At 67.3% G+C, this 55,510-nt stretch carries 58 protein-coding genes, 3 tRNA genes and 1 pseudogene (2 of these 62 only partly in view); 36 read left to right on the top strand and 26 right to left on the bottom strand.

Annotated elements, in window-relative coordinates; translation table 11 throughout:
* On the top strand, positions 1-335 hold the 3' portion of the coding sequence (locus AC1DWC_RS09290; RefSeq protein ID WP_477907400.1) for a TetR family transcriptional regulator C-terminal domain-containing protein. Its footprint begins 88 nt before the window's first position; only the last 335 of its 423 coding nucleotides appear in the window; its start codon lies off the left edge, out of view; it ends in the stop codon at positions 333-335.
* 524 nt (positions 336-859) lie between these two features.
* On the opposite strand, the gene AC1DWC_RS09285 is transcribed toward AC1DWC_RS09290, so the two are convergent.
* Together AC1DWC_RS09285 and AC1DWC_RS09280 are read right to left on the bottom strand one after the other, a co-directional pair.
* On the bottom strand, positions 860-1,159 hold the full coding sequence (locus tag AC1DWC_RS09285) for a hypothetical protein (protein WP_477837119.1): 300 nt from the start codon (positions 1,157-1,159) through the stop codon (positions 860-862).
* Between the two features lie 751 nt (positions 1,160-1,910).
* Positions 1,911-2,858, bottom strand: a complete 948-nt coding sequence (locus AC1DWC_RS09280) for a DUF1254 domain-containing protein (protein WP_477907398.1) — start codon at positions 2,856-2,858, stop codon at positions 1,911-1,913.
* Positions 2,859-3,179: 321 nt separating this feature from the next.
* On the opposite strand from AC1DWC_RS09280, the gene AC1DWC_RS09275 reads away from it, so the two are divergent.
* Complete coding sequence (locus tag AC1DWC_RS09275) at positions 3,180-3,743, top strand: DUF4240 domain-containing protein (protein WP_477907396.1); 564 nt, start codon at positions 3,180-3,182, stop codon at positions 3,741-3,743.
* A gap of 13 nt (positions 3,744-3,756) precedes the next feature.
* Here AC1DWC_RS09275 and AC1DWC_RS09270 read toward each other — a convergent pair.
* A pseudogene (locus tag AC1DWC_RS09270) lies at positions 3,757-3,855 on the bottom strand (pseudouridine synthase); the annotation flags it as partial.
* Positions 3,856-4,388: 533 nt separating this feature from the next.
* Here AC1DWC_RS09270 and AC1DWC_RS09265 point away from each other — a divergent pair.
* Both AC1DWC_RS09265 and AC1DWC_RS09260 read left to right on the top strand, forming a co-directional pair.
* Entirely contained in the window at positions 4,389-4,544 is a 156-nt protein-coding gene (locus tag AC1DWC_RS09265; protein WP_477907394.1) for a hypothetical protein, read from the top strand.
* A gap of 604 nt (positions 4,545-5,148) precedes the next feature.
* On the top strand, positions 5,149-5,283 hold the full coding sequence (locus tag AC1DWC_RS09260) for a hypothetical protein (protein ID WP_477907392.1): 135 nt from the start codon (positions 5,149-5,151) through the stop codon (positions 5,281-5,283).
* A gap of 326 nt (positions 5,284-5,609) precedes the next feature.
* Here AC1DWC_RS09260 and AC1DWC_RS09255 read toward each other — a convergent pair whose 3' ends face one another.
* Together AC1DWC_RS09255 and AC1DWC_RS09250 are read right to left on the bottom strand one after the other, a co-directional pair.
* Complete coding sequence (locus tag AC1DWC_RS09255; protein ID WP_477907390.1) at positions 5,610-6,305, bottom strand: hypothetical protein; 696 nt, start codon at positions 6,303-6,305, stop codon at positions 5,610-5,612.
* 80 nt (positions 6,306-6,385) lie between these two features.
* The gene (locus AC1DWC_RS09250; RefSeq protein WP_477907388.1) at positions 6,386-6,853 is read right to left on the bottom strand and encodes a hypothetical protein; all 468 of its coding nucleotides are present in this window, start codon (positions 6,851-6,853) and stop codon (positions 6,386-6,388) included.
* Between the two features lie 408 nt (positions 6,854-7,261).
* Here AC1DWC_RS09250 and AC1DWC_RS09245 point away from each other — a divergent pair, with 408 nt between their 5' ends.
* Positions 7,262-7,672: a hypothetical protein gene (locus tag AC1DWC_RS09245; RefSeq protein WP_477907386.1), complete on the top strand. Its 411-nt coding sequence runs from the start codon at positions 7,262-7,264 to the stop codon at positions 7,670-7,672.
* A gap of 279 nt (positions 7,673-7,951) precedes the next feature.
* Here AC1DWC_RS09245 and AC1DWC_RS09240 read toward each other — a convergent pair whose 3' ends face one another.
* The gene (locus tag AC1DWC_RS09240; RefSeq protein WP_477907384.1) at positions 7,952-8,434 is read right to left on the bottom strand and encodes a hypothetical protein; all 483 of its coding nucleotides are present in this window, start codon (positions 8,432-8,434) and stop codon (positions 7,952-7,954) included.
* On the bottom strand, positions 8,431-8,649 hold the full coding sequence (locus AC1DWC_RS09235; RefSeq protein ID WP_442239622.1) for a helix-turn-helix transcriptional regulator: 219 nt from the start codon (positions 8,647-8,649) through the stop codon (positions 8,431-8,433). Before AC1DWC_RS09235 ends, AC1DWC_RS09240 begins: the two co-directional genes overlap by 4 nt.
* 786 nt (positions 8,650-9,435) lie before the next feature.
* Here AC1DWC_RS09235 and AC1DWC_RS09230 point away from each other — a divergent pair.
* Both AC1DWC_RS09230 and arr read left to right on the top strand, forming a co-directional pair.
* On the top strand, positions 9,436-10,176 hold the full coding sequence (locus tag AC1DWC_RS09230; protein ID WP_477907382.1) for an MBL fold metallo-hydrolase: 741 nt from the start codon (positions 9,436-9,438) through the stop codon (positions 10,174-10,176).
* Positions 10,177-10,625: 449 nt separating this feature from the next.
* On the top strand, positions 10,626-11,048 hold the full coding sequence (gene arr / locus AC1DWC_RS09225; protein WP_477907380.1) for an NAD(+)--rifampin ADP-ribosyltransferase: 423 nt from the start codon (positions 10,626-10,628) through the stop codon (positions 11,046-11,048).
* Positions 11,049-11,649: 601 nt separating this feature from the next.
* Here arr and AC1DWC_RS09220 read toward each other — a convergent pair.
* Positions 11,650-12,222: a TetR/AcrR family transcriptional regulator gene (locus AC1DWC_RS09220; protein WP_477837129.1), complete on the bottom strand. Its 573-nt coding sequence runs from the start codon at positions 12,220-12,222 to the stop codon at positions 11,650-11,652.
* 52 nt (positions 12,223-12,274) lie between these two features.
* On the opposite strand from AC1DWC_RS09220, the gene AC1DWC_RS09215 reads away from it, so the two are divergent.
* The 3 genes from AC1DWC_RS09215 (at position 12,275) to AC1DWC_RS09205 (ending at position 15,514) form a co-directional block, all read left to right on the top strand.
* Positions 12,275-13,399, top strand: coding sequence for a 3-ketosteroid-9-alpha-monooxygenase, oxygenase component (locus AC1DWC_RS09215; protein ID WP_477907377.1), 1,125 nt, complete (start codon positions 12,275-12,277; stop codon positions 13,397-13,399).
* A 439-nt stretch (positions 13,400-13,838) separates the two neighbouring features.
* Entirely contained in the window at positions 13,839-14,432 is a 594-nt protein-coding gene (locus AC1DWC_RS09210) for a hypothetical protein (protein WP_477907375.1), read from the top strand.
* A 662-nt stretch (positions 14,433-15,094) separates the two neighbouring features.
* Positions 15,095-15,514 carry an Hsp20/alpha crystallin family protein gene (locus AC1DWC_RS09205; RefSeq protein ID WP_477907595.1) on the top strand — a complete coding sequence of 140 codons (420 nt, stop codon included), beginning with the start codon at positions 15,095-15,097 and terminating at the stop codon, positions 15,512-15,514.
* A gap of 265 nt (positions 15,515-15,779) precedes the next feature.
* Here the strand turns inward: AC1DWC_RS09205 and AC1DWC_RS09200 are convergent, their stop codons facing one another.
* A complete protein-coding gene (locus tag AC1DWC_RS09200; protein ID WP_477907372.1) occupies positions 15,780-16,370 on the bottom strand; it encodes a TetR/AcrR family transcriptional regulator in 591 nt (196 codons plus the stop codon).
* A gap of 63 nt (positions 16,371-16,433) precedes the next feature.
* Between AC1DWC_RS09200 and AC1DWC_RS09195 the strand changes: the two genes are divergently transcribed.
* From AC1DWC_RS09195 to AC1DWC_RS09170, 6 genes are all read left to right on the top strand, one after another.
* Positions 16,434-16,964: an SRPBCC family protein gene (locus AC1DWC_RS09195; protein WP_477907370.1), complete on the top strand. Its 531-nt coding sequence runs from the start codon at positions 16,434-16,436 to the stop codon at positions 16,962-16,964.
* Between the two features lie 654 nt (positions 16,965-17,618).
* Positions 17,619-18,377: a hypothetical protein gene (locus AC1DWC_RS09190; protein ID WP_477907368.1), complete on the top strand. Its 759-nt coding sequence runs from the start codon at positions 17,619-17,621 to the stop codon at positions 18,375-18,377.
* A 471-nt stretch (positions 18,378-18,848) separates the two neighbouring features.
* Positions 18,849-19,292: a hypothetical protein gene (locus tag AC1DWC_RS09185; RefSeq protein ID WP_477907366.1), complete on the top strand. Its 444-nt coding sequence runs from the start codon at positions 18,849-18,851 to the stop codon at positions 19,290-19,292.
* Between the two features lie 523 nt (positions 19,293-19,815).
* The gene (locus AC1DWC_RS09180; RefSeq protein WP_477907364.1) at positions 19,816-20,286 is read left to right on the top strand and encodes a flavodoxin family protein; all 471 of its coding nucleotides are present in this window, start codon (positions 19,816-19,818) and stop codon (positions 20,284-20,286) included.
* A 197-nt stretch (positions 20,287-20,483) separates the two neighbouring features.
* Positions 20,484-21,137, top strand: a complete 654-nt coding sequence (locus AC1DWC_RS09175) for a TetR/AcrR family transcriptional regulator (RefSeq protein WP_477907362.1) — start codon at positions 20,484-20,486, stop codon at positions 21,135-21,137.
* 12 nt (positions 21,138-21,149) lie between these two features.
* On the top strand, positions 21,150-21,863 hold the full coding sequence (locus AC1DWC_RS09170) for a hemerythrin domain-containing protein (RefSeq protein ID WP_477907359.1): 714 nt from the start codon (positions 21,150-21,152) through the stop codon (positions 21,861-21,863).
* A 679-nt stretch (positions 21,864-22,542) separates the two neighbouring features.
* Here AC1DWC_RS09170 and AC1DWC_RS09165 read toward each other — a convergent pair.
* Positions 22,543-23,286, bottom strand: a complete 744-nt coding sequence (locus AC1DWC_RS09165) for an SDR family oxidoreductase (RefSeq protein ID WP_477907593.1) — start codon at positions 23,284-23,286, stop codon at positions 22,543-22,545.
* Between the two features lie 608 nt (positions 23,287-23,894).
* Between AC1DWC_RS09165 and AC1DWC_RS09160 the strand changes: the two genes are divergently transcribed.
* The 4 genes from AC1DWC_RS09160 (at position 23,895) to AC1DWC_RS09145 (ending at position 26,843) form a co-directional block, all read left to right on the top strand.
* Entirely contained in the window at positions 23,895-24,332 is a 438-nt protein-coding gene (locus AC1DWC_RS09160) for a MarR family winged helix-turn-helix transcriptional regulator (RefSeq protein ID WP_072843000.1), read from the top strand.
* Positions 24,333-24,389: 57 nt separating this feature from the next.
* Positions 24,390-24,818 carry an organic hydroperoxide resistance protein gene (locus AC1DWC_RS09155; protein ID WP_072843001.1) on the top strand — a complete coding sequence of 143 codons (429 nt, stop codon included), beginning with the start codon at positions 24,390-24,392 and terminating at the stop codon, positions 24,816-24,818.
* Positions 24,815-25,816, top strand: coding sequence for an NADP-dependent oxidoreductase (locus tag AC1DWC_RS09150; protein WP_477907357.1), 1,002 nt, complete (start codon positions 24,815-24,817; stop codon positions 25,814-25,816). Before AC1DWC_RS09155 ends, AC1DWC_RS09150 begins: the two co-directional genes overlap by 4 nt.
* Positions 25,817-25,913: 97 nt before the next feature.
* Entirely contained in the window at positions 25,914-26,843 is a 930-nt protein-coding gene (locus AC1DWC_RS09145) for an oxygenase MpaB family protein (protein ID WP_477907355.1), read from the top strand.
* A gap of 12 nt (positions 26,844-26,855) precedes the next feature.
* Here the strand turns inward: AC1DWC_RS09145 and AC1DWC_RS09140 are convergent, their stop codons facing one another.
* The 3 genes from AC1DWC_RS09140 to AC1DWC_RS09130 form a co-directional block, all read right to left on the bottom strand.
* Positions 26,856-27,386: a VOC family protein gene (locus AC1DWC_RS09140; RefSeq protein WP_477907353.1), complete on the bottom strand. Its 531-nt coding sequence runs from the start codon at positions 27,384-27,386 to the stop codon at positions 26,856-26,858.
* A 10-nt stretch (positions 27,387-27,396) separates the two neighbouring features.
* Complete coding sequence (locus AC1DWC_RS09135) at positions 27,397-28,275, bottom strand: oxidoreductase (RefSeq protein ID WP_477907352.1); 879 nt, start codon at positions 28,273-28,275, stop codon at positions 27,397-27,399.
* Between the two features lie 65 nt (positions 28,276-28,340).
* Positions 28,341-28,613 (bottom strand): hypothetical protein, encoded by a 273-nt coding sequence (locus AC1DWC_RS09130; RefSeq protein WP_477907350.1) that lies wholly within the window; start codon positions 28,611-28,613, stop codon positions 28,341-28,343.
* 260 nt (positions 28,614-28,873) lie between these two features.
* Between AC1DWC_RS09130 and AC1DWC_RS09125 the strand changes: the two genes are divergently transcribed.
* The 3 genes from AC1DWC_RS09125 (at position 28,874) to AC1DWC_RS09115 (ending at position 33,066) form a co-directional block, all read left to right on the top strand.
* Positions 28,874-29,977: a Gfo/Idh/MocA family protein gene (locus AC1DWC_RS09125; RefSeq protein ID WP_477907348.1), complete on the top strand. Its 1,104-nt coding sequence runs from the start codon at positions 28,874-28,876 to the stop codon at positions 29,975-29,977.
* Positions 29,978-30,836: 859 nt separating this feature from the next.
* The gene (locus AC1DWC_RS09120; protein WP_477907346.1) at positions 30,837-31,736 is read left to right on the top strand and encodes a pseudouridine synthase; all 900 of its coding nucleotides are present in this window, start codon (positions 30,837-30,839) and stop codon (positions 31,734-31,736) included.
* 106 nt (positions 31,737-31,842) lie between these two features.
* Positions 31,843-33,066: a globin domain-containing protein gene (locus tag AC1DWC_RS09115; protein WP_477837172.1), complete on the top strand. Its 1,224-nt coding sequence runs from the start codon at positions 31,843-31,845 to the stop codon at positions 33,064-33,066.
* A 380-nt stretch (positions 33,067-33,446) separates the two neighbouring features.
* Here the strand turns inward: AC1DWC_RS09115 and AC1DWC_RS09110 are convergent.
* The 4 genes from AC1DWC_RS09110 to AC1DWC_RS09095 form a co-directional block, all read right to left on the bottom strand.
* Positions 33,447-33,523 (bottom strand) — tRNA-Phe (locus tag AC1DWC_RS09110).
* Between the two features lie 86 nt (positions 33,524-33,609).
* A tRNA-Asp gene (locus tag AC1DWC_RS09105) sits at positions 33,610-33,683 on the bottom strand.
* A gap of 80 nt (positions 33,684-33,763) precedes the next feature.
* Positions 33,764-33,836 (bottom strand) — tRNA-Glu (locus AC1DWC_RS09100).
* An 81-nt stretch (positions 33,837-33,917) separates the two neighbouring features.
* The gene (locus tag AC1DWC_RS09095; RefSeq protein ID WP_477907344.1) at positions 33,918-34,613 is read right to left on the bottom strand and encodes a ScbR family autoregulator-binding transcription factor; all 696 of its coding nucleotides are present in this window, start codon (positions 34,611-34,613) and stop codon (positions 33,918-33,920) included.
* A 648-nt stretch (positions 34,614-35,261) separates the two neighbouring features.
* Here AC1DWC_RS09095 and AC1DWC_RS09090 point away from each other — a divergent pair.
* The 7 genes from AC1DWC_RS09090 to phoU all read left to right on the top strand — a co-directional run bounded on the left by AC1DWC_RS09090 (position 35,262) and on the right by phoU (position 42,119).
* A complete protein-coding gene (locus tag AC1DWC_RS09090) occupies positions 35,262-35,636 on the top strand; it encodes a hypothetical protein (protein ID WP_477907343.1) in 375 nt (124 codons plus the stop codon).
* A 90-nt stretch (positions 35,637-35,726) separates the two neighbouring features.
* A complete protein-coding gene (locus AC1DWC_RS09085) occupies positions 35,727-36,116 on the top strand; it encodes an SPW repeat domain-containing protein (protein ID WP_477907341.1) in 390 nt (129 codons plus the stop codon).
* Between the two features lie 172 nt (positions 36,117-36,288).
* Positions 36,289-36,885, top strand: a complete 597-nt coding sequence (locus AC1DWC_RS09080) for a DUF937 domain-containing protein (RefSeq protein ID WP_477907338.1) — start codon at positions 36,289-36,291, stop codon at positions 36,883-36,885.
* 246 nt (positions 36,886-37,131) lie between these two features.
* Positions 37,132-38,085 (top strand): acyl-ACP desaturase, encoded by a 954-nt coding sequence (locus AC1DWC_RS09075; protein ID WP_072843014.1) that lies wholly within the window; start codon positions 37,132-37,134, stop codon positions 38,083-38,085.
* Positions 38,086-38,155: 70 nt separating this feature from the next.
* Positions 38,156-39,298, top strand: a complete 1,143-nt coding sequence (gene dusB, locus AC1DWC_RS09070; RefSeq protein ID WP_477907337.1) for a tRNA dihydrouridine synthase DusB — start codon at positions 38,156-38,158, stop codon at positions 39,296-39,298.
* 105 nt (positions 39,299-39,403) lie between these two features.
* On the top strand, positions 39,404-41,326 hold the full coding sequence (locus AC1DWC_RS09065) for an LCP family glycopolymer transferase (protein ID WP_477907335.1): 1,923 nt from the start codon (positions 39,404-39,406) through the stop codon (positions 41,324-41,326).
* Positions 41,327-41,444: 118 nt separating this feature from the next.
* Entirely contained in the window at positions 41,445-42,119 is a 675-nt protein-coding gene (phoU, locus tag AC1DWC_RS09060; RefSeq protein WP_477837182.1) for a phosphate signaling complex protein PhoU, read from the top strand.
* A gap of 77 nt (positions 42,120-42,196) precedes the next feature.
* Here the strand turns inward: phoU and AC1DWC_RS09055 are convergent, their stop codons facing one another.
* The 8 genes from AC1DWC_RS09055 to AC1DWC_RS09020 all read right to left on the bottom strand — a co-directional run bounded on the left by AC1DWC_RS09055 (position 42,197) and on the right by AC1DWC_RS09020 (position 50,084).
* Positions 42,197-43,408 carry a trans-sulfuration enzyme family protein gene (locus AC1DWC_RS09055; RefSeq protein ID WP_477907333.1) on the bottom strand — a complete coding sequence of 404 codons (1,212 nt, stop codon included), beginning with the start codon at positions 43,406-43,408 and terminating at the stop codon, positions 42,197-42,199.
* Between the two features lie 128 nt (positions 43,409-43,536).
* Positions 43,537-44,313 (bottom strand): phosphate ABC transporter ATP-binding protein PstB, encoded by a 777-nt coding sequence (gene pstB, locus AC1DWC_RS09050; protein ID WP_072843019.1) that lies wholly within the window; start codon positions 44,311-44,313, stop codon positions 43,537-43,539.
* Positions 44,314-44,354: 41 nt separating this feature from the next.
* The gene (pstA, locus tag AC1DWC_RS09045; RefSeq protein WP_477907329.1) at positions 44,355-45,260 is read right to left on the bottom strand and encodes a phosphate ABC transporter permease PstA; all 906 of its coding nucleotides are present in this window, start codon (positions 45,258-45,260) and stop codon (positions 44,355-44,357) included.
* 1 nt (position 45,261) lies between these two features.
* Positions 45,262-46,311 carry a phosphate ABC transporter permease subunit PstC gene (pstC, locus tag AC1DWC_RS09040; RefSeq protein ID WP_477907328.1) on the bottom strand — a complete coding sequence of 350 codons (1,050 nt, stop codon included), beginning with the start codon at positions 46,309-46,311 and terminating at the stop codon, positions 45,262-45,264.
* Between the two features lie 55 nt (positions 46,312-46,366).
* Entirely contained in the window at positions 46,367-47,491 is a 1,125-nt protein-coding gene (gene pstS, locus AC1DWC_RS09035) for a phosphate ABC transporter substrate-binding protein PstS (RefSeq protein WP_477907326.1), read from the bottom strand.
* 181 nt (positions 47,492-47,672) lie between these two features.
* A complete protein-coding gene (locus AC1DWC_RS09030) occupies positions 47,673-48,383 on the bottom strand; it encodes a lysophospholipid acyltransferase family protein (RefSeq protein WP_477907324.1) in 711 nt (236 codons plus the stop codon).
* Positions 48,384-49,295 carry a mycothiol synthase gene (gene mshD / locus AC1DWC_RS09025; protein WP_477907322.1) on the bottom strand — a complete coding sequence of 304 codons (912 nt, stop codon included), beginning with the start codon at positions 49,293-49,295 and terminating at the stop codon, positions 48,384-48,386. It abuts the gene before it with no gap.
* An 18-nt stretch (positions 49,296-49,313) separates the two neighbouring features.
* Positions 49,314-50,084: a winged helix-turn-helix transcriptional regulator gene (locus tag AC1DWC_RS09020; RefSeq protein WP_477907320.1), complete on the bottom strand. Its 771-nt coding sequence runs from the start codon at positions 50,082-50,084 to the stop codon at positions 49,314-49,316.
* A gap of 165 nt (positions 50,085-50,249) precedes the next feature.
* Here AC1DWC_RS09020 and AC1DWC_RS09015 point away from each other — a divergent pair, with 165 nt between their 5' ends.
* The 6 genes from AC1DWC_RS09015 (at position 50,250) to AC1DWC_RS08990 (ending at position 54,344) form a co-directional block, all read left to right on the top strand.
* Complete coding sequence (locus AC1DWC_RS09015) at positions 50,250-51,029, top strand: LmeA family phospholipid-binding protein (protein WP_477907319.1); 780 nt, start codon at positions 50,250-50,252, stop codon at positions 51,027-51,029.
* Positions 51,026-51,505: a thioredoxin family protein gene (locus AC1DWC_RS09010; RefSeq protein WP_477907317.1), complete on the top strand. Its 480-nt coding sequence runs from the start codon at positions 51,026-51,028 to the stop codon at positions 51,503-51,505. Before AC1DWC_RS09015 ends, AC1DWC_RS09010 begins: the two co-directional genes overlap by 4 nt.
* Before the next feature lie 240 nt (positions 51,506-51,745).
* On the top strand, positions 51,746-52,231 hold the full coding sequence (locus tag AC1DWC_RS09005) for a DUF4395 domain-containing protein (RefSeq protein WP_477907314.1): 486 nt from the start codon (positions 51,746-51,748) through the stop codon (positions 52,229-52,231).
* 47 nt (positions 52,232-52,278) lie between these two features.
* Complete coding sequence (locus tag AC1DWC_RS09000; RefSeq protein WP_477907312.1) at positions 52,279-53,112, top strand: sulfurtransferase; 834 nt, start codon at positions 52,279-52,281, stop codon at positions 53,110-53,112.
* 3 nt (positions 53,113-53,115) lie between these two features.
* A complete protein-coding gene (locus AC1DWC_RS08995; protein ID WP_072843030.1) occupies positions 53,116-53,421 on the top strand; it encodes a DUF1416 domain-containing protein in 306 nt (101 codons plus the stop codon).
* 284 nt (positions 53,422-53,705) lie between these two features.
* Complete coding sequence (locus AC1DWC_RS08990; RefSeq protein WP_477837435.1) at positions 53,706-54,344, top strand: heme-binding beta-barrel domain-containing protein; 639 nt, start codon at positions 53,706-53,708, stop codon at positions 54,342-54,344.
* Between the two features lie 315 nt (positions 54,345-54,659).
* Here AC1DWC_RS08990 and AC1DWC_RS08985 read toward each other — a convergent pair whose 3' ends face one another.
* A protein-coding gene (locus AC1DWC_RS08985; RefSeq protein ID WP_477907310.1) for a lipase family protein crosses the window boundary here: on the bottom strand, positions 54,660-55,510 show its 3' portion. 370 nt of this gene lie beyond the right edge of the window; the window shows 851 of its 1,221 coding nt (coding positions 371-1,221); the start codon falls outside the window, past its right edge — the gene reads right to left on this strand; its stop codon occupies positions 54,660-54,662.

Below are 55,510 nucleotides of genomic sequence, written 5' to 3'. Positions count from 1 at the left end.
TCGCGGAACCGCGACAACGGGTGAAGCAACTATGGAGAGAGGCGCTACCGCTCAGCGAGGAGTCTCGCCTCGAGGCCGAGGTGTGGCTGGCAGCGCAGGTCGCGATCAAGACTTCGATGGTTGCCGAGGTCCTGGCCACGATCGACGCTGAACTCGATCACCTATGCCAGTGGACCGCCACAGTCCTCGCCCCAGCTTCAGAACCAGCCGCGACCGGCGCGGAAATCCGCGCGTTCACAGATGGGCTGACGATGAACGCGGTACTTCGACCACATGTATTCGACTTCGATCGAGTATCTATATTGTTCGATTCGTACCTCGCACGCCTGGAGTAGGCCGGTGCTCGAGGCACGCGCCGGAGTTCTCCTCGACGCAACAGGATCCGACACGACGCCACCTGACTACACGAAAACACCGCCACATATCGCCGCGAGTCACGGGATAGTTATGCGCTGCTTCGGGTTGTCTCTCATTCGGTGGTATTCCGTCACGTGTTCGGCACGGAGCTGCGGTCAGTCTGCCGGTGACCCCTCGACGCTGCGTTCAGGCGCCGCGTATATGCGGATCGACAGCGCGTGAAAGACGACAGGGAACGGGTGGCCGGAACAGATCGACGGTGGCCGGACGGCGGTGGGGCTGCGCAGGGGCGGGTGATCCCGCTCAGCCATGCCACCGCGATGAAATCCGCGCGCGCAGAACTCGCCACCCGCGCGCGCACCATCGAGAACCTTCATGGGGCACTTCATCCCTGAAATACTCTGCACTAGAGAGGTTTCGGCGACAGTTCATGGCTCGATACGTGTCTGCTGCCGAGCAGCCTCCGTGTGGACACGAGATTCAGCCCCGACCGGTCTACCGGTTACCGATGCTTGGCGAGGAATGGGCGGTGCACGACAACATCGTCAGCTGGCGCGAAGGTGATGGCGTCGATGCCCGGTTCGGCGAAGGTGACGCGGACTTCCGGATTGTGGGGTTCCCGGTCTTGCCGACGCTCAACAGTTGTTTCGACCAGGTAGCTGCGGCGATATGTCCGCCCGGATTGTTCGCTGGTGTCCACCTCGACGAGGATCGGCCCTTCGCTGGCGAAATCTGGCAGGTCCGCCGCTTTGATAGAGACAGTCAGGATGCTGGTTGGCGCTTGTTGGGTAGCAGAAGACATGGCGGCCGTCGTTCCTTCACTCGGGTCTGACGCGCATCACTATCGGTGGCTTCCCGCTGATTCTACGCGTGGATGGTGCGGACCGATCTGGACTCCTCGTCGCGTGTAAGGGCACGCTGGCGCCTTACCCGAATTTGGGAGAAGGTGGCCGGCCGTCGCGCCCGTCGGAGTCGCATCGTTGCGATCCGTGAACAAAGCAGAGCTCATTGACATCTTGACCGAACCTCTCCCTCGTCAACCGAAGTGGGGGCAGTCCCATTGGGTTGTTCGGTATCCGTGCCAGCACACCTGTGATGTGGAGTTGCCGGCCGACGCTGAACATAGTTCGGCCAACGAACGGCCGCGAACAAATGCCAACTTCGATGACCACGATCACGCCCTTTCGTCGCCACGCTAGTTGTCACACCGCAGGTCATAGCCCCGGGAAATGACAACTACGATGACGATTCACAACCGCTGTGAATCGCCACCCTAGTTGGCCATTCGTCACCCTAGTTGGCCACTTCGTCAACATTGTTGGCCATTGGTCAAGATAGTTGGCCACGGGCCAGTGCCGGATCGCACGGTGATGCGAGTGACTGTTGTCGCTGTGCGATGCAGAATCGGCCCCTGCTGACCTGGCCTGGCGACCCACTCGATGCTCGACCGGCTTCGCTTGTGTACCAACGGGTTCGGAAGGGTGGGGCCGGTGGTCGATGCTGCGGTCGCGCGCTGCGCGAGCGCTGCAGTGGAGCGGCTGGCGGTGCAGCTGTCAGCCAGCTGGAGTGATCGGTGTCGACCGAACCTGTTCGATGAATTGACGAGTTTCCTCGACGTCGCGCGGACGGTAGACACGCATGCCGTAGTAGAACTTCTGCCCCTCGGTCGCGCGGATGACGTTCGGCTTGTTCGCTACGCGGTCGTCGCCGAACCAGATGCTGATGGTGCCGTCGTCGTTGCGGACAAGTTCGCTGTCGGACAGGCCGGGTCGGTCGACGTCGAGCCAGCCCATCCCGTCGTACTTGATCACCGAGAAGTAACCGTTGTGCTCGTAGTCCAGCGGCGGAACATCGAAGGTCCACACATCGGCACCGGTGGATGTGGCCACCGCCTGGAAGTACTGGGCATCCTCGGGCGGCAGACCACCCCAGCCCAGGCGGGCGCCCAGCAGATGCTGGTAGGGGTCCGTACTGGCTGGGGTGCCGAAGCCCTTGGAGAAGTCCGCTTCGGCGGCATGGGTTTCCAGGTCGGCGCCGACCGACTTGCGGGTGTCCTCGTCGAACTCCCGGCCTCGGTACGGGTTGGTGGTAGCGGCGGTGATCCGGCGCGCGTCCTGCAACTCGTGGGCGCGGTCGAGCCCGCCGCCGGTCGCGGTGCGGCCCGCGACATACACGTGGGTGCCGGCGGACAGGTCGGTGTTGCGCACCGTCAAGGTCTCACCGGGGTAGATCACGCCGACGACGTAGTGGTTCTCGTCGATGATCTCCGCCACCTGGTATTCGTTGGACGGTGCGAGCGAGAAGGTGGCCTCCTCGGTCACGTCGACGACGGCGAAGGAGTAGATCAGGTCCACGTTCGACCGGATCACGACCTGGGTTTCGACGTTCACCGGCACCCTGGAGTGGAAGTATTCGTTGACCGGGGCCTTGGCGAGCTGCTCCCGGAAGTAGTGCGCGGTTTCAGCCTCTACGAAGTTGTCTCGGGTCACGATCTCGGCCACGGGGCGTCCCTTCTCGAATCAACAGGTCAACGGCGACGCCTCAACGCCCGACCGTCAACGGCGAGGCTAATCGCCCGTCGAACCGCTACCTTCGCCCATCGCGGGTGAATTCAGTGGCTGCGATATCCGCCCGACCTGCGTCATCGGCCGAGCACCCGGCTGGAGGCGACCCTCGAGGTGATCGCTCCCGAAGCCGGTCAGCGCGTTCTCACACCGCCCCGGCATTGGAAGAAATCGCAGTCCGGCCGCAGAGCGTCCGCAGCAGGCTCCGCTCGAGGTCAAGTCCGTGATGTGTCACCGGCAGGTGCGAGGATTCCGGCCATGGACACGGACGGATTCTGGACACTAGTGGAGTCGAGCGGGGCGGGCGGTCCGGTGTGTGAGCGGGCGGAGCGGCTGACCGCGCGGCTGGCCGAACTGCCGCTGCCGGAGGTTCTGGAATTCCAGCTGCGCCTGGACGAGGCCCGTGCCCCGCTGGACACCACGGGCACCCTGGCGCTGGCCGCCCTGGCCCTGCGCGGGCGGGTCAGCGACGACGGCCTGTGGTACTTCCACGTCTGGCTGATCGGCCTCGGCCGCGACGCCCACGGCCTCGCCGTCCACGACCCGGACGCCCTCGCCGAACACCCCGCATTCCGGCACCTCGCCGCGCTGCCGTACGAGCAGTGGGAAGACGAAGACTTCCCGGACTGGGAGCTCCTGGACTACTGCGCCCAGGATGCGTACGCGCGTCTCACCGGAGAGGAGGACGCCCTGGAGGAGGTGCTGCAGGCGATCGGCCACGACAGCCCCTGCAACGCCGACGCTGTCGGACCGGTGTGGACGCCCGAGCAGACCGCCGCCCGGCTGCCCCGCCTAACCGCGCTGTTCGCCAACGCTACGTGACGGCCCGTCAGCCCAGTGCGAGGGAATGATCGTCCGGCGATTCTGGCAGCAGGTCGGGGTACCAACGGTCGCCGAGAAACCCGATGCCGAGGGCCGATAGGTGCACCCGCAACCGTGGGAGGTGTCTCGAAACCCGTTGGTGTCGAAGAGTTCTGATCCACCTCTGCTCGCGAACGCATCGTTGGCCTCCGCCTGGGTCCGGTACGCCAACGAGGGTGTTGAGCCCGCACGGTGCCGTTCAGAGCCACTGAGCGAATCGCGACCATCTGTACAGATCGATGCACCAGGACGATTGCATCGCCAACCGCCGCGACAACATGATTTGGCAAACGAACCGCCGCGAACAATTGCCAACTTCGATGACAACGATCACGCTCGACTGTCGTCACGCTAGTTGTCACACCGCAGATCAGAGCCCCGGCAAATGCCAACTGCGATGACGGTTCACACCGCCGCCTGTGAACGGTCACCGTAGTTGGCCAATCGTCATCGTAGTTGGCCACTTCGCCAACTTTGTTGGCCCAATGGTCAGGATAGTTGGCCAGGGGCCGGCGTTGCCTCGCGTGGCGAACCTGTGGGTGTCGGCCTTTGCAGGCGTCCGTCACCGCACCGCGGTGGTGACGAGTCGGACGAGCTGCCCCGGGCATGCTGAAAGCCGAACTCGTCGAACGTATCCCGGGCCCCGACGGAGGAATGGCCCGCAAGTTCGCCATCACCGCCGAGGGGACGCTCCGCCTCGAGGCGGAACGTTCCATCCATGCTCGTGCACTGCAGAGCGTGATGGCCGACTGGACGCCCTGAAGACGTCGAGACCCTCGCCGAGTGGCTCAAGCGATTCAACACCGACATCGAACGGTTTGTGGCGCGACCCTGGCCACGCCCGGGTACCTCAGGAACTGCCGAGGCGACCGAGTAGGTGCAGCCGCGAGGGCGAGATCGACGACAAGGCCGTGCTCGGCGGCGTTGACTCCGGCGTCCAGGCGCTCCACGAAGTCGGGCAAAGTGTGCGCGTCGACGTGCCCTGCGACCTCGATGACACTAATTCCGACACTGGGAACACCTGCCGGGATTCGCCGAACTGCTGAGGGCTCCGCGTGCGGGCGAAAATGGGTGATATCGACACGGCAGGCCTCCTGATGCGTGATGGGCCTCTCGGACCGAATGGGCCACACCGGGAGTGGTGCAGGTGCCGATGGCTCACGCTCTTTCGTGTGGAAAGCCTCGTGACCTGCGGTCTTGGCAAGTCAGGCGATCGGTCGCCAGAATGGCCGCCATGCCTACCGCTCGCCGTGCCGATCCGGCCTTTCAGTGGGGCGCGATGGCGCCGTGGATCCTCGAATGGGAATCAGCTACCGAGCCTGATGACGCCGTGCTCGAGAGGTGGACCGATGGGCTTGCATCGCTCATGACTCGGATTGACTCCAGCGTCCTCTGGTGCCCGCGGACCGGCACCGTGACCGCACCGGCGGACTACTCCGACGAGAAAGTCACCCAGCTGTTGCGGCGGTCCACCGCCACGTACGCGGGCATAGACGGTTGAGCCCTGGAAGCCCCGCCCAGGCGAGTACCCATCTACGTGCGCGGCGCCGGTATGGAATCCAGGTGCGGCGCATTGCCTGCCGCGCCTATCCTTGGTCGCCCGGGGCGGGGTTCCCCTTGCGAGCCGTTGAATGATCGGCGGTCAGCACGCGGGGGCAATGGGGCCTAGTCCGGGCTCTCGGCCGCCGGCCTCGACGTCGCCGGGAGTCCGGGAACCGGTGCGGGTGCCCGTCGGGGGAATCGTTGGTGCACGGGCTTCCGGTCGGTCAGCGTGAAAGCGCGAGGCTCAGGAGCCAACGAAGTATGGGCAGAACCTGTGCGACTAAGTCATGGACCGACTGGGATATCGCCGAAGGACTCGACGCGTGAAAAATCAAGCCAGCAGACTTCATCAACCACCGCCCAACCAGTTTGGGCAGAATCAGAATTGTGGCCCAGGACGTACTCCCTGCTCGGCATTGCGGTGTTTCTATCGAATATGAGGACATGCCTGACCAACTCGTCGAAGCTAGTTCCTTCGACTGAAATTGCGATGGTTTCGCGACCATTTTGCTTCGCCACTTCAGCCTCTACTGCAGGGCGCCGAGAGAGCTCAATCAGAATGGCGCTGGTCAACCATGGGGGGATGATCCGTTCCTTCCAGATTCTTGCCGTCGACGAGATGACGCTCAATGCCGACTCGGTGTCGACAGCCCGCAGCGGGTTTCTTCGATTGAATTCCACCTGGGGCGGGCTTGTGGTCGGCTGAGGATTGGACGGTTGCGGCCTTCCGTTTCTTTTTTGAACTATCTTTCGAACTCCGTCTGGGGATCTCCAGACGTGAACATCGCAGTGGCTCGTGCCTTCGAATGCGGGAACGAGATTCGAATCATTGAGGATGTATCCGGTTTCCCGATACTTGGCGACATAGTGGATGTGCTCGATGTTTCCGCTACCGGCAACCTCTCCAGCTCTTGACCGGAGTTCGTGCCCCAGGTTGTGCAGCAGGAGCGCGCTATCGCGTCGGTCGGCAGATTCGGTCACAGTGAATATGTGTTCCACACACAAGCAAGGGGTGCGGGCCCGCGCGGCGCGACTAGGTATACCCGGCCAATGGCTTCGGGTCAGGTCCGCTTGCGGCTCGCGATCTCGTCAGAGAGCTGCTGCACATGGGCGGGGTCCGCGTCCCGGGCAAGGGCGACGTAGTGGTCCATGACGGTCGGCCTGTAGCGCACGGGCAACGTCTGTCCTGGGGCGAGTCGGGTGAGCTCGGTGATCGTGAGGCTTTCGTCTGCGATACCGCGGAACGAGATGCCGGCGGCGGTCTCCACGTCGAACATCAGGACCACGCGTGGATTGCTGTTGACCTCCCGCCAGTCGACGAGAACGCCGAGCGCAAGCGCCCCCGTACGCAGTTCCGCAATGCGCTTCAATGCACCACTGCTCATGAACGGGTTCGGGGCGACGCCCGGAAAGTCAGGCCCGACGCCGAGCGATTCCCGACTCAGGTCGGGCCTGAGCTGCTCCATCAGATCGTTGAGCTTCGTCTCCGAACCGAACATCTTCGAACCGAACATCTTCGGATCGAACATCCTGCCTAAGATCCTGCCGAACATCCTGACCCCTCCCTCACACCGGTGCCGGAATCTCGGCCTGGCGCTTCGCCCTCACCGCGATAGTATGTCGCGGCCATTCCCTTCCGGCCCGGGCGTCCCGTCGGTTTCGGGAGCATCCCCTCGATCAACGACCACTGGGCATCCGAGAGCAACTGAAAACGCGACACGGGACCAGAGTTCCAGCCAGAACGCTCAATCTTTGTCAGACACGCCCTAATGGCTGGGCGGCACACGAGGCCTCCCGACGGATGCCACGCCGGGAGACCCCGTCCTTCGCTGGCGTCGACGGACCATCTGCGTCCTGTGGAGCGGCCCGCTGGTCCTGACCTACGCCACCGACCCTGTCGCGGCTGGCATGAGAGTCCAGGCCTTGAATGAGTAGAGGTGATCGTTGCAGCTGTCGCCGACCCATCCGACGGCTACGCCGTTCCAGCCGTTGCACATTCCGCCAAAGTCTGTTGCCTGATCGGCGACCAGCCGTGGACCGTCACGTATCGGCCGCGCGGCGACGGCCGGAGAGGGTGGTGGCCTGGCACCGGGCCGGACGATCTGCCACCCGGCGGGGCCGGTCAGTGGCTGTTCGTGCTGCTCGACCGGGACTCGGACAGGCCGGCGGTGGTTGTCCCCCTTTCCGCTCCCCTGACGCGGCCGTCCGCCACCGCCGACGGCACGGTCTGGCTGGCCGACGGCACCGTAGCCGCCCTCCGCCTGGACGGGAGCGTCGACGACCTCGACCTCGCGTTTGACGACCCATCCCCCGGCCACAGGCTCGATGGTCTCACTTCTGGTGCGTGAACAATTGCCAACTATCCTGACAATCCTCAAGGGGGTCTCTCGTCACCGTAGTTGTCAATCCGCAGGTCAAGAGGCCGTGAGATGACAACTATGATGGCGATTCACACCGCCTTCGAGACCTTGTCGAGAAAGTCGACCAAGAGCCTGCACCCTCTCGCTCCGAGTGTGCAGCCGTAGATCCGCACCCCATATGCCGGCGCGTCGGCCGCGGTGAATCCGGCGTAGCCCGCGGCCTGCTCAGAATCCCCATGGCAACCCGGCCGGGCGTGACGTCCGGCTTCAGAAGTCCTCGTCGAGAAGGTCACGTTCCGCTCTTCGCTGACGCTCGCGCCGCACCGACCAGGCAGCCGCGACCAGACCGCCGGCGGCGCCGACCACGACACCGAACCAGGTACCGACCCCGGTGGCGAGCAGCAGTTCCGAGACCACCCCGAGCGCGCCGATCAGATACACGACAGCAGCGAGGAAAACCCTTGGGCGCAACCAGTTCTCGGTCGCTCCAGGGTCGACGTCACGGCTCCGCGCGTACGTCATCGTGGCGGCCGAACCGAGCAGCCAGGTGATCAGCACGCCGAGCGCAATCCAGGCCCCGGCCCGTCCCGCCGCCCACGGCAGAACAGCAGAGGCGAGGAGCGCGACCCAGTAAAAGAACTGAAACCCGACCGCGGACGCCTCGTTCCAGACGTCCCGTTGCCGCTCGTCGGCGTAGAAATCGTCGTCGAGATCACCGACGAATCTCAAGACCTCGACCAACCTGCTCATTCCGACTCCTCGCGTAGGGGAAACAGCACCTCGACACTCGAGTCGAGCGCCCGCGCCAACCGCAGGGCCAGATACACGCTGGGGGCGTAATCGCCGCGCTCGATGGACACGACACTCTGCCGACTGACTCCGACGAGGGCGGCCACCTGGGCTTGAGTGAAACCGGCAAGTCGCCTGTGCTCTCGCACCTGGTTCGCGCCAGCATGTCCACGCATGACGGCAAGTCAAGCCGCCTTGATACCATTAGTCAAGTCAACTTGTCTTTTCGGGATCGATGCCACCAGCATCCCCACCAGGACTGGCTTCGCCGACAACCCGCCCCGAGTGCACATCGCGGATGCGGATCGTCGCGGTGCGGGGATGGATGACCGCAGCCGTGCGTCGCGTAATCGGTCGACTCTGCGACACGGACGGTGAGACACTTCGCCAGCACCAGCCCGCCGTTCCCTTCCGCGGTTGGCCGTTGACGCCGGTCCGGTTCGTTGGTTCGGTGCGCGCGCAAGAGTTCACCTGAGCCGGGCCGGGCACGCGCCAGTCCGCTGATCGGCCTTACCCGCCATATTTCGTTCAGTCAACAAACAGCCGCGAACAAATGCCAACTTCGATGACGACTATCGCGCCCTGCCGTCGTCACGCTAGTTGTCAGACCGCAGGTCAGAGCTCCGGGAATTGCCAAAAGTGTTGGCGATTCACAAAATCATGAATCGTCACCACAGTTGGCCAATCGTCACCACAGTTGGCCACTTCGCCAACATAGTTGGCCATTGGTCAGGATGGTTGGCCAAAGCGCAGTCAGGCGCCCCGAAATGCCAACATCGCACCCGCGGAAGGATGCGGATCGATCTCCCAGAAGTCGCATAGCGCTCTGATTGCGAACAGGTTGAGCATCAGGGCCGCGAGTGACCCGCTCGTGATGCCGAGAAGCATCGTTGTCTGGTTTCCTTCCGGAACTCTCCCCCTGCCCGGTGTTTCTCTTTGTCGATGCGACACAATGGATTTCCGTGACGACTGTCGAGGAAGTAGCGCCCGATGTGTTCCGTGGTACCGGGACGGATGTGAACTTCGTGCTCCTGCGGGACGGTGACGCGCTCACCCTGGTCGACGGCGGCTACCCCGGGGATGTCACCGCAGTCGACAGCGCCATCCGTGCGCTGGGCCGGCGGCCGGAAGATGTCCAGGGCATGCTGCTCACGCACGCGCACGTCGATCACATGGGCGCGATCGTCGCGTTCCACGACCGCTACGGGATCCCGGTGTTCACGGACCCGACCGAGGTCGCACACGCGCGCCGCGAGTACCTCGAGCAGGCCACGGGCAAGGACTTCATCCCGATGCTGCACAAGCACGGCGTGCTGCCGTGGCTGCTGCGCATCGCACGCGCAGGCGCCACCCGATCAGTGTCGGTCAACGCACAGGCCTTCACACTGGGTCATCCTTTGGATCTGCCGGGCGGCCCCGTGCCGGTCGCCACCCACGGTCACACCTCCGGGCACACCGCGTTCCACCTGCCGCAGCACGGCGTCGTCGTCACCGGCGATGCCCTCGTCACCGCGCATCCGCTGTCGAAGATCCAGGGACCGCAACTACTCCCACCGGTCTTCGACCACGGCAAGGAAGACACGCTCGGGGCACTCGACCACCTCGCCGCGCTCGACGCCGACACCATCCTCCCCGGCCACGGCCCCGCGCTGTCCATGCCCATCGCGGCGGCCGTCGACGAGGTGCGCGATCGCACCCGCTGAGCACGTCCACATCTCGCCCGCTGGTCGACGGGTTCGTAAAGGTGCTGCGGCACAACCACTCGCATGACCGCACCAACTGACCTGGGACTGCCCCGGTCGGGCGGGCACCACCAGCGCATCCGGCAATTCGACACAGCTCGCTCAGTCAACGAACAGCCGCGAACAAATGCCAACTTCGATGACAACGACCGCACCCTGTCATCGTCACCCTAGTGACGCGCGGCAGGTCAGTGCTCCGGGAAATGACAACTACGCTGGCGATTCACTGCGGTCGGGCGGCGTCTGAGTGTGCAGGCTGCCGCCGGGGGCGCCGTGCCGTGTGAGAGTTGGGCGCGCAGCGCGGTCGCGTCTTGTCCACCTTCAGGATACGGCGTGGGTGGGGGCTTGCGGCAAGGCCCCGGTGATGCGGAAGACTCGCTCGTCCCACCAGGTAGACGAGAGGAATATAGATGTCCAGACTGCTCGATGAGGGGCCGTTCTTCCATGGCACGATCGCGGACCTGCGCGTCGGTGAGTTCCTCACCGCAGGCCGCCCATCGAACTACCGCCCTGAGTTCGTGATGAACCACATCTACTTCACTGCCCTCGTCGATGGAGCCGGCCTCGCTGCGCAGATCGCTGCAGAACTCTCGGGCAGTGACGCAAATCCGCGAGTTTATTCAGTAGAGCCAACCGGGGAGTTCGACAATGACCCGAACGTCACTGACAAGAAGTTCCCAGGTAACCCCACTCGGTCGTATCGCAGTAGCGCCCCACTGCGCGTCGTCGGAGAGATCACCGAGTGGACGCGACTGACACCCGAACAGCTTCAGACCTGGCGGGAGCGGCTGTCGGCGCTTCGCTCGAGCGAGCGTGGCGAGATCCTCAACTGAGGTGCGCGTAGGGGTACAGGAACTACATCGACCCGGATCCCACGTAGCCGCCCATGCCGGACCTGCTCGACGATGTCAACGAGCCCGACGCGTTGACTGAAGAGTGGCTCCGCCTGGGTTGGGTGCGCCGGAGACGCAGCGAACAATTGCCAACTTTGATGACAACGATTGCGATCGGTAGTGGTCAGGATAGTTGTCACACCGCAGGTCAAAGCGTCGGCATTTGCCAAATAGGTGGCACAGCGGTCACCGCTGTTGGCAATTGGACACGCTAGTTGACACACCTCCGCACGATACGAACCCGTCAGGTCGAACACGAGACCGCGAATCCATATAAGTCAGGGAGCCGCGGCTGGCACCGCCTGAGGTTTGGCGCCGCCCGCCCTTCCCCATCTGCGAGTCGCGACTTCACTCCTGGCGAGGCGTCGGCACCGACCGGGAGAGCCACACCCACAACGCCGCGGTAATGGCACCGCGGCACTCGACATCACGCCGGCGTCCCGTCGGGGCGATGGGCGATATCGGCCTGCAGCCCGTCGTCTCTACTGCGTTGCGGGGACCCCTGGGCTCCACCAGTCGAAGCGTTCAAACCAGCGTGCAGTCATCGTGAGTGCATTGGTGCGCGTAGGAGCCCGACGAGCATCTCCACGATCTGCGGCTGCGTAGGCCCGAATCGGTCGGCGCCCTCGTGTGCACGCTCGAAGTCGGCCAGGAGCGCGAACAGCGTGGTCGCCATCGATGAGATGCGGCTGATCCGCTCCCGCCGCGTGCCCTCAGGGAGGAGTTCGGCCAGCGTGTTCGTGATCATCGACCAGGTGGTGTCTTCACCGGCAGGCCACCCTTTTACCTGGGTGCGCATGACCTCCAGGAACCGGAAGTAGTGGGTACTTCCCTGCTCGACCGATGTATCGACGAGGGAAGCCACCAGCACTTCTACGAGCGCATGGGTGTCGCTGCGGTCGACACCGACCAGAAGCCGGGCGCCTGAGGCCTCCACCGACTGCAGCCGCCGTCGCACGATCGCCGCGATCAGGCCTTGGCGATCGCCGAAGTGGTACTGCACCGCGGAGTTGTTTCGCTGGCCCGCGGCGATCGCGATCTCGCGCAGGGGGACATCGGCGCCGCGATCGGCGAACATTCGTTCGCCAGCGCGCAGCAATGCGTCGACGGTCATGGATAGAGAACTTACCCTTGACGGATTTAAGCACGCGCGCTTAAATCCGGGTATGGACTATCGCGACATAGACACCGGCCAGCCGATCGACCGCTACGCGCGCGGCTGGCACTGCGTGGGGCTCGCCGACACGTTTCGGGACGGCCGGCCGCATGGCCTTGATGCATTCGGGACCCGGCTCGTGGTCTTCGCCGAAGCCGGCGGCGAGCTTCGGGCGCTCGACGCGTACTGCCGACACATGGGTGCCGACCTGTCGGGCGGGATGATCAAAGACGATGCGATCGCCTGTCCGTTCCACGACTGGCGCTGGGATGGGCTCACTGGTCGTTGCACGGGCGTTCCCTATGCACGCCGGGTGCCCCGGCTGGCCAGAACCCGCAGGTGGCCTACGGCCGAGCGCAATGGTCAGTTGCTGATCTGGCACGACCCCGAAGGGTCCGATGCATCAACGGATCTGCTGCCCCCAACGATCGACGGCATCGAATCGGGGGCATGGACTGATTGGGTGTGGAACTCGGAACGGATCGAGGGCTCGCACTGCCGGGAGATCATCGACAACACCGTCGACATGGCGCACTTCTTCTACATCCACCACGCCTATCCGACCTACTTCAAGAACGTGCTCGGCGGGCACTGCGCATCGCAGTTCATGCATTCGAAGGCCCGCCCGGACGTGTTCGGCGCGGGCAAACACTCCTCGGAGGATGCGCATCTGGTTTCGGAGGCAACCTATTTCGGCCCTGCCTACATGGTGAACCTCATCCACAATCACGTCGCACCGGACTCGGTGATCGAGGTCGCGCTGATCAATTCGCACTATCCGATCTCGTCCGAGTCCTTCATGTTGCAGTGGGGAATTGCGGTGCAGAAGCTGCCGGGTCTCACCGACGAGCAGAACGACCGGATGGCGCGAGCGTTCTCGGGCAACTTCAGCCGGGGCTTCCTCGAGGACATCGAGGTGTGGCGGTCAAAGACGAGGATCGAGAACCCCCTGCTCACCGAAGAGGACGGCCCGGTCTACCAGCTGCGGCGGTGGTATCGGCAGTTCTATGTCGACGTCGGCGACGTGTCCCCAGAGATGACCACGCGCTACGAGTACGAGATCGACACCGCGCGCGCCAACGACGTGTGGCAGGCCGAGGTGGCGCGAAACCTGGCCGCCCAGAACGCAGGATAGGGCGCCGACAAGTCCTCACCGGCTGTAGGGCGCGAAAACGCCGGGCGGGTCGCGGCGACGACTCCTCGCGCAGGTCTGCTCTCACTCGTCAGGAGCACGCTTTTCCCTACCGGCCGTGACCCTGACGCTGATCCAGCTGGTGGACCCGCCACCGACCGACCAAATGCCAACTTCGATGACCACGATCGTGCTCCGCCGTCGCCACGCTATTTGGCACACCACAGATCAGGGCTCCGGGAATTGCCAACACCGTTGGCGGTTCACAGGCGGCGCCGCAATTGTGAATCGTCAGGCCAGTTGGCAGATTTCAAGTGTGTGGCCGAGCGCGCGCGGTGGTTGTCCCGCTGCCGGTTTGCAGTCGGGGAGCGCCGTTCGCAGCGGAGTCGACGGCAGGGCCGGCGTCAGGCTCGGCGCCGTCTCCTGGTGTTACGGTGAGCCCGTGTTTGACTTTGCCGGCCTCGACGCGGCGATCCTCATTACGCTCCGCGCGTGCGTCGCGGAACTCCGCGATGCCGACGACTCGCTCGCGATGGTGGCCTGCGGCATGGTCGAAGACCTCACCGGCTTCTTCGTTGCCGGGGCCGGTGCGACCTGGGCCGCTGGGCTCGAGGGGTCGAGCGCAGACAAGGCGCAGTGGGCCTGGAGTCCACCGGAGTGGCCGCTCAGCGCTGAAGACCCGGACGATGCCGCGCCAGGGCGGGTAACGAGCGCAATCTGGGTGCTCTCTGGCACCCAGGCACTGATCGACGGTACGGGGAAAGAGCTCGAGGCAGGTGCCTATGATGCCCTCCGGCTGCAATACGAGAGCCGGATCGTGCGTGCGATCCAGCGGATGCAGGCGGATGGCGAGTTTCGCGATGCCGCGGGGAATGACGTGTGGATCTGGCTGCACTCCGCGGACGACGCTGATCCCGAGCTCGACGCGCGCAGCTTTGCCGCCCTGCAGGGCCCCGAACTCGCCCGCGATTTCGGTGACCGTTTCGGCGCCGGGGGCGATCGCCTGCTCGCGCGTGTCGCGGCCCGCGAGGCGTAGCGCAGCACTGAAGGCGTCGTCCCGGTGACCCGTGCGCTCAGGACCCGCTCACGTTGGCGGAGTCGCGCCACCTGCACCGCCGAGTACGACACCAGCCGAGGAATGGTCGCTGAGGGGGGCCACGGATCACGTGTCCGCGGCGAACACCGAACCACGGACAAGCCTGTGAACTCCACCCCCGCCCGCCGGTAGTCGGAGAACAACTGGCGGTGGATCGCGTCGGTCATGTTCGGGCCGTCCGCCGGGCTGTCGGTCACCGCGGGCCGCGGAAACCGTGGGCCCCGCGGGTCGCGTCGTTCACCTCGGAATGGTTGGCCGCTGCGGTAGTCCATGCGCACATTGGTGACTTGGCCGTCGCGGCTGCGGACGGCTGCGGTGACTGTGCGGGTGCCGATGTCGAGCACAAGGACCGTGCGGGGCATAGGGGGCGATCGTGGCCCGAGGGTTCTCTACCGGAGGCCTGCACGGTGCGATGCCAGCACGCCCGGTCGTGCCTGGCACTGGCACTGGCACAAGTGCCTGCGAAGTGCTAAACCGAGAGGAGCACAGCCGAGCCGATATCCCACCACGGTGGCGGGGTGCGGCCCACCAACCTGTAGGAGGTGGTTGCTGTGCCACTTCGATTCGATCCATTCCGCGATTTCGACCGGCTCAGCGAGCAGATGCTCGGGGCGGCGGCCGGATCCGCCCGGGCCCCACGGTTCATGCCGATGGACCTATACAGGTCCGGCGATCACTACGTCCTGCACGCCGACCTTCCCGGCGTGGATCCCGGTTCCGTCGAGGTCAGTGTCGATGGCGGCATCCTCACCGTGAAGGCCCAGCGCAGCGAGCGCACCGAACACGACGTGCAGTGGTTGGCCTCCGAACGCTTCACAGGGGGTTACATGCGTCAGCTGTCTCTCGGCGACGGAATTGACTCCGAGCACATCGCCGCGACCTATCAGAACGGGGTGCTCACCGTCACCCTCCCTGTGGTGGAGAAGGCCAAGCCCAGGCGTATCGAGATCACCCCGGGCGCCAGCGACGAAACGAAGATCATCGCGCCCGCCGACGCACCCGAGCAGGCCACCACGACCTAACTTCGTCCCCAGACGGGGTCAACCTTGCCCAGGCGATCGACGCGGGTCGGCGGCGGTGGGCGTGGGCTCGGCAACGGCAACGGCAACGGCAACGGCAACGGCATCCTCCGTACCTCCTGCGAGGTCAGGTGTCAGCGCTTCGACAGGGCCGTATCACCGGGTGCTGGAGGAGCGACAGCGCTGATGTCGAGATGCAGCGGAGATAAGCGAGATGCGACTCTAGATCAACTAGGCATGCGTCGCTGACCCTGCCGTGACCTTGTGGTCAGGGGGAGAGCTTGTCGAGTAGCGCCCGCGCCGCCTCTGCGGCCATCTCTTCCGCCCGCTCGGGTAGCTCGGTCTCGTTTCGCAGACGTCGCCGCACGATCGCGTAGGGCACCCCGACCACCGCAAGTTCGGCGAACTCCACCTCTTCGTCGTCCGCTGCCCCCATTTGCCGCGCCGCCTTGTGCACCGCGGTGTACGTTCGCGCGTTCGCGGACTCGAGTGCCTCCCGATCAGCCGCGGCCCAGTCCGCCTGGCCGAAACTCTCTGCGCCCCACAGCAGTACCGTCGCTTCGGCCGGATTCACCCGACACCAGGACACGACGTGGCGTGCGGCGGTGATCAGACCCTCCCGGCCCGGCTCGGAGTCAATTGCGGCCACGAAGCCCGACTGGAACCCGGTGACGCTGCGCAGCCACAGAGCGGCAAGCAGGGCAGGCCGGTCGGGGAACCGGTGATAGATCGACCCGCTCGGTGCCCCCGACCTGCGCGCCACGGCCGCCATCGTCACCGCCGCCGGCCCGCCTTCGACGGCGAGCTCGCGCGCGGCATCCAACAGGCTGTCTCGGTCGTAGAGGGGGTTGCGTCCCATGCATTAGAGAGTAGCCTCCAAAATGGTTTTAGAGATGTGTCCCTATTATTCGAGGAGGCCGCCGTGCTCGTCCGCAACTTTCATGCTCGGTCCCTGCCCGCTACGCCCGACCAGCTCGGCAGGCTCGTCGATGCCCTTGCCGGACCCGACGATCCGCTCTGGCCGGTCGACGACTGGCCCGCAATGCGATTCGACCGCCCGCTCGGGATCGGCGCGGACGGCGGCCACGGCCAAATCCGCTACACGGTAGTGGGCTACATCCCCGGAGAGTGGATTCGGTTTCAGTTCAACGGTTCCGGCGGACTCGTCGGCTTCCACGAGTTCACGGTGCGGCCCGACGGCCCTGATCGTGCCGAACTCAACCACCTCGTGGCCGCAACCGGGCACGGTAAGGCGCTGCTCCGATGGGCGCTGGTTGTGCGATGGCTGCACGATGTCGTGATCGAGGAGATACTCGACAGGGCCGAGTTCGCGACCACCGGCGTGGTCCGCAATCCCGTCCGGCGGAGCCCCTACGTGCGTCTACTGCGTCGCGGGATGCGCCGCAGAACCCCTGCCGCGCAGGTCAGTCCGTTGGGGGTCCATGGTTCCTAGCGGAGGATCTGTCGGAGATGTCCCTCAGGCCCCAAGATGGTCCCGCAGCCAATCCGCCTACGGCGACGCACCTACATTGACGGGCACGGTCGGCACTCCCGACATCTGTCACGTGCGGCCGCGTGTCATGTCAATCTTCGCTGAAACTCGACAGCTGACATGGGGTGCCGGAGGTGGAGCGACGAAGGGTGCAATCTGCACCTGCGGTGCCGATGTGGGCACCGGGACCAGCATCTGCGGCATCGGATCGCGAGTCGTGGTCGCTGCCACAGGAACGGTCAGGGGTCGTGAAGACTTCAGCCACTGACTCCAAGCGCGGCCGATGCAATCACTCGACTAATCACCGGTGAACTCCCCATCGAATCCATACCGACCGGTATATCTTCGGCAGGCTGCGAGCCGTTGCATACGGCCAGGCAACCAAGGTAGTTGGCGGATGGTCAGGTAGTTGACCGATTTCCCCGAGCGGAATTGTCCCTTCGCGGCGGTCGCCAGGATCGCCCCACCCGTCGTCGCACGGCGCGCCCTACGACAGGGCAAGTCTCACGGCGCGACCACTTGGGCGGACGCCATTGCAGGCATCAAAGTGCCCGGCTGTGTCAGGTTTGCCGCGGCGGCAGTAGCAGCGACGGGCCGTAGACCTAGCCTGAGTCAATGAAGATCGACCGGATTCCCGACGGAGCTCAGGACCCCCGCACCAGCGTCTTGACGCGCGCACGACTGAGTGACGTTCAGGACGTCGATGACATTTTGACGCTGGTGTCTGCAGAACGAGCCGCAAATCTCGACTCCCGAATCTTCATTACCCTCGACGATCTCGCCCAAGCTTCGTACACGAGCATGCACGCCGGCGAGGCCGATGAACTCGAAGTTGCGACAGACGATCTCGACTTTCTGAACGACCCAAGCGCTCAACGGCGCTTCGAACTCCGGCAGGTCGCTCATGCGGCGGCTCAGCTCGGCAGGAGCGAACTCATACCGAGCTGGGACGAACTGCATGGCACTCGAGAATGCCCTCCCGACTGGATTGACCGGATGGCCGCCGTCAACGACGACCCGTCCACCATTCTCGACGACGAGATCCACGTTCTCCACGTGCCGGTCCGCGACAGCCTGGCGGCAATCGCCGGCTTCCCGAATGGGTACTTCAGCGTCGACTGGGACACGTTCCAGAACTACACCGTCACTCGTCATCTCGCCGACGCCTACGGCTATCGTCCACTTGGTATCGGTGCGTCCTGGATTGGATTCGAACGGGATACGCCGTTGTCCCTGCTGAAGGCGAACGAGCTCATCGAGGAGCTGAAGCCCATCTACCGCAGTATTGACGCGCCCGGATGGACTCGCCTCGAGGACACCCTGACTCGCAGGCGGACGCTCTTCCTCGGCTACACCGAGAACTTCGCCGACTGAGAAAGCGGTGGGTCTCGTCCAGCTCCGGGGTCCGTGGCGGTCGACACCGCAGCGCTCATTGCTACCCGTCTTGCATGCGTGTCGGGGTCGGGTGGGCTTTGCCGGACGGGCTGCTGGTTTCACTCGCAGGCCGTGAACCCGTTGGCGAGTTGGCGCAGCCTGAACATTTGCCGACTACCTTGACCACGATTGCGCCGCACTGTCGTCACTCTAGTTGTCACACCGCAGGTCAGAACTCCGAGAAATGACAACAATGTTGGCGATTCACCCGCCTGCAACCGGCCGGCGTGATTGGCAATTTGCCAGGTAGTTCGCACAGCGGCCAACGCAGTGGGCAATTGGACACGCCAGTTGACACAGGCCGATCGCGAACCGGCCGGCGGCAGTGCACGACCCGAGTGGGCCGCACACCTCGGCAAGCTTCCCGACGGCGGGCCCGAGGGCGCCCGCTCGCCGTGCACAATGGCGCGAGTGACCTTGGAAGAAACTCAGGAACCGGGGCGCGGCGAGGATTTCACCACCCTCGCCGCGCATGTGAAGGACTACCGCGCCGGTGGCTACGACGTCGACACCGTCACCGAGTCGGTGTGCGCGGAATGCGGCGGACGAGCCTTCGAGATAGGCGTGGACGACGAGGCGGGTTGCGCCGAACGGCTATGTGTGGCCTGCGGCGACGCCGTCCTGATCGCCGACAGCGTGGACTACTGGCCCGAGGCCGAACCGGTCCAGTGTGAATGCCCTTGCGGCGGCGAGGAGTTCGCCATCGCCGTCGGCTTCGCCCCAGTCGGCGACGGGAGCGACGACGTGCGCTGGGTCAGCATCGGGCTGCGGTGTCTGCGAGACGGGATGCTCGGCGTGTACACGGACTGGAAGATCGACTACAGCCCTTCGGGCCATCTGCGAGGCATGGCGTAGGCGGGACGTACCCCGAAAGGGCATCGACGGACCGAGCATCACGCCCGGTCGCAGGACGTCTCGCCCATCACGGCGGTTGCGTCGGGGGTCTCGAACGCCGACCAGACCCCAACCTCACAGGGAACTTTCTTCGCTACGGGTTGCCGAGATCGAACTTTGGAGTGCACACCGTGGCCGGCACCCGGGTCTCCAACCCCGCGCAGTTCGCTCCTCGAACCACCCCGCGAAATGCGACCTCCCGCCACGAGCGGCGCCGGGGGGCTTCCATACCCAGCCTCCTCACGGCGTAGCCAGCTGTTCTTCCGGGGGCCATCGGCAACGGAACTGGCGCAAAGGCCGGGCGGGACCGATCGAATCGGGCCGGGTGTCACATTTCTGTCGCGGTCGGTGTCTCTACGTGTGTGATCGAGGTGGCGAGAGGGCGGGGAGGTCGTGGCGATGACGCATGGCCACAGCAGGACTTGCATCCACTCACACGAATGACAGGACACGACATGGATACGACGTCGCCAGGAGAATCATCGTGAAGGCACTGATCGTGTGCACATCCGTCTCGCACGGCAACACCAGAAAGATCGCCGAAGTCATGGGCGGGGTGCTGTCGGCGCCGGTCATGGCTCCCGAGCAGGTCGATCCAGGCGCGTTGGCAGGCTACGACCTGGTGGGATTCGGGTCCGGGATCTTCCAGATGTCGTTCCACCCACAGCTCCGAGACTTCGTCAGGGCCCTCCCGCCGCAGCCTGCAACCGCGGCGTTCCTGTTCTCCACCAGCGGCCTTCCCGAACCTCCGCTGCGGCGTTACAACCGTTCTCTCGAACGACTACTCGCGCAGAAGGGGCTCGAGGTGGTCGACACGTTCTCCTGCCGGGCGTTCGACACCTACCTGCCGTTCAAGCTCGTCGGCGGCATCAGAAAGGGACGGCCAGACATCAACGATCTGCGGGCAGCGCGTAAATTCGCCGAGCACCTACGCTCGCAGGCAGTCCCTGAGTGATGTAAATCTGGAGCGGCCCACCGCCGGCACTGGCTGCCGCTCACTCGGCCCGGTCCATCACTGTCAGTTGAAGGTCACAGTCGGCCGTTTCTGAGACGCTCCCTCGCGCCTGGCGATTCACACCGACCCCGCCGACCGACCGCTAATTTGGCTTGTCAGCACTGGTATTGAAAGCAAGAAAGTTACACAATAGGGACATGGGCGCAGACGGACCCCGCGCTGCATCGGTCTCCGCGAGGACTAAAAGACGGTACGACTCGACGCTTCGACGACGTCAGGCCGAGGAGACCCGGCGGAGGATTCTCGCTGCCGCCACCGCCCTGTTCGGTAAGCGCGGTTGGTCCGCCGGGATGCGCGACATCGCAAGCGCGGCGGGTGTGTCATTCGAGACGGTGTACGCCAACTTCGGTTCCAAGCCGGGTCTGCTGAACCAGGTCCTCGACATGGCGGTGGTCGGCGACGATCAGCCCGTGGCCTTGATGGACCGCCCGGAGTTCGCCGCACTTGCCCACGGGACACACCGGAAACGTGCCGCGGCGGCCGCGGCGTTGGTCACCGGCATAAATGGACGCACCATGGGGCTGATGGGGGCGTTGCGTGAGGCGTCGGCCGTGGAGCCGGCACTCGCGTCAAGGCTGGAGGACGAGCGGCGCCGCCAGCGCATGACTGTGCAGGTGGCCGGGGCGTTGATAACGGGTCGTGACCTGAGCTCCACCGAGAGCGATGGGCTATGGGCCGTGATCACGGTGGAGGTCTACGAGCTCCTGACCGGCAGCGCCGGTTGGAACCCTGGGCAGTACGAGGATTGGCTTGCCGGAGCCATCATCAGGCTTCTGGCACTGGAAGAGTGAAAGGAGAGGGCCATGGAGACCAACCTGCATGAGCCCGCCGACACACGAAGCATGGGGATCGTCCACAGCGCGCTGCGCCGGGACCTGGAACGAACCCGGATGGTACTCGAGAGCCGGCCGTACCCGGACGGGAGACGTCGCCGCAAGCTCGCCGCGCACATGCTCTGGATGATGCGCTTCCTGCACATTCACCACACCGGTGAAGATGTCGGACTGTGGCCGCTGATCCGGTCCAGAAACCCGTCGGCGGGTGCGCTGCTCGACCAGATGGACGCAGACCACAAACGGATTGCCCCGGCGGTCGCCGCCGTGGAAGGGGCCGCACACGCCTACCGTGACGACGGGTCCGCACGCGAACAGTTGCTCGTCGCGCTGGCCGGATTGGGCGACGTCCTGCTGCCGCACCTGCGGCGTGAAGAGCTCGAGATGATGCCGGTCGTCGCGGCCACCATCACCACCGCCGAGTACCTCGCCGTCGAGCACGAGCACTTCGTCAAGCCGAAGAGCTTCGCCGAACTCGGCGCTGAAGGACACTGGGTCATCGACGGGCTCGAACCGGATGGCCGCGAGGTGATCTTGCGCGTGGTCCCGGCCGTGCCGCGCTTCGTCCTCCTCCACGGCTTTGCCCGGAGCTACCGCCGCAAGGCCGCCCTGCTGTGGCGTGACGGGCCGGCGGCTGCGGTGCCGTCGCTCAACCTGTCACTCATGGAGGACCGTTCCCGGTAAATGCACTGGGGCACGGGCGCGGGAGGCGCTCGCTGACGTGGCGAGAAGTGCGGCGCCTCGGCTGGGGCCGGCTGGCGAACACCCACAGGCCCAGGCCAAAGTCTGTGTGGTTTGGGAGTCCGCGCGCCTAGAGTCTGCGTATGGACCGCTATGTCAGGCAGGAGCCAATCCCGGATCCCCGTCCTGGACAGCCGGAGGTTCGTTCTCGGTTCTGGTGGATCCGGGCAGTTCTAGGTTTCCTTCGCCCTGGAAACTTGCTCCGCGACCGGGCCGCCAGCAGGTACTCATCGGTGGCCCCTCGTCATCCTGATGGGACGCGTACCAAGATAATCCCGTTCAACGGCGGCGGCTGGGGACGGTAGGCGGTTCTGACGTCTCAGGCTCTGACTTCCAGCGCTAGGTGGCGCGGTTCTGATGGTTTGAACCTGGCACGGCATGGCGATACTCCGGGGGGAATCACCGGATGCGCAAGGCGCTCGGACTGCTCGGCATCGCCGTCGGCCTCGAGCTTCGGAGCAATGACAACTTCGTCGGCGATTCACAACGGCCTGTAACCGGCCGCGTGGTTGGCAATTTGCCAGGTGAATCTCGGGACCGGTGCAGTCGCCCGCAAATGCCGGTGCCGGTGCCGGTGCCGGTGCCGGTGCCGGTGCCGGTGCCGGCAGTGAGCGCACCGATGTCACTGGCGCGCCAGCCACTCCGACAGTCGCGTCTGCGCCAGCTCTGCATCACGGCCAGGCAGCAGGCTCTCGGGCCCGAGCACCGCCCCGAAGTACCGCGCCCCGGGATCGGTGACCACCGTGCGCGGATCGGAACGCGCGGCCAGTACTGTGCCGATCCACTGGTCCATGCCGAACACTTCCGGACCCGCGGCCTCGACGGTGCCGTTCAGCGGAGTGCCCACCGCCGTGCGGCCCACGACCGATGACACCTCGTCCGCGGCAATGGGTTGCACACCTGCGCCCGGGAGCCGCACCTCGCCGTCGACAGTGGCGGAATCGGCTATGCCACCGGCGAATTCGAAAAACTGCGTCGCGTGCACCAGCGAGTAGGGCAGGTTCGATCCCTTGATCAGTTCCTCCTGTGCCGCCTTCGCCCGCAGGTACCCGGACTCCGGCAACCGATCCGCACCGACCACCGACAAGGCGACGTAGTGTCCGACGCCGGCCGCGGCGGCGGCCTCGAGCAGGTTCGTGGTGGAGGTCCGGAAGAAGTTCATGACGTCGTCGTCGGCGAACGACGGCGAATTGGAGACATCGACCACCACGTTCGCATCCTGCAGCACCTCCCCCACTCCCTCACCGGTGAGCGTGTTCACGCCCGTGCTGGGTGCGGCCGGAACCGCTTGGTGGCCAGCCTCATTCAGGCGAGCGACGAGCGTCGAGCCGATCAGCCCGGTGCCTCCGATGACGACGATCTTCATGCTCAGTTCCTTCCGTCGGCGCATTGCTTCGGGACCGGCGAGGGGCCCTGCGAACACGATGGGGCAACCGGCCATTTCGTGACGGGCGCCGCTGTTCGGATGCGCGTACCCACGTGAGAGGGATTGCTCGCGACCGCACCCGCCCCCGCCGCGCGACTGGCGCAATTGGCGCAACTGGCGCAACTGGCGCAACTGCACGGAATCTCGCCATCCTACCTCCGCCAAAACAGCCAGGGATACCGTCGCGCGCGGTCCTGGTGCATCCGGTGCAGGTCAAGGCGGTGACTGAGGTTCCTCCTCGGACTGTCCCCCGGACCACACCGACGTCGATCGCGCGGAGGTCAACAACCCGGCTGCGGAGCACCCGGAGAAGCCCCGGGAGTTGGTCAACGTCTGGTTCACGGAAGCCGGCACAAACGGCGCCTTCCCGCTGGACGATCGATCAGCAGTCGAGATCCTGAACACGGCCCGACCCCAACTCCCGGCGCTTGGGGCGTCAACGGGACTGTCCGGGTCACGCGGATCCCACCGCGGCCCCGCGGGGTGGGCGAGTGTGCGGCCGACCACATAGATTGCGCACAACTGAACCGTGCACTACCGTCCTCGTCGTGACCGACGATCTCGCCCTCGACCGACAGGTGTGCTTCGCCCTCTACTCGGCGTCCCGAGCGGCCACCGCGGCGTACCGGCCGCTGCTCGACGAGCTGGGCGTCACCTACCCCCAATACCTGGTGCTCCTGGTCCTCTGGGAGCGCGACGGTCGCGGGGTGCGCGAGATCTGCGACGAGCTGGGCCTCGACACCGGCACCCTCTCGCCGCTGCTGAAACGACTCGAGGGCCTCGGCCTGGTCGAGCGTCGGCGCCTGATCAGCGACGAGCGACGCGTCGAGATCCACCTCACCGACGCCGGCACCGCCCTGCGCGAGCGCGCCGCGGACATTCCCCGCAAGCTCGCGGCGGCCACCGGGATGTCGGAGGAGGAGCTGTTGGCGCTCCGGCAGGCACTGCTCCGGGTCGTCGCGGCCCTGCACGGCTCCACCTCCTGATCGCCGGCCGGCACAGATCCCCTACCAACACCGATTCCCCTACCAAGGAGACACACCATGAAGGCTCTCTACACCGCGGAGGCGCTCGCCACCGGCGACGGCCGCAACGGGCACGCCCGCTCGTCCGACGGCCGGCTCGACTTCGACCTCGCGATCCCGGTCGCGATGGGCGGCACCGGCGAAGGCACCAACCCCGAGCAGTTGTTCGCGGCCGGCTACGCGGCCTGCTTCCACTCCGCGCTGCAGGTGGTCGCCCGCCAGGCCAAGGCGAACGTCGCCGACTCCGCGGTCGGCGCCCGGGTGGGCATCGGCTCGCTCGAGGGCGGCGGATTCGGCCTCGAGGTCACCCTCGAGGTGTCCCTGCCGCACCTCGCTCGCGCCGAGGCCGAGGAGCTGACCGCGAAGGCCCACCAGGTCTGCCCGTACTCGAACGCCACCCGCGGCAACATCGACGTCGCCCTCGTGATCGCCGAGGCCGGCGAATGAGCGTCACCGGCAAGGAGATCCAGCTCGTCTCCCGGCCCGACGGCTGGCCGACGCCGGAGAACTTCCGGCTCGCGGAGGTGCCCGTCCCCGAGCTCGAGGACGGCCAGCTCCTAGTCCGCAACATCGTGATGTCCGTCGACCCGTACATGCGCGGGCGGATGAACGACGTCAAGTCCTACCTGCCGCCCTTCGCGCTCGACGCCCCGCTCGACGGCGGCGCGGTCGGCGAGGTGATCGCCTCCCGCGCACCGTCGCACCCGGTCGGCAGCACCGTCGTCCACGGTCTGGGCTGGCGTGAGCTGGCGGTGGTCCCCGCCGCGTCCGCACGTCCGGTGGACGTCACCGTGGCGCCCGCCTCCGCCTACCTCGGCGCGCTCGGCATGACCGGCCTGACCGCGTACGCCGGACTGACCTCGATCGCTCAGTTCCGCGAGGGCGACACCGTCTTCGTCTCCGGCGCCGCCGGCGCGGTCGGCTCCCTCGTCGGCCAGATGGCCAAGCTCCTCGGCGCCGGCCGCGTGGTCGGCAGCGCCGGCTCACCCGCCAAGGTGGCGCGGCTGCTCGACCTGGGCTTCGACGCCGCCTTCGACTACCGCGACGGCCCGGTCTCCGACCAGCTTGCGGCGGCGGCACCGGACGGAATCGACGTCTACTTCGACAACGTCGGCGGCGAGCACCTCGAGGCGGCCATCGGCGCGATGAACCACGGCGGACGCATCGCCCTGTGCGGCGCGATCGCCCAGTACAACAGCACCGAGCCGCCGGCGGCGCCGCGCAACCTCGCCGCGGCGATCGGACGGGAGATCACCATGCGCGGCTTCCTGGTCGGCTCCCAGCAGCACCTCGCCCCGGAGTTCCGCGACCACATGACGCGGTGGCTGGCCGACGGCCGGATCCAGTTCGACGAAACCGCCGTGCACGGCCTCGAGAACGCGCCGGCCGCGTTCATCGGACTCATGCGCGGAGAGAACACCGGGAAGATGGTCGTCACCCTCTGACCCGACCGGCCGCAGGATGCCCCGCCCACTGTTGACAACGTGCGTTGTCACTCCTAGCGTCGACCCCATCGAGGGTGGGCTGAACATGGGAGTGTCGATGGCGCACGAGCTCGCGGTACCTCTGGACGAAACATCGCTGACCTGGAAGTACTTCGGCGACTGGCGGGGCATCCTGCTCGGACTGTGGGCCGGGTCGATGCAGAACATGCACCCTCAACTGGGGGCGGGCGTCGAGGAGCACTCGCTCTTCTTCGACGAGCGCTGGGAGCGGCTCTACCGCTCGCTATACCCGATCTACGGCGTCGTCTACGACGGTGAACGGGCCGAGCAGACGGCCGTGGAGATCCGCGGCTACCACCGCACCATCAAGGGCATCGACAAGAAGGGCCGACCGTACAGCGCCCTCAACCCCGAGACGTTCTACTGGGCGCACGCCACCTTCGCGATGGGCCCGATCGCGGTCAACAAGTACTTCGGCGACCGGCTCACGGAGTCGGACAAGGAACGGCTCTACGCCGAGAGCATCCAATGGTACCGGCTGTACGGCATGACCATGCGCAACGTCCCGCCGGACTGGAAGTCCTTCCAGGAGTACTGGAACGACATGTGCGCCAACGCACTCGAGGACAACAAGGCCACCCGCGACGTCCTCGACATCGGCCGGCTGGAGCGGCCGCCGTTCATGTCCTGGCTGCCCGCGCCGTTGTGGCGTCTGGCCCGCATCCCGGTGGCCCGCGGATACGTTTGGCTCACCGTCGGGATGTACCCGGACCCGGTGCGCAAACGGCTGGGGTACAAGTGGTCCCGCGCGGACGAACTTGCCCTGGTGGCGCTCGGGCGGGCGGTGGCGTGGTCCTGGAAGCTGCTGCCCTTCGACCGGCGCTTCCACCCGCGTGCCCGGGCCGCCTGGCAGCGCTCCCGCGGCGAGCTACCGGCCGCCGCCCCGCTGGTGCAGACGCCGGCGCGCAACCTGCCGCCGGCCGAGCGCCGGGACCTGCCGCAGCACTACTCCCCGACGCCGAGCTGATCCAGCCGCGCGCTAGCGACCGGCGAACAGCCGCGCCCACACCGCATGGTCGGTGCGCGGCCCGCTCGGGGTGTCCGCGCCGTACCGGGCGATCTCGGCCACGATGTCGAGCGGGCGGGTCGGGGGCATCCCGGGCACCAACTCCTCCTCGATGCGGGTGTCCGGAACCAGCCAGCAGACCTCGAAGTCGATGCCGTCGGGGTCCTTCGCGTACAGCGCCTTGGTTGATCCGTGGTTGCTCGCACCCACCAGGGCCCCTGCCGCGGAGAGCCTTTCGCGCATCTCGGCGAGGTCGGTCAGGGTGTCCACCTCCCACGCCAGGTGGTAGAGGCCGACGTCGCCCTGACGCGCCCGACTCGGCCCGCTCGGACTCTGGAACAGGCCGAGGTCGTGGTCGTTGGCCGAGTTCGCGGCCTGCAGGAAGGCCGCGCCCGGGAATCCGCCCGGCAGCGGACGGAAGCCGAGCACGTCGACGTAGAACGCGAGGCTGCGCTCGAGGTCGGAGACAAACAGGACGGCATGGTTCAGTCTGCGAATCGCCATGTGTACGAACTCAACTCCCGAACGAGTAGTGGACGCCGGTGAGGCGCTCGGACTGCGCCCACAGGCCTCGGGCAATCGACTCGTCGCGCGACTTGCGGTTGGACACCACCACCTTCGGGTAGCCGCGCTGCTCGAACGGGCCGTCGGGCCCGATGAAGGTGCCACCGGAGACGTCGGGCGCCGTGGCCGCGTACAACTCGGGCAGCGCACCCATCTCGGCGCTCTGCGCGAACAGGTCACCGATGCCCATCAGTCGGTCCCACACCGACTCGGTGTGCGACTGCAGGTTCGTCGACGCGTAGCCGGGATGCGCGGCAACGGATTTCACCTTGGATCCGGCGGCGGTCAACCGCCGCTGCAGCTCGTAGGTGAACAGCAGATTGGCGAGCTTGGACTGCCCGTATGCCGACCATCGGCGGTAGCGACGGCGCTCCCAGTTCAGGTCGGCCAGGTCGACCGTGCCGAGCTTGTGCGCCAGGCTGGACATGGTGACCACCCGGTCGGTGACCCGGTCGAGCAGCAGGCCGGTGAGCGCGAAGTGCCCCAGGTGGTTGGTGCCGACCTGCATCTCGAAACCGTCTGCGGTGCTGCGCCGGGGAACCGCCATGACGCCGGCGTTGTTCACCAGGACGTCGACCTTCTCGATCCCGGAGGCGAAATCCCGGACCGAGGCCAGGTCCGCGAGGTCCAGCCTGCGGACCTCGGCGTTGTCGCCGATTTCGGCCGCGACCCGCTGGCCCTTCCCGACGTCTCGACAGGCCAGCACGACATGCGCGCCGGACGCGGCGAGCGCCCGCGCGGCCACCTCCCCCAGCCCGCTGTTCGCACCGGTCACCACGTAGGTGCGTCCGCGCTGGTCGACGATGTCCTCAGTGGTCCACTTCGTCATCCGTCCAGCATACGAGTGCGGGCGCCGATCCAATCGATCAGCGCCCGCACCCGTCCGTATGCCGGCTACTGCTGGCCGCTCCGGATCCCGCCCGAGAGGGACCTGATCAGGTCTTCGAGGTCGTCGAAGTCGAAGGCGACGCCGGCGGCGAAGTTGCTGGAACCGTTGTCGGCGGCCTCGGTCCGCGTGATCGGCGTGGGTTGCGCGGCTGAACCGAGCGCGGAGGTGTTACAGGCCAGTCCCCCCTCGGTGTGGGTCTGGCCCGGCAGGCAGATCACCTGTCCGGGGGCGGCGTGTGCGGCTGCGGGCGCCAACAGGATTCCTGCGGTTGCGAACATGAGGCTCGCAACGATACGTCGCTTCAATCTGACTCCAAATCACTCGTATCCGGCGCCTCCTGCGGCCCCGGCTCTCGATGCGACCGGACGCTACATGAGCGTCGAATGACACATGACAACTTTACGAATACCATTACGCCGCAGCAATTTTAAGTGTCGTACACTAAATAGTGCGCTGCGGTCCACCTGCACGGAATGACCGGTCGAAGAACCTCCCGCCGGTCGCGCCCGACAACTACTCAATTCAGTCAGGAAGAGACATGACGGACAAATCGCTGGGGCTGGCCGTGATCGGCACCGGGTTCGGTTGCATCACACACGTGCCCGCGTTCCGCGACGCCGGCTTCGAGGTGCGCGCCCTGATCGGACGCGACCGTGCGCGCACCGCCGAACGGGCGCGGCGGATGGACATCGAGCACGCGGTCACCTCCCTCGACGAAGCGCTCGGGGCCGCCGACATCGACGCCGTCACCATCGCCACTCCCCCACACACGCACGCCGCACTGGCCATCGAGGCGGCCGAGCGCGGCCTGCATGTGGTGTGCGAGAAGCCGTTCGCGGCGAACCTCGCCGAGGCCAGCGCCATGCTCGAGGCCGTCGAGCGCGCCGGCGTCGTGCACCAGATCGGCACCGAGTTCCGGTACGCGACGGAGCAGGCGCTGCTGCGCCGCCAGGTGGCCGCCGGCGCCATCGGCACACCCCGACTGGCGACGTTCCTGATGCACCTGCCGATGTTCGCGGACCCGTCCAGCCAAGCCCCGGACTGGTGGACCGACGCCGCCAGCGGCGGTGGCTGGCTCGGCGCGCAGGGCACCCACATGATCGACCAGATCCGAAGCACCCTGGGTGAATTCGAGATGGTCAGCGCCGGGCTGCCGGTGGTGGCCGACCGGGGAGCGGACGCGGAGGGACGCGGCGCCGAGGACAGCTTCACGGTGCACTTCCGGACCGCTTCCGGGGTGGACGGGGTACTGCAGAGCACCGTCGGCGCCTGGGGGCCGATGCTGATGACGACCAGGGTCTCCGGCACGACGGGCACGCTCTGGATCGACGGCCGCACGCTTCGGCAGGCCGACGCCGACGGCGACCGGGAGGTCCCGGTGCCGGCGGACCTGGTGAACCCGGCGCCGGTGCCGCCGCCGCACGACCTGTTCGAGACGAGCCCACCGGGGGGACCGCGCCGACGTCGTTCGGTACGGCTACCGCTCAGCCGTCACGAGCGGTCAGTTCTGGCCGCTGGTGATGCCGCCCGAGGTGGAGCTGCCCGTCGGGACTGCGTCGAACAGATCACCGAGCGAACCGAAGAGGTCGTCGGTCGACCCCGCGCCGACACCCGGAGCACCCGGACCCGTCTGCTTCTGTGACGCGAACCAGGTCTGGTAGGTGGGCTGGCCGTTGCGCTGACTGTAGGTGAAGGTGAGCGTCTTGAGCGGCACCGTCGGCTCGAACCAGGCTGCGGCACCATCGGTGTCGCCGGCCGCCGCATTGCCGGTCAGAGTGCCGTTGCCGTCCCAACTGGGCAGGTCGGCGTTGGCGACGCACGGCGACGGGGTTCCGCCGCAGTAGTTGAACGTCGACTTGAAGCCGAGCGCCGACGCCGGCACCGCCGCTCCCGCGGCATTGGTCGCCGAGACGACGACCTTGTCGGCGTCGATGTCGCCGAGCACGAACGTCCAGCCGCTGGCCGGGGTCGGCGAGCTGAAGGTGTAGGTCGTGATCGACGGCGTGTTCGCATCGACCTTGGGACGCAGGTTGAGGTACTGACGGCCCTTGCTCGTGCCGTACTTCGCACCCACAGGCGTCGCGGCGTTGAGGAAGGTGCCGGCACCGGTCTCGACGCCGGCCGCGGCCCTGGAGTCGCTTGCGATGGTGGCCGTCGGGAAGCCGTCGCCGAGCGTCAGGGTGCCCGTGTATGCCTGCGAACCACCGGTGAAGGTCATCGTCCCCCAGGTACTGACGACATCCGCCGAAGCCCCGGCGGGCAGCGTCAGTGCAGCTACCGAGGCCAGAAGGACGGCGGTACCCAGTCGTCGTTTCATTCGAACTCCTGCCAATCGAGTGAATGCGCCACACGCTGTCCGGCGCAGCTGTCGCCCCGGACAGCGACGTCAACATAGCCGGGGCACAGCGCGAATTCCCGGGTTCTGCGGATTATGCGCAGCCACGATCAGAATTGGTCGCGGCCCACGAAGGGACGTCACAGCTCAGGCATACCGTTACGGTGTGCCCGCCATCCCGCTCCCCGTCCGCAACGGACTCAACCCCACCCGGCTGAGGCTGCCCGGCGACGGCGGGTGGCCGACCGTCCTCGAGTACCTGCTCGCCCGGTTCCCCGACGACACCGCACGCCTGCTCGAGAAGGTGTCCGCCGCCGAGGTGGTGGACAGCGAGGGGCGCCCGGTCACCGCCACCACCGCATACCGGCCACACAGCTTCGTCTTCCTGTACCGCGACCCACCCACCGAGGCCCGGGTCCCGTTCGAGGTGGAACTGCTGCACCGCGACGAGAACCTCCTGGTGGTGGACAAACCGCACTTCCTCGCGAGCACACCGCGCGGCCGGTACGTCGCGGAGTCGGCACTGGTACGACTTCGCCGCGACCTGGACCTGCCGGAACTGACCCCGGCGCATCGACTGGACCGGGTCACCGCGGGCGTGCTGGTCTTCACAGTCCGACCACAGGCGCGTGGGCCCTACCAGTCCCTGTTCGACCAGCGCAGGGTGCGCAAGGAGTACGAGGCAATCGCCGGATACGACCCGTCAATCACCCTGCCACTGACGATCAGCAGCCGAATCATCAAGCAGCGCGGGACAATCCAGGCCGAGGAAGTACCCGGCGAACCGAACGCCGAGACCCGGGTCGAACTGCTCGAGGTCCGCGGCGAGCGGGCGCGGTACCGACTGCTCCCCCACACCGGGAAGATGCACCAGCTGCGCGTGCACCTGAGCTCGCTCGGCATCCCGATCGTCGGCGACGACTTCTACCCGCGGCTGCTCGACGTCGCACCGGACGACTACTCGAACCCGCTGCAACTGCTGGCCAGGTCCCTGACCTTCGAGGACCCGTACAGCGGGGAGTCGCGAACATTCACCAGCCGGCGCCGGCTGACCGGCTGGCACTGACCCCGCCACCTGCGCCTCCCGGACCGGCACCCACAACTACTACAGACGGTAGTGGACTGCGTCACATTAACTGGACTCTCAGATGCCAATTAAATACGTTCTGGTCATGAGCCTCTCCGCAGCGTCCACCGAAGTCATCCGCGCGACCCTTCCGGCCGTCGGCGCGGCCATCGAAGAGATCACCACGCTCTTCTACTCGAAGCTGTTCGCGGCCCACCCCGAACTCGAACGCGACCTGTTCAACCGCGGCAACCAGAAGCAGGGCGAGCAGCAGAAGGCCCTCGCCGGCGCCATTGCCGCGTTCGCCGCACTGCAGGTCAGCCCCGACGCCGACCGCACCGACGTGATCATGTCGCGGATCGCCCACAAGCACGCCTCGCTCGGCATCACCGCCGACCAGTACGAGATCGTCCACAAGTACCTCTTCGAGGCCATCGTCGAGGTGCTCGGCGCGGCGGTCACGCCCGAGGTCGCCGCGGCCTGGGACGAGGTCTACTGGCTGATGGCCAACACCCTGATCAGGATCGAGGCCGACCTCTACGCAGAGGCGGGGGTCCCCGCCGGCCAGGTCTGGCGGACCGTCACCGTCGGCAGGCGGGTCCTGCAGTCCGCGGACACGGTCTCCTTCGTCCTCACCTCCACCGACGGCACACCGTTGCCGAACTACCTTCCCGGGCAGTACATCTCGGTGAGTGTGCCGCTCCCCGACGGTGCGCACCAGATCCGCCAGTACAGCCTGGTCGGGGCGCCGTCGGCGACCGAGTGGCAGATCAGCGTCAAGGCCGTCCCTGGCGGTGTCGCGCCGGATGGTACCGAGAAGCCGGCTGGCGAGGTGTCGAATTTCCTGTACCACAACGTCTTCGAGGGTGACAGCCTGTCGGTTTCGCACCCGTTCGGCGACCTGGTACTCGAGCAGGACGACGCGCCCCTGTTGCTGGTGTCTGCCGGGATCGGCTGCACCCCGATGATCGGCATGCTCAACCATCTCGCCGACACCGACGACCGGCGCACGGTGTCCGTCCTGCACGCGGACCGCTCACCGGCCCACCATGCCCATCGGGCCGAGCTGACCGAACTGGTGCAGCGCGTCCCGTTTGCGACGATGCACCGCTGGTACGAGGACCTCGGCGCCCGACTGCCGGGCGGCACCACGCACAGCGGCCGGGCGGACCTGTCGACCATCGAGATCGAGGCGGGCACCAAGGTGTACCTGTGCGGGCCCCTGCCGTTCATGCTCGCGGTTCGCGACTCGCTGCTCGCGCGTGACGTGCCCGCGGACGCGATCCACTACGAGGTGTTCGGGCCGGACAGCTGGTCCGCCAACGCCTGACCACCCGCCACCGGGGCCCCCGCGCGGCGACCGTCACGAACTCCAGGTCCACGGAGCCAACTTGGCGGGGTCGAAAACCACGTTGTAACGAACCGGTTCGCGCACAGGGCGCCCCCACGGAAACCGGGGCAGTCGAAACCCCGCACGGGAGCACCTCCCAGTCATTGCCGTGACACGACAGTGACAGTCGACACATGCTCGGCATCGGGGGCCCTTTCGGGGTCGCGAACGGCCTTCGACGCCATCTGCGCGAGCCGCGCCGGGAGCACCCAAGAGGGCCTGTGAGGTACGCCATACCGGCAGATCCGGGCGCGAAACCTTCCCCGGACACAAAAAAACCCGAGATTCAGTTTCCTGAACCTCGGGTCTGTTCTCGATCTTGGTGGCCAGGGCCGGGATCGAACCGGCGACCTTCCGCTTTTCAGGCGGACGCTCGTACCAACTGAGCTACCTGGCCGGACGGCACCCGAACTGAATGCCTATCGCACTGAACTTCTGTCGCACTGCATTGTCCTCAGTCGATTGACTGAGAACAATGCTTTGCGACCCTGACGGGACTCGAACCCGCGACCTCCGCCGTGACAGGGCGGCGCGCTAACCAACTGCGCCACAGGGCCTTGCTGGAGTGCTTGTGTCAGAAGCACTCGGTGTAACCGGTAGAGAATGTATCAGGTGGAGCGTCTAACTTGTTAATCCGTACCCCCTACGGGATTCGAACCCGCGCTACCGCCTTGAAAGGGCGGCGTCCTAGGCCGCTAGACGAAGGGGGCGCCGCCGGATCTCTCCGGCAAGTACCCTCAACGGCGTTCCGTTGGGAGCTGGGATAGCTTAGGACACATCAGCGGAGAAACTCAAATCGGCTGGTCAGGGTCGGTTTTTGGACCATTTTCGCTGGCCGGGCGCCCCGCTGCCTCGCGCAGGTCCAGCCAACCGTCCCGCCGCCACTGCTCGAGCCAGCTCGGCGACGCCATGGCCGCCAGCACCACCTCCAGAGCCTCCTCGAACCGTTCGCCGAGTTCGGTGGTGTCGGTGGTGAGGTCGAGCATGTAGCGCTGGCCGGCGAGAGCCGCGCCGAGCACCCGGGTGAACGACTCGGGGTCGGCGCCCTCACGCAGCAACCCCTCGGCCTCCGCCCGCAGCACCAGTTCGTGCGCCGTGTGCCCCCAGACCTGACTGCCGCCCGAGCGCACCTCCTCGTAGAACTCCGGCTCCACGATCAGACGGAACTCCGCCTGGACGATGAGATCGGAGGCGAATCGTTCGGCGAGTTCGACGATGATGCCGTGCAGCACCTGGAACGGGTCGGCATCGACCCTCTTCCAGCGGTCCGTCGAGTCGGTGTACCGGTCGAGTGCGACCGCCAGCACGGCCCGCGCCAGCTCTTCCTTGGACTCGAAGTGGAAGTACATGGCTCCCTTGGTGGCGTGCGAGCCCTCGAGAATCGCGTTCACCGACGCTGCCGCGTAACCACGACGGGCGAACTCCACCGCCGCCGCCTCGACAATCGCGGCCCGAGTCCGACGCGCGCGTTCCTGTTGACGTGCCATGTGAGCTTGTCCGCCTCCGAAACGTGCTGCCCCCGTACTCGCCCCCGCCGGGCCCATCAGGACCCCGTGGTCACCCTAGCCCGGACGCACCACAATTGCGTCAACCAACTGCGCTGACCCTACTCAGAAGTAAGAAAGCTTTCCGCAAGAACACACCAGGTGGTATGCTTTGAACTGGCTCGGGTGCGCCGCAGGGGGTGCGCACCCGAGCCGTTCACGTCTCGTGGACGCCCGGTCGARCCASGCCCCGCCTGGCGGGACGAAAGTGCACCAAGCGTCCGAGGCAACGAGCTCGTCGCCCCTGCCCGTGTGCGAATGGTCACATTCCGGACACGATTCAACCGGCGCCGCCCGACCCGGTGCGAATCCTCATTGAAACCCGTAAACCGTTGCAGCAAAGCAAGATTGGCCGCAGCTACGGCATGGCAGAGCGCCCTTCACCCCCGGCCGTACGGGACGGAAAACCGACCAACCTGCCCGCAACGGGACGTCGCGCCCGAATGGCACAGTTCCCTGAGGGCCGCTGCTCTGATACCACTTAGAGGCAGAACACGGCATGGAACGGCCATTTCGATTATCGGTCAACATGATTCGAAAATGGGAACTGGACGAACGCCCAATTAGGAACCGGAAAGGCGGTGCGTGGCCATGAGCCCCTCCGACGTCAGGCTCCACCCCACCCTCACCCCCAGGCGCGCGGCGGCATTCCAGCAAGACTGCCCGGGACCCCGAGTCGCCGACTCGGCCAGGACCCGCGCCACCGACACCGAACTGGGTCACATCACCCTCCGCACCCTCGAAGGTCTCGACGCATCCCCCCTGGACGACGACGACGCGGCCGGCCTGGGACGACTCGTCCGGAAGATCGTGAACAGCCATGCCGGACTGCCCGACGGGTTCGACAGTGTCGAGGACCTCTCCCGCGCGTACCTCGACGCGGTCCGCAGCCGTCCCGGTGCCCGGCGTTCACGAGACGCCGCGGCGCGCACCTTGACTCGGCTTCGCAACACCGCCCAGCGTTAGCCGAGAGGCCGCCCGCGCGCACGGGTCGACACCGGACCCGAACTGGGATCAGAATGGGGTCACAGTGGATCCGGCGCGAGGGAGGCCGTCATGTTGGATTCGGAACACGCCCGCGAGGTCAGACGCGACATCCTGGTAGTAGTCACCGGTGTGGCCCTCATCCTGCTCAGCCTGTGGCTACCAGTGCAGGGCGACGAGCAGATCACAGGTTCAATCCTCATTCTCGGGATGCTCGCGTACTCCGCCGGCCTGTGGGCGATGACCACCGAGTCGCGTTCGAGCCACTGGGGCCTGGTGGCACTCGGACTCTTCCTGCTCGCCGCCCCGCTGGCGATGAACTACCCGCCCGGCACCACCACCGCGGCGGCCGTCTCCGTGGCGGCCGGCGCGATCATCGCCGGCGTGGGCGCGCTCGGCCTGATGCGGGTGAACCGGCACGAGCCGGCCTCCGCCGACAAGTTGCAGCACCAGCCCGCCTGATCCTCCCCACGCTCGCCACGGGCGGGCCCGCCCGTGGCGTGAATCCTGCGGTAGCTGCACTACTTTCGCCCGACAACACGCCTGCCAGGTCGAACCATGTCGGGGCTGCCGTCCGCTAATGTCAGCGAACCGGGCGTTCGGGGATGGACGCCCACTACAAGGCGGGGCATACATGGCTTCCATTGACGACCTTCTGTCTCAGATCCCGATCGGGCAGATCGCCGCGAAGCTCGGCGTCGACGAGGCCACCGCGGAGACCGCGGTCCGCTCGGCGATCCCGACGCTCGTCGGCGGACTCGAGGCCAACTCACAGGACCCTGCGGGCGCGGCCTCGCTGGAGAGCGCATTGCAGAAGCATGCCGACGACGGCCTGCTCGAAGGCGGCATCGACATCGACCAGGTCGACGCGGCGGACGGCGAGAAGATCGTCAGCAACGTCTTCGGCGACAACACCAACCAGGTTGTCAGCGCCCTCGGCGGGGTCGGCGGCGCGGGTGACAGCTCACTGGTGAGCAAGCTGCTCCCGATCCTCGCGCCGATCGTCCTGGCGTACGTCGCCAAGCAGTTCGGCGGCGGCGGTGCGGCGGCTCCCGCGCAGGCACAGTCGGGTGGTGGGCTCGGCGACCTGCTCGGCGGACTGCTCGGCGGCGGCGGCCAGTCGGCGGGCGGACTCGGCAACGTGCTGGGCGGACTGCTCGGCGGCAGCGGCGGCGCGGCCGGCGGAATCGGCGACCTGCTGGGCGGACTGCTCGGTGGTGGCCGCAAGTAGGCCAGCAACTTCTGCGCGAACGGCGGCACCCATCTTCGGGGCCGCCGTTCGCGCGTTCCGGCCCTTCCGACCACGACTCATATCGGTAACGATTTGAGCCGCGCCCGCGATGCCACAACGGGAACAGTCCAGCTCCTGGCGGTAACGGCCCAGGCTGTGGGCACTGCAAACCACAACACCGCAAGGTTACGGTGCCGTAGGCTGGCGCTCCGAGCCGATTTCCACGGATACATGGAGGCAAGTTAAATGGCCAGAGATTTGACCCAGCTCGAGCTGCTCACGGAGCTGCAGCCCGAAGCCGAAGCCAATCTCAACCGACACCTGTCCATGGCGAAGGACTGGCACCCCCACGACTATGTCCCGTGGGACGAGGGCCGGAACTTCGCCTTCCTGGGTGGTGACGACTGGGATCCGGAGCAGTCTCGCCTGGACGAGGTCGCCAAGGCCGCGATGATCACCAACCTCCTCACCGAGGACAACCTGCCCTCGTACCACCGCGAGATCGCCGAGAACTTCTCCCGGGACGGCGCCTGGGGCACCTGGGTGGGCCGCTGGACCGCCGAGGAGAACCGCCACGGAATCGTGATGCGTGACTACCTCGTCGTGACGCGCAGCGTGGACCCGGTCGCCCTCGAAGAGGCCCGGATGATCCACATGACCAACGGCTACTCCTCCCCCGGCGACACCGAGGGCCTGCTGCACTCGGTCGCGTACGTGACCTTCCAGGAGCTGGCCACCCGCGTCTCGCACCGCAACACCGGCCGGGCCTGCAACGACGACATCGCCGACAAGATGCTCGCCCGCATCGCCGCCGACGAGAACCTGCACATGATCTTCTACCGCAACATCTGCGGCGCAGCCCTCGACGTCTCCCCCGACCAGGCGATGGCCGCCATCACCGACGTCGTCACGCACTTCGAGATGCCCGGCGCAGGCATGCCCAACTTCCGCCGCAACGGCGTCCTGATGGCGAAGCACGGCATCTACGACCTCCGCCAGCACCTCGACGAGGTGGTCATGCCGGTCCTGCGCAAGTGGCAGATCTTCGAGCGCAACGACTTCTCCGACGCCGGCGAGCGCGCCCGCGACACGCTGGCCGCGTTCCTCGAGACGCTCGGATCGAACGCCACCAAGTTCGAGGAGCAGCGCGACCGGATGCTCGCCCGCGAGGCCGCCAAGCGCGAACAGCAGGCCTCCTGACCGACCCAGCTATCCTGTGCCCGGTACCGAACTCGGTGCCGGGCACAGTCATTTTCCTACCGAGGTACACATGTCTTCACTCAAGATCGGCTCGCTGGAGCTGCGCAGCCCCGTCGTGCTCGCCCCCATGGCCGGCATCACGAACGTCGCATTCCGCACCCTCTGCCGGGAGCTGGAGACCGCCCGCGCCGGCAGCACCTCCGGCCTGTACGTGTGCGAGATGGTGACCGCGCGGGCCCTGGTCGAACGGCAGCCGGCCACGCTGCACATGACCACCTTCGGCCCCACCGAGTCGCCGCGGTCCCTGCAGCTGTACACGGTGGACCCGGACACCACGTACGCCGCCGCGAAGATGATCGTCGACGAGAACATGGCCGACCACATCGACATGAACTTCGGCTGCCCGGTCCCGAAGGTCACCAGCAAGGGCGGCGGTGCCGCACTGCCCTACAAGCGGACCCTGTTCGGCAGGATCGTCGCGGCCGCGGTCAAGGCCACCGAGGGAACCGACATCCCGGTCACGGTGAAGTTCCGCGTCGGCATCGACGACGAGCACCACACCCACCTCGACGCCGGCCGGATCGCCGCCGGGGAGGGCGCCGCGGCCGTGGCGCTGCACGCCCGGACCGCCGCCCAGCGGTACTCCGGCACCGCAGACTGGGGCGAGATCGCCCGCCTCAAGGAGCACGTCACCGACGTCCCCGTGCTCGGCAACGGCGACATCTTCGCCGCCGAGGACGCCGTGCGGATGATGGCCGAGACCGGCTGCGACGGTGTCGTCGTCGGCCGCGGCTGCCTCGGCAGGCCCTGGCTGTTCGCCGAGCTCAGTGCGGCCCTGAACGGCACCCCCGAGCCCACACCGCCGACCCTCGGCGAGGTGGCCACCATCATCCGCAGGCACGCCGAACTGCTCGCGGACCACCACGGTGAGGGCAAGGGCCTGCGCGAACTGCGCAAGCACGTCGCCTGGTACCTGCGGGGCTTCCCGGCCGGCTCGGACATGCGGGTGGCCATGGCCATGGTGTCGACGCTCGACGAACTCGACGGGCTGCTCGTCCGGCTCCCCACGGATGTCCCGTTCCCCAAGGACGCCGAGGGCCCGCGCGGACGGCAGGGTTCGCCCGGCAAGGTCTCCCTGCCCGAGGGCTGGCTCGACGATCCCGAGGACTGCCTCGTCCCCGCCGGCGCCGATCTCATGCATTCGGGCGGCTGACCAGTCATCTTCCAACCGGGGTGGAACCCTCGGGCTGGATAAGTATCATGTTGGAACCCATCACGGGTCGACGTCGAAGTTCGTGCGAGAGGCAAGGATCCATAGGTGGGTGACGAGCAGAGTCCGGGCCACGTGCCCGAGGGTCGTGCCCCCTGGGAGAGACCGATCTCCCACGTCAGCGATCCGCAGCTCAGTCCTCGCCGCACGCCTCCCCCCGCCCCGCCGCCCCCGCCGGCCGACGCCGACCGCACCCCGTCGGGCCGGATCCGCGGCGGGCGCAGCGGCGACCCGAGCGAGCGGCTGTCCGTCTCGGAGCTGATGGACAGGGTCGGCCAGGACGACGACCCCGCCGTGGCGCAGACCCCGGAGACCCCAGAGTCGGCCACCGCACCGACCACCGGTCGGCCGGGCCGCGCCGAGCCCACGCCGATCGTCCCGGAGGGACCCGCCGCGGAGGCCGTCGCCGCCGGCACCCGGCTGGCGGCAAGCAAGCGGCGTAAGCAGAAGCGCATCCGGGTGCTCGGCCGCAGCGCCGTTGCACTCGTCGCGGTGGCCTCGCTCGCGGTCACCGGCGTCGCGTGGGGCTACCTTCGTGCCACCGACAACGGCTTCCTCCAGGTCGCGGCGCTGGACCCGGACAGCACCGACGTCGTCGACCCCGGCGGCCAGTACGGCGACGAGACCTACCTGATCGTCGGCACCGACACCCGCGCGGGCGCCAACGGCGAGATCGGCGCGGGCTCGGTAGCCGACGCCGAGGGCACCCGCGCCGACACCGTCATCCTGGTCAACATCCCGGCCGACCGCAGCCGGGTGGTCGCGGTCTCCTTCCCCCGGGACCTCGACATCGTGCGCCCCAGCTGCCAGGCCTGGGACAACGACAAGGGCCAGTACACCAACGAGATCAACCCCGGCGCCGACAACGACAAGCTGAACTCCGCGTACGCGTACGGCGGGCCGAAATGCCTGGTCAAGGTCGTCCAGAAGATGTCGGGCCTGAAGATCGGCCACTTCATCGGGATGGACTTCTCCGGATTCGAGTCGATGGTCAACCAGATCGGCGGCGTGGAGGTGTGCACGTCCACCCCCCTGATCGACGACGAACTCGGTGCCGTGCTGCCGAACGCGGGCCGCCAGACCGTGGACGGCGCCACCGCACTGAACTACGTGCGGGCCCGCAAGGTGGAGGCCGAGGGCAACGGCGACTACGGCAGGATCAAGCGTCAGCAGATCTTCCTGTCCTCGCTGTTGCGGTCGGCACTGTCGAACAAGGTCCTCTTCGACCCGGGCAAGCTCAACGGGTTCATCACCGCGTTCACCCGGGAGACGTTCGTGCAGAACGTCGACACCAAGTCGCTGGTGACGCTGGGCCGGTCGCTGCAGAAGGTGGACGCCGGCGCGGTCACCTTCCTGACCGTCCCGACCGCGGGCACCAACGAGCTGGGCAACGAGATCCCGCGACTGGACGACATCAAGGCGATCTTCCAGGCGATCATCGACGACGAACCGCTGCCCGGCGAGGAGCGCAAGGCACCCGAGCCCGACAAGTCGGCCGCCGCCGCCCCCGCGACCGCCACCACGCCGGCCCCGGAGCCGCAACTGCTCTCGGTGGACCCGAGCGAGGTGTCCCTGCAGGTGTCGAACGCGTCGGGCGTGACAGGTATCGCCGCCGGCGCCGCCGAGAAGCTCGGCGCGGAGGGCTTCCAGATCTACAGCGTCGGCAACTACAGCGGCACCAGCACGAACACCCTGATCCGCTACGCCCCCGGCCAGGCCGACGAGGCCGCCACCGTGGCCGCCACCATCCCCGGCGCCCTGCTCCAGGAGACCTCCACGGCGGACCTCGGCGGCCTGATCGACGTGGTGCTCGGCTCGAACTTCACCGGCGCAGTCAACCCCGCGAAGCCGGCGGACACCGCGCTGCGACCGGAGATGGCACCGAAGAGCACCGTCATCTCCGGCACCACGATCGAGGAGTTGCCCGCGGACCTGTCGTTCACCAATGCAGCGGACGACACCTGCGCGTGAGACGTCGGGCCTGCGCGCGGCCTGGCCGGCCGTACCGCGCTGACGTGCACTGCCGGTTCACGCAACGTTCACCCGCTGCTCGTGACTTGGTCCCTACCAGGCCGTAGGCTGTGGCATCATGCGCGTGGCATACAACGAACAGATGACCGGGCTCGCCGACATGCTCGGCGAGATGGCCGGCCTCGCCGGGACGGCGATGGAGGTGGCGACCCAGTCGCTGCTGCAGGCAGACCTCTCGCTCGCCGAGCAGGTCATCAGCGATCACGACAAGATCACCGAGCTGAGCGTCGCCTGCGAGGAGCGGGCCTTCGCCCTGCTCGCGCTGCAGGCGCCAGTCGCCGGTGACCTTCGCTCGGTGGTCAGCGGAATCCAGATCGTCGCCGACATCGACCGGATGGGCGCGCTGGCGCTGCACGTGGCGAAGATCGCCCGCCGCCGGCACCCGAACCACGTCCTCCCGGAGGAGGTCAACGGCTACTTCGCCGAGATGGGCCGGCTCGCCGTGACCCTCGGTGCCGGCGCCAAGGAGGTCCTCGAGACCCGCGATCCCGAGCGTGCCGCGCAACTGCGCGAAGAAGACGACGCGATGGACGACCTGCACCGGCACCTGTTCAGCGTGCTGATGGACCGGGAGTGGAAGCACGGCGTGGCCGCGGCCGTCGACGTCACGCTGCTCGGACGGTTCTACGAGCGTTTCGCCGACCACGCCGTCGAGGTCGCCCGCCGGGTGATCTTCCTGGTCACCGGCAAGATGCCGGTCGACCCCGACGAGACCACCGAACTCGAGTCCTGACCTACGCGCACCGAAACCTGACACGCCCCGGCCGGATTACCCGGTCGGGGCGTAGTCGTCTCGCGGACCCTCCGTCGTCAGAAGGTCGCGTCCAGCGCGGCCCGGAGGTCGCCGATGATGTCCTCGGTCTCCTCGAGCCCCACCGAGAAACGCAGATGCCCCCAGGTGCGGAACGCCTCGGGATAGGCCGCCACCCGCGGGCCCGTGCTCGACACGTGCACGATCAGGGATTCGTCGTGACCCAGGGACACCGCGGAGGTGATCACGCGCAGGTTCGAGACGAAGCGGTTGTGGGTGTCGGAATCGCCCTGCAGCGCGAACGCCATCATGCCGCCGAAACCGCCGTGCATCTGCCGTGCCGCCAACTCGTGCTGTGGATGTGAGGGCAACCCCGGGTAGGCCACGAACGCCACCCGCGGATCGGATTCGAGGAACTCCGCGACGGCCTGCGCGCTGGCGTTGTGCTGACGCATCCGCAGCGGCAGGGTGATCGCCCCGCGGTTGATCAGCCAGGCGTTGAACGGGCTCATCACGCCGCCGACGTCCACCATCGCCTCGGTCTTGATCCGGTCGACCAGCGCCCGCGAACCGGCGACCGACCCGCCCATCGCGTCGCCGTGGCCGTTGACGTACTTGGTGAGGGAATGCACCGACAGGTCGGCTCCGAGTTCCAGCGGCCGCAGCAGCAGCGGCGTCGCGAAGGTGGCGTCGACCGACAGCAGCGCACCGACGCCGTGCGCCAACTCGGCGACGGCGGTCACGTCGGCGATCCGGGTGGTGGGGTTGGCGGGTGTCTCGATGTGCACCAGCGCGGTCTCCGGTCGCAGCGCGGCGCGCACGGCGTCCAGGTCGCTGGTGTCGACGAAGGTCACGTCGATGCCGTACTTGGTGGGCAGCAGTTCCGTGAACATCCGGAACACGGCCTCGTACGTGACGTCGGCGACGACGACGTGGTCACCCGTCTTCAGGAAGGTGAAGAACACCGCGTGCAGTGCCGCCACCCCGCTGGCCAGGACGACCGCGTCCTCGGCCCGTTCGAGCGCCGCCAGTTTGCGCTGCAGCGCGACCTGGTTGACCCCGCCGTTGCGCGTGTAGAAGAGCACGTCGGTGGCCGACCAGTTCATCTGCGACGGGTCCTCGGGCAGCGCATACGAGTTCGCCAGCACCAGCGGGGTCCGGACCGCGCCGGTCCCCGGGTCGATCTGGTTCCCGGCGTGCACACTCTGGGTCATCGCGCCGAGGGTCTCGGGGCTGTGCTTGTCGGGTCGGGGCCGGTCGGCGTTCGTCATCGATCCAACCTATCCCCCACCGCGCGCGGCCCTGCTCGGGTGCGGATGACGACGAACGGGCGGTTACCGGAGCATCGCCCGAGAGCGTGCCCCGACAACCGCCCGTTCGACTGAACAGTTGGCAGTGCCTACCCGAAGCGGCCCGAGATGTAGTCCTCGGTGGCCTTCTGCGTCGGGTTGGAGAAGATCTTCTCGGTGTCGTCGATCTCCACCAGCCGGCCGGGCTTGCCTGTGGCCTCGAGGTTGAAGAACGCGGTCTGGTCGCTGACCCGGGCGGCCTGCTGCATGTTGTGCGTGACGATCACGATGGTGAACTCCTGCTTGAGTTCGGTGATCAGGTCCTCGATCGCCAGCGTCGAGATCGGGTCCAGGGCGGAGCAGGGCTCGTCCATCAGGAGCACGTCCGGCGAGACCGCGATGGCCCGGGCGATGCACAGACGCTGCTGTTGACCGCCGGAGAGCCCGCCGCCGGGCTTGTCGAGGCGGTCCTTGACCTCGTTCCACAGGTTGGCGCCGCGCAGCGACTGCTCGGCGATCTCGTCGAGCTCGGTCTTGTTGCGCACCCCCTGCAGCTTCAGCCCGGCCACCACGTTGTCGCGAATCGACATGGTGGGGAACGGGTTGGGACGCTGGAACACCATGCCGATGGTGCGGCGCACGCCCACCGGGTCCACCTGGGAGCCGTAGATGTCCTCGCCGTCGAGCATGATGGCGCCCTCGACGCGGGCACCCGGGGTGACCTCGTGCATGCGGTTGAGCGAGCGCAGCACCGTGGACTTGCCACAGCCGGACGGGCCGATGAACGCGGTCACGTTGCGCGGGGGAACGGACAGGCCGACGTCCGCGACGGCGTGGAACTTGCCGTAGAAGATGTTGACGTCCTTGAGGTCAAGACGCTTGGCCATGGTGGCTCCCTCGGTATTCGGTGATCGAGAAGGTCATTGGGTCACTTGCTCCGCACGCGGGACAGGTGCCCGATCGCCTTGGCCGCGATGTTGAGCACCGCGATGAGCAGGATGAGAGTCAGCGCGGCGCCCCAGATCCGGCTGGCGCCGGCGGCCGTCGGGTTGTTCATCTCGGCGACCATCACGCCGGGCAGCGAACCCATCTCGCCGTTGAACATGTCGAAGTTGATGAACGGCGCGTAGCCGACCAGGATCAGCAGCGGCGCGGTCTCGCCGAGCACCCGGGCCAGCGCCAGCATGACGCCGGTGATGATGCCGGGCAGCGCGGTCGGGATCACGATCCGCATGATCGTCTTCCACTTCGGCACACCCAGCGCGTACGACGCCTCACGCAGGTCCTGCGGGACGATCCGGAGCATCTCCTCGGTGCTGCGGATGACGACCGGCACCATCAGCAGCACCAGCGCCAGCGACACCGCGAACGCGGACTTCGGGAACCCGAACGTCGCGATCCACAGCGCGTAGATGAACAGCGCCGCCACGATCGACGGGACGCCGCTGAGGATGTCGACCATGAAGGTGGTCAGCCGGCCCAGCCGCGAACCGTTCGCGTACTCCACCAGGTACACCGCGACGAACAGGCCCACCGGGATCGAGAGCGCCGCACACACCACTCCCTGGAGGATGGTGCCGATCAGCGCGTGGTAGATGCCGCCGCCCTCGGCCGACGCCGACAACCCGTTGAGGGAGTTGGTGAACCAGGTGGCACTCATCAGCGCCGGCAGGCCCTTGGCGATCACCGTCACCAGCACCCACACCAGCGGCACCAACGCCAGCAGCACCGAGCCGGTGACCAGCACGCGGGCCATCACGTCGGTGAAGCGTCGCCGACCGCTGACCCCCTGGAAGGTGGGCTTCTTGACCGGACGGTCCAGAGTCGCCGTCATGTCAGTCCTTCTTTCCGGCGATGGCGGCGCGGGCCGCGGCGTTGACCAGGAAGGTCAGCACGAACAGCACCAGACCCGCCGCGATGTAGGCGCCGGCCTGGATGTTGTTGTTGAACTCCGCGTAGCCGAGGGCGATCTTCGAGGCGAGGGTGGAGCCGGTGTCGAACAGCGACCAGCCGAACTCCTTCGAGGTGGTGCGCAGGATCATGTACAGCGCCATCGTCTCGCCGAGCGCGCGGCCCAGTCCGAGCATCGAGCCACTGACGTAGCCGGACTTGCCGAACGGGATCACCGTGGTCTTGACGACCTCCCACTTGGTCGCACCCAGCGCCAGTGCCGCCTCGATGTGCGCGGTCGGGGTCTGGGTGAACACCTCGCGGGTCACCGCGGTGATGATCGGCAGGATCATCACCGCGAGCACGATGCCGGCGGTGAAGATGGTGCCGCCGCCGCGCACCGAGCCGGAGCCCGTGGCGAACAGCGGGATCCAGGAGAGGTTCTCGTTCAGCCACACCGCCAGCGGCCGGATCGCGGGCGCAAAGATCAACATGCCCCACAGGCCGTAGACGATGGACGGTACCGCGGCCAGCAGGTCGATCACGTAGGCCAGCGGCCGGGCCAGCCGCTTGGGCGAGTACTGCGTCAGGAAGATCGCGATGCCCAGCGCCACCGGCATCGCCAGCACCAACGCGAACACCGACACCAGCACGGTGACCTGGAGCAGGTCCAGGATGCCGAACGCCATGTGGTTGATGTCGTCGGTGCTCCAGACGCTGCTGGTGAGGAAGTTCGCCTCGTTGCGCGAGAGCGCGGGCACCGCACGCCAGACCAGGAACACCCCGATGGCGCCGATCAGCACCGTGATGAACACCGCCGACCCCGACGCGAGCGTGGTGAAGATCCGGTCGCCCGGACGGGTCACCGTCTTTGCGGGGGCCTTGGGTGACGAAGTGATCGGAGCCTCCGGTGTTCCTGGCGGACCACCCACCCCGGCCCGAGTGTCATCGGGGCCGGAGGTGAGGGGTGCCGATTGGGCTGGCGCGTCGCTCATCTGCGCTCGCAATCTTCCTGTTGTGAATATAGAGCGGAGGCCGGTTCGGGAAAACTCAGCCGATGGCGGCGATGGACGCGGTCAGCTTGTCCTGCACCGTGGCGGGCAGCGGAACGTAGCCCTGCGCGGCCAGGTCGGCCTGCCCCTCGCTGGCGGCGCTGGTCAGGAACGACTTCACGGCCGCCGAGGTGTCGGCGTCGTAGCCCTTCGAGCAGACGATCTCGTAGGTCGCCAGCACCAGCGGGTACGCACCCGGCTCGGAGGTGCCGAAGATCGAGTTCAGGTCCAGCGACAGGTCGCCGGTGCCCTCGTTCTTGAACTTGGCGCTGCTGATCGCCTTGCCCGCGGTCTCCTCGGTCAGCTCGACCGGGCCCGCGCCGGTGTCGATCCGCGCCATCGCGAGCTTGTTCTGGTCCGCGAAGGACTTCTCGACGTAGGTGATCGACCCGGGCGCGCCGGCCACGGCCTGCGACACACCGGCCGAGCCCTTGGCACCCTCGCCGACGCCGCCGACGAAGTCGGAACCGGCGCCCTTGGTCCACGCGCCGTTGGAGGCGGTGGTCAGGTACTGCTGGAAGTTGTCGGTGGTTCCCGAGGAGTCCGAGCGGACGATCGGGACGATCGCCTCGTCGGGCAGGCTGACGCCGCTGTTGAGGGCGGCGATCGCCGGGTCGTTCCACTTGGTGATCCCGCCGCTGAAGATCTTGGCGAGGGTCTCGCCGTTGAGCGTCAGGTTCTCGACGCCGTCGAGGTTGTAGGCGATCGCGACGGGGCCGAACACGAGCGGCAGGTTCCAGGCGTCGCTGCCGGCGCAACGCTCCTTGGCCGCCGCGGCCTGGTCGCCCTTGATGGCGGAGTCCGAGCCGGCGAAGTCGACCTGCTTGGCGATGAACTGGGTGCGCCCGTCGCCGGAACCACTGGGGTTGTACGCGACCTTGACGTCCTTGCCCTTGTCCTTGCACACCGCGATGTAGGTGGCGGCGAAGGCATCCATCGCGTTCTTCTGCGCCGAGGAGCCCGCGGCGGAGAGCGTGCTCTTGCCCTCACAGGTGGCGTTCGAGGCGGCGCTGTTCACCGTGGTGGTGTTGGCGGCGGAGTTGTTGTCGCTGCCGCAGGCGGTCAGGGCCATGGCCCCGACGGCCATTGCACCGAGCACTGCACCACTGCGCTTGAAGTTCACGCTAATTCCTCCGGGAGGCTCAACCATTTCGCCCGAGTCGGGCGACATTGCGAGGCGCAGTTCGGGGTCCGATGCACCGGGCAGCGCATCGCCGCCCACCAAGAAAGCTAAGGGCAGGTGGTGGACAGACGGTCCCGGAACGGTGAACGGAAGGTGAACTCATAAACAGCAGTGTCGAGGATCACGCCGCCGTCGGGCGCGCTGCCTCGAGATCCTGGGGCCGCGGGTTCTTCAGGGTGGACGCGTAGACGTCGACGTACTCCTGGCCCGACATCTGCATGAGGTCGTACATCACCTCGTCGGTGATGGCCCTCTCCACCCAGCGATTGCCGCTCATGCCGTCGAAGCGGGAGAAGTCGATCGGTGCGCCGAACTTCACCTGCACCCGGCGACGACGCCAGCGGAACGGACCGGGCGGGCACACCTCGCCGGTACCGATGACCGCGACCGGGATCACCGGGACACCGGTGGCCAGTGCCACCCGCGCCATCCCGGTCTTGCCCTTGTACAACCGGCCGTCCGGGGAGCGGGTGCCCTCGGGGAACAGACCCACCAGCTTGCCCTCGTCGAGCAGGCGGGTGGCGGTCGCGAGCGCCGACTTCGCGGCGTCCGCTCCGCTGCGGTCGATCGGCACCTGGCCGGCGCCGCTGTAGAACCAGCGCTGCAGCGTGCCCTTGAACCCGGGCGTGGTGAAGTACTCGCTCTTGGCCAGGTACGTGATCCGGCGCGGCGACGCCAGGGGCGCGAACAGCCAGTCCGCGACGGACAGGTGGTTGCCGGCCAGGATCGCGGGACCGTGGGTCGGGATGTTCTCCACCCCTTCAACTTTCGGACGGTTGATCAGAGCGATCAACGGTCCGACGAACGCGTACTTCAACAGCCAGTAGAACATCTACGCCCCTTCGACCCCGGTGTATGCGACGTCCACGTGGAAGCGACCGAATCCGAGCCGGTCGTAGGTGTGCAGCGCCGCGGTGTTGTCCGCTTCGGTGTACAGCAGCACCGAACCGAGTCCCCGGTCGCGAAGGTACCGGAGGCCGGCAACGGTCAGGAGTCGGCCCAGTCCACGGCCCTGCGCGGCCGGGTCGATCGCGACCACGTACACCTCCCCGATCGCGGGTCCGTCCGCGGTGGCCGGGTGCACCTTGGTCCAGTGGAAGCCCAGCACCGCACCGGTCGCGACGTCGGCCGCGACGAACAGTCCCGCCGGGTCGAACCAGGGCTCCGCCACCCGCTCGTCGATCTCGTGCTGGGTCCAGGAGCCCTGCTCGGGGTGCCAGTCGAACGCGGCGGCGTTCACCCGCAGCAGCTCGGCGTCGTCCGCGGCCCCCGCGTAGGTGCGCAGGGTGACGTCGGCCGGCACCGGCACCTCGGGCAGCTCCGGGGTGTCCAGCCGACGGCGCAGCTGCAACAGTTCGCGGGCCGGCCGCAGCCCCAGGTGGGTGGCGACGGCACGGGCTGCCGGCAGGTCGCCGTGCGCCCAGACCCGGGTGCCGGCTCCGCCCGCGGTCAGTGCGTCGGCGACCAGCGCGCGGCCGATCCCCCGGCCGCGCCGGTCAGGGTCGACGGCGACCTCCGCCATGGCCGGGTGCTCGCCGTGCGCGGGTTCGACCCCGGCGTAGCCGACGACCACGCCGTCGTGGGTGGCCAGCAGGTGTCCGGCGTCGGCGGCCAGGTTGTGCACGGCCTGCTCGGAAACCGGCGCGGTGCCGTCCACCGTGGTGGCCCGGTCCAGCACGGCGCGTACCTGCGCCTGCTGCCCGGCGTCGAGCCGCGTCGGCCGGCTCAGGTCGAACTCGTCCATGTACTACACCGTCTCCATCTACTGCGCGGTCCCGTTGGTCGTGGTCAGAGTCGCGTCGGCCGCCTCGCCGGTGTCGTCGTCGGCGACGAGCTCCGCGTCCGCCTGCCCGCCCCCGGACTTGCGGCTGGGCCGGACGGCCTTGTAGCCGACGTTGCGGACGGTCCCGATCAGGGACTCGTGCTCGGGGCCGAGCTTGGCCCGCAGCCGTCGCACGTGCACGTCGACCGTGCGGGTGCCGCCGAAGAAGTCGTAGCCCCAGACCTCCTGCAGCAGCTGGGCCCGGGTGAAGACCCGGCCGGAGTGCTGCGCGAGGTACTTGAGCAGCTCGAACTCCTTGTAGGTCAGGTCGAGGGGGCGCCCGCGCAACCGCGCGGTGTAGGTGCCCTCGTCGATCGTCAGCTCACCGAGGGTGATCTTGCCGGACGCCTCCGGGCTGGCCAGCCCGCCGCTGCGCCCGACCAACAGCCGCAGCCGCGCGTCGAGTTCGGCGGGGCCGGTGCCGGGCAGCAAGATGTCGTCGAGACCCCATTCGGAGTTCACCGCGACCAGTCCGCCCTCGGTCACGACCGCGACCACGGGAACCGCCGAACCGGTGCTGCCGAGCAACCGGCACAGTCCGCGCGCGGCCGCGAGGTCGGTGCGGGCGTCGACCAGTGCCACATCCGCGGACCCGGCCTCGAGCAGCGACGACACTTCCGTGGGCGCCGGCCTGAGGGTGTGCGCCAACAGCGCGAGTGAAGGCAGCACTGCCTCCGGGTGCGGGTCCGAGGTCAGCAGGAGCAGCTCCACGCGGGCCTTCCCCTCTCGTCGTCCATGTCGAGCACGGTGGTGTGCCTGAACACGGTGATGTGCCTGAACACGCGGCGACGGTGACGCGATACCTCGAAACAGACTAGCTTGCCGCCTTCGACAGCCGGACCGACCAGTCCCGGCGCGTTCGGTCACAATGGTGCGGTGCGCAAACTGATACTCGCCCTGGTGTGCCTGCTGGCGCTTGTCGTCGTCGTCGACTTCGGTGCGGCCGCCTACTCCGAGTACCGGGTCTCACGAGGCCTGCGTGCCGGCGGTGAGCTCACCGCCGACCCCGACGTGACCATCACCGGCTTCCCGTTCCTCACTCAGGCCGCCGCCGGGAAGTACTCGAACGTCGAGATCCGCGCCCAGGGCGTGAACAGCAACGTCGTGGGCGAGGTGACCGTGGAGGCGAACCTGCACGGCGTCAGCATCCCGGCGTCCGACCTGGTCAACGGCACGGTGAAGACGGTCCCCGTCGACCACATCGACGGCCGCGTGCTGATCGACGCCACCGAGCTCGGCACCTTCCTCGGCATCCCCGACCTGCAGGTTTCCGCGCCGCCGGCCGACCCGTCCGACGGGACCGGCGGCTCCGGCGGCTCCGGGATGACCACCTCGGGCGGCGTCGTGCTCACCGGCACCGTCCCGGTCGGGCCGCTGCGGGCCAGCGTCAGCGTGCAGGCCGACCTGATCCTCGACGGCGAGAACGTCAAGGTCGTCGCCACCGACCTCTACTTCGGGCCCGAGGGCCGCGCCGACTTCACCGTCCCGGACATCCTGAAGCCGACCGTGCTCGGGCTGTTCACCAGGACCATCGACGCGCAGCAGCTGCCGTTCGGCGTGGTCCCCAGCAAGGTCTACGCGGAGGGATCCCAGCTGGTGATCGAGGGCGTGGGCGACAACGTGGTGATCAACCTCGACGATCTCCAGACGCCGTGACCGCGCTCGTCGTCCTCGCCGTCGTGCTGGTGGCCGCTGTCGCGGCCGGGGCGTTGCTGCGCGCGCGCTCGGGCACGGTCCGGGCCACCGAGTCCGGGCCCGTGGTCGACGAAGCCCTGCGCGAGCTGCTCACCGAGGCCGGGGTGAACACCGCGGGGCCCACTGTCCTGCACTTCTCCGCGGACTGGTGCGGGCCCTGCGCTGCGGTGCGACGGGTGATCCACCAGGTCCTCGGGAACCTCGACACCCGGCTCGGCCCCGACGCGGCCCGCGCCGTCGAGGTAGAGCTGGACATCGACGAAAACCCCGTCCTGGCAAAAGAACTGGGCGTACTGTCGCTGCCCACCACCTTCATCTTCGACGCCGCACTGGTGCAGCGGCACCGGATTTCCGGGGTCCCCGCCGCCGCGGACCTCGAGACCGCGCTGCTCCCACTGTGCGGACCCGGCAACTCTGTTCCGGGAAAAAACGGGTAAGCTCGCCGACGTGCACTCCAGCCAAGAGCTCATGCTCACCCGTCGCCGCACAGTTGACCTGTGCCGCCTCGGTGGTTGTTGCTGTCTCTGCTGCTGATCGCACGGCTGACCGCAGTCAGGCTCATTTCCGGCATCCCGACTGAGCCCCGCGCCGTGCCGATCGGAACACGCGCCCTCTTCACGTAACCACGGTCTTCACGTACTCACGAGGCACTCGTTCGAGCGCAGGAGCACATCCCGATGCCTACCTTCACCACCCAATACGTAACCAGTTCGACGCCGACCCAGGTCGACGTCCGCGGACCTCGCTTCGCCGCCTGGATCACCACCGCCGTCCTCGTCGCCGTCCTCGCGTTGTCCACCGTCTCCGCGGTCGCGGCCGGCCTGCTGCTTGCCGTGCAGGCCGTGGTGTTCGCGATCGGCGCCGCCCTCGGCCCGCGCCGCAGCCCGTACGGGCAGGTCTTCGCCCTGTTCGTGGCGCCGCGACTGGCACCGACCAGCGAACGCGAACCGGCCGCGCCGCTGAAGTTCGCGCAGCTCGTCGGCCTGGCGTTCGCCGTCGTCGGCGTCGCCGGGTTCCTCACCGGCCTGGCCACGCTCGGCGCGGTCGCCACCGGCTTCGCCCTCTTCGCCGCCCTGCTCAATGCGGCGTTCGGCATCTGCCTCGGATGCCAGATCTACCCACTCGTGGCCCGCTTCCGCGGTCCGACGCGGCTTGCGACGTAGTCCGCACCTCCCACCCAGACCCAAGCAGTAAGAACGAAAGGAAACCCATGGCTCGCTCCGACGTCCTGGTCTCAGCCGACTGGGCAGAGCAGAATCTCTCCGCCCCGAAGACGGTTTTCGTCGAGGTCGACGAAGATGCCTCGGCATACGACGGCGGCCACATCGAGGGCGCAGTCAAGCTCGACTGGCGAAAGGACCTGCAGGACGCCTTCCGCCGGGACTTCCTCAACCGGGAGCAGTTCTCCGAGCTGCTGTCCGCCAAGGGCATCTCCAACGACGACACCGTCGTGCTCTACGGCGGCAACAACAACTGGTTCGCGGCGTACGCGTACTGGTACTTCAAGCTGTACGGCCACCAGGACATCAAGCTGATCGACGGTGGCCGCAAGAAGTGGGAGCTCGACGGCCGCCCGCTGTCGGCAGCCGAGGTCACCCGCCCGGTCACCGACTACAAGGCCGCCGAGCCGGACACCTCCATCCGCGCGTTCCGCGACGAGGTCATCAACGCCATCGGCAGCAAGAACCTCGTCGACGTGCGCTCGCCCGACGAGTTCTCCGGCAAGATCCTCGCGCCGGCGCACCTCCCGCAGGAGCAGGCGCAGCAGCGGGGCCACGTCCCCGGCGCCATCAACATCCCGTGGAGCACCACCGCCAACGAGGACGGCACCTTCAAGTCGGACGACGACCTGGAGAAGCTGTACGCCGCGAAGGGCTTCGACGACAGCCGCGAGACCATCGCGTACTGCCGTATCGGCGAGCGGTCGAGCCACACCTGGTTCGTGCTGCAGGAGATCCTGGGCAAGAGCAATGTCAAGAACTACGACGGCAGCTGGGTCGAGTACGGCTCTCTCGTCGGCGCACCGATCGAATTGGGAGCATAAATCATGTGCGGAGCACCTGTTCAGGGTCAGACCCTGCCGTCCGGCGTCAACGTCGAGAAGGAAACCGTCATCACCGGTCGCGTGCTGAGCGCTGACGGCCAGCCCGTCGGCGGCGCGTTCGTCCGCCTGCTCGACGGCACCGGCGAGTTCACCGCCGAGGTCGTCGCGTCCGGCACCGGCGACTTCCGCTTCTTCGCCGCCCCGGGCACCTGGACCGTGCGTGCGCTGTCCAGCACCGGCAACGGCGACACCACCCTCTCCCCCGAGGGCAGCGGCATCCACAACGTGGACATCACCGTCAGCAAGTAGGACGCGTCGCGTCACGGCCCCGCTCCCGGTTCGCCCGGGGCGGGGCCGTCGTGCGTCCTGACCCAGGTCCGAACGCCACCCGACGCACCTGCGCCACCCGAGGCGGCCGGATCCGGCGCCCCGGTCTAGAATGACGCCGTGGTCATTTTCTTCGAGGTGCTGCTGGTTCTCGCAGCCATTCTGATTACCTGGTTCTCGCTCTACGTCGTGTACCGCTTGGTCACCGACCAGCCGTGAGTCCGACCGGGGTCCCCGAGGACGATCAGTCCCCCGACCAGCCGGCCGTGCAACGCGGCTCCGGCGACAAGGCCGTGGCCGACGCGATCGAGCGGTCCAAGGACACTGCCGGGCGCAACATCCCGGTGCTGTCCGGACTTCCGCTGCCCGAGGAGACCGCGAACCTGCGCCTCGGCCCCGACCTGCATCCCGGCCTGCTCGCGCTGCTGCCGCTCGTCGGCGTCTGGCGCGGGGAGGGCGAGGGGCACGACCTCGAGGGCGAGTACCGGTTCGGCCAGCAGGTGGTCGTCAGCCACGACGGCGGCAACTTCCTGTCCTGGGAGTCACGGTCCTGGCGCCTGGACGTCGACGGTCAGTACACCGGACCGGACCTGCGTGAGAGCGGGTTCTGGCGGGTCAGCGGCGACGGCGTCCCCGGCAGCGTCGACGAGGAGACCGTCGAACTGCTGCTCACGCACGCCTCCGGCGTCGTCGAGCTGTACTACGGCCAGGCGCTCACCCAGTCCAGCTGGGAACTGGCGACCGACGTCGTCATCCGCAGCAAGCACGGGGCGATGGTCGGCGGCGCCAAGCGCCTCTACGGCATCGTCGAGGGCGGTGACCTCGCCTACGTCGAGGAGCGCATCCTCGCCGACGGTCCGCTGAAGCCGCACCTGTCCGCGAGGCTGTCCCGCTACATCGGGTAGCACTCCCGTCTGATCGCTGCCCCTCCGTCTGATTGCTGCCCGTCGACGCCGAACGGCCCCCGAGCCGTACCGCCGACGGACGCTTGTCGTCGTACGGTCCCGGTCGGGACTGACCGGGGGCTCGGGGGCCGGGTGACTGTCGGGGATTCGCCAGCCGCACACGCGGTCAGTGAATTCCACTGGCGCGGCTAGCTGACAGCCACCTCACGCGTCCTGTAGTTCTTCAACTTCAGACCACCTCCTTCCTCGTGTACGGACGAAGGTACGCCCGGCCACGAGGGTGTGCAACGGATTATTTTCCGGTCCGTGCGCAGGTCAGCAGGTGGACGGTGCGGCGTCCCCGCGGAACCTGTCCTCCATCCAGTCGAGCGCCCGCGGCAGACCCAGGACCGCGGCCGAGAGATGGTCCGGGGTGGGCGTCAGGAGCGACTCCACCGGAGTGCCGGCCCCGCAGTAGCGCCGCAGGGTGTTGTCGATGGAGTCGACCGGGATCAATCCGTCGGTGGGGCTGTGCCATTCGAAGATCGGGAAGTCCGGGACGCCCGGGTACAGCTCGAGGCTGTTCTCGTCCATCACCTCCCAGGCGGCCGGATAGTTCATGAAGTCCTTGTTGTCCGTCACCTGCGCCGCGCTGCGCCCGATGCCCCAGAACATGATCTCGTTGGTGCAGCCGTTCTTGATCATGTCCTGGAGCCAGCGGCCCTGGTCGTTGAGCTGGCCCGACACGTTGATCCGGTCCGGGTACTCGCGTTCGAGCCCCAGCGCGGCCGCCATCGCGAGGCCGAAGGCCGGATGCGGGTTCGCGCCGAGCGCCTGGGCCATCTTCCCCAGGTTCATCGGGACGCCGCCTTCGGCCGCGCCGACGATGTTCAGTCCGGGCGCGTAGGTGGGTGCCATCGCGGCGGCCCACCCGGTCGCCATCCCGCCCCCGGAGTAGCCGGCCAGACCGATCGGGCTGTTCGCCACCTGGAACTCGGGGATCTTCCGCACGGCCTTGAGCCCGTCGAGAGTGATCTGCCCGCCGAGCTTCGCGGCGCCGTACGCCATCCTCGGCCCGAGATGGTCGGGAAGTGTCACCGCCCACCCCCGCGCGAGCGCGATGTTCAGGCCGGGCGCCTCCCGGATCTGGGTGAACGGGTCGGTCGTGTAGAGCTCGGTCGCGATCT

It is taken from the genome of Rhodococcus sp. P4_C10 (assembly GCF_056402135.1).
Note: the sequence above shows the minus strand (reverse complement) of the source record. Positions and strands in the feature narration are given on the sequence as shown.

Bases quoted from the DNA above. Each gene is read 5' to 3' on its own strand.
- AC1DWC_RS09005 (WP_477907314.1), top strand. From the start codon at position 51,746: ATGCCTACCTTCACCACCCAATACGTAACCAGTTCGACGCCGACCCAG.
- phoU (WP_477837182.1), top strand. From the start codon at position 41,445: ATGCGCGTGGCATACAACGAACAGATGACCGGGCTCGCCGACATGCTC.
- AC1DWC_RS09135 (WP_477907352.1), bottom strand. From the start codon at position 28,275: ATGACGAAGTGGACCACTGAGGACATCGTCGACCAGCGCGGACGCACC.
- AC1DWC_RS09130 (WP_477907350.1), bottom strand. From the start codon at position 28,613: ATGTTCGCAACCGCAGGAATCCTGTTGGCGCCCGCAGCCGCACACGCC.
- AC1DWC_RS09095 (WP_477907344.1), bottom strand. From the start codon at position 34,613: ATGGCACGTCAACAGGAACGCGCGCGTCGGACTCGGGCCGCGATTGTC.
- AC1DWC_RS09055 (WP_477907333.1), bottom strand. From the start codon at position 43,408: ATGACGAACGCCGACCGGCCCCGACCCGACAAGCACAGCCCCGAGACC.
- arr (WP_477907380.1), top strand. From the start codon at position 10,626: ATGTCCAGACTGCTCGATGAGGGGCCGTTCTTCCATGGCACGATCGCG.
- pstC (WP_477907328.1), bottom strand. From the start codon at position 46,311: ATGAGCGACGCGCCAGCCCAATCGGCACCCCTCACCTCCGGCCCCGAT.
- AC1DWC_RS09140 (WP_477907353.1), bottom strand. From the start codon at position 27,386: ATGGCGATTCGCAGACTGAACCATGCCGTCCTGTTTGTCTCCGACCTC.
- AC1DWC_RS09215 (WP_477907377.1), top strand. From the start codon at position 12,275: ATGGACTATCGCGACATAGACACCGGCCAGCCGATCGACCGCTACGCG.
- AC1DWC_RS09085 (WP_477907341.1), top strand. From the start codon at position 35,727: ATGTTGGATTCGGAACACGCCCGCGAGGTCAGACGCGACATCCTGGTA.
- AC1DWC_RS09235 (WP_442239622.1), bottom strand. From the start codon at position 8,649: ATGCGTGGACATGCTGGCGCGAACCAGGTGCGAGAGCACAGGCGACTT.
- AC1DWC_RS09165 (WP_477907593.1), bottom strand. From the start codon at position 23,286: ATGAAGATCGTCGTCATCGGAGGCACCGGGCTGATCGGCTCGACGCTC.
- AC1DWC_RS09175 (WP_477907362.1), top strand. From the start codon at position 20,484: ATGGGCGCAGACGGACCCCGCGCTGCATCGGTCTCCGCGAGGACTAAA.
- pstA (WP_477907329.1), bottom strand. From the start codon at position 45,260: ATGACGGCGACTCTGGACCGTCCGGTCAAGAAGCCCACCTTCCAGGGG.
- AC1DWC_RS09145 (WP_477907355.1), top strand. From the start codon at position 25,914: ATGGCGCACGAGCTCGCGGTACCTCTGGACGAAACATCGCTGACCTGG.
- dusB (WP_477907337.1), top strand. From the start codon at position 38,156: ATGTCTTCACTCAAGATCGGCTCGCTGGAGCTGCGCAGCCCCGTCGTG.
- AC1DWC_RS08995 (WP_072843030.1), top strand. From the start codon at position 53,116: ATGTGCGGAGCACCTGTTCAGGGTCAGACCCTGCCGTCCGGCGTCAAC.
- AC1DWC_RS09090 (WP_477907343.1), top strand. From the start codon at position 35,262: ATGAGCCCCTCCGACGTCAGGCTCCACCCCACCCTCACCCCCAGGCGC.
- pstB (WP_072843019.1), bottom strand. From the start codon at position 44,313: ATGGCCAAGCGTCTTGACCTCAAGGACGTCAACATCTTCTACGGCAAG.
- AC1DWC_RS09265 (WP_477907394.1), top strand. From the start codon at position 4,389: ATGCTGAAAGCCGAACTCGTCGAACGTATCCCGGGCCCCGACGGAGGA.
- AC1DWC_RS09030 (WP_477907324.1), bottom strand. From the start codon at position 48,383: ATGTTCTACTGGCTGTTGAAGTACGCGTTCGTCGGACCGTTGATCGCT.
- AC1DWC_RS09240 (WP_477907384.1), bottom strand. From the start codon at position 8,434: ATGAGCAGGTTGGTCGAGGTCTTGAGATTCGTCGGTGATCTCGACGAC.
- AC1DWC_RS09275 (WP_477907396.1), top strand. From the start codon at position 3,180: ATGGACACGGACGGATTCTGGACACTAGTGGAGTCGAGCGGGGCGGGC.
- AC1DWC_RS09150 (WP_477907357.1), top strand. From the start codon at position 24,815: ATGAGCGTCACCGGCAAGGAGATCCAGCTCGTCTCCCGGCCCGACGGC.
- AC1DWC_RS09200 (WP_477907372.1), bottom strand. From the start codon at position 16,370: ATGGGACGCAACCCCCTCTACGACCGAGACAGCCTGTTGGATGCCGCG.
- AC1DWC_RS09285 (WP_477837119.1), bottom strand. From the start codon at position 1,159: ATGTCTTCTGCTACCCAACAAGCGCCAACCAGCATCCTGACTGTCTCT.
- AC1DWC_RS09075 (WP_072843014.1), top strand. From the start codon at position 37,132: ATGGCCAGAGATTTGACCCAGCTCGAGCTGCTCACGGAGCTGCAGCCC.
- AC1DWC_RS09170 (WP_477907359.1), top strand. From the start codon at position 21,150: ATGGAGACCAACCTGCATGAGCCCGCCGACACACGAAGCATGGGGATC.
- AC1DWC_RS09205 (WP_477907595.1), top strand. From the start codon at position 15,095: ATGCTCGGGGCGGCGGCCGGATCCGCCCGGGCCCCACGGTTCATGCCG.
- AC1DWC_RS09000 (WP_477907312.1), top strand. From the start codon at position 52,279: ATGGCTCGCTCCGACGTCCTGGTCTCAGCCGACTGGGCAGAGCAGAAT.
- AC1DWC_RS09220 (WP_477837129.1), bottom strand. From the start codon at position 12,222: ATGACCGTCGACGCATTGCTGCGCGCTGGCGAACGAATGTTCGCCGAT.
- AC1DWC_RS09080 (WP_477907338.1), top strand. From the start codon at position 36,289: ATGGCTTCCATTGACGACCTTCTGTCTCAGATCCCGATCGGGCAGATC.
- AC1DWC_RS09260 (WP_477907392.1), top strand. From the start codon at position 5,149: ATGACTCGGATTGACTCCAGCGTCCTCTGGTGCCCGCGGACCGGCACC.
- AC1DWC_RS09190 (WP_477907368.1), top strand. From the start codon at position 17,619: ATGAAGATCGACCGGATTCCCGACGGAGCTCAGGACCCCCGCACCAGC.
- AC1DWC_RS09115 (WP_477837172.1), top strand. From the start codon at position 31,843: ATGAGCCTCTCCGCAGCGTCCACCGAAGTCATCCGCGCGACCCTTCCG.
- AC1DWC_RS09250 (WP_477907388.1), bottom strand. From the start codon at position 6,853: ATGTTCGATCCGAAGATGTTCGGTTCGAAGATGTTCGGTTCGGAGACG.
- mshD (WP_477907322.1), bottom strand. From the start codon at position 49,295: ATGGACGAGTTCGACCTGAGCCGGCCGACGCGGCTCGACGCCGGGCAG.
- AC1DWC_RS09155 (WP_072843001.1), top strand. From the start codon at position 24,390: ATGAAGGCTCTCTACACCGCGGAGGCGCTCGCCACCGGCGACGGCCGC.
- AC1DWC_RS09125 (WP_477907348.1), top strand. From the start codon at position 28,874: ATGACGGACAAATCGCTGGGGCTGGCCGTGATCGGCACCGGGTTCGGT.